Here is a 57,671-nt window from a genome sequence, read left to right as displayed (position 1 = left end):
GGTTTATTGAGCGGTTAAAAATAAACAGGAAGCTGGCGGTAATAATCGTTTTTCTGCTGTTTATCCTACTGTTTACCGTAATTGGTACATACGCTATCACAAAAACAGTGACACAGGTTGTTAATCTTGCCGAAAATGTTCCTGACTATATTGTTCAATTAACTGACCAGATAGAAGTTTGGGAAAAAGAATTATCTCATTTGACAAAAGATTTACCACAAAAATACGTGAATAATGCAGTAAACAACTTTGAATCCATGATGATGTCTTTCAGTACCACTATCCAAAATGGGCTCACGAGCTTAGCAAAAGTAGTAGGGTCCATCCCTGAATTGCTTGTTAGTTTACTTGTTTATTTCATCGCATTATTTTTATTTATGCTTGAAATTCCGAAACTAAAAGCAGGAGCATATAGCCATTTAACAGAAGAAACATCGGAAAAAGTTAAATTTATGAACGCAAGATTATCTTACGTCATATTAGGTTTTTTTAAAGCACAATTTCTCGTCAGTATAATTATTTTCATTGTCTCGTTAATAGGTCTGTTAATTATAGTGCCTGAATATGCGCTGCTAATGTCATTCATAATTTGGATAATTGATTTTATACCAATCATCGGATCCATTGTTATATTAGGTCCATGGGCATTATATATGTTTATTGCCGGAGATCCTTCCATGGGGATACAGTTATCAATACTTGCTGTTATACTGCTTGCCATCAGACGTACAGTAGAGCCGAAAGTTATGGGACAGCATATTGGATTATCACCACTTGCTACACTGATTGCGATGTATATAGGTCTTCAGTTATTGGGAATTCTAGGTTTTATTGTAGGACCAATATTAGTTATCGCTTTTAACTCAGCAAAAGAAGCAGGTATTATTAAGTGGAATTTCAAAATTTAATACTATCCCCAAATGAAAAAACTACCGTGTACCGGTAGTTTTTTTATGTTCCTAATATTGCTTTCAAAAGACTGGTTGTTTCCCCGCCTTCAAATAACACATAAAGCAAGATATAAACAGCCACTCCTGTAACTGCAGTTCCGAACCATATTACACTTGTTACAGGGCCAATCTTTCGATGCTTTTTAATATTTCGTTTAAAAGCTAGTATTAGTGTTACTACACCAAAAATTGCTCCAGTTGTTGCAAGAATTATATGGAATATTAAGAAGATGGTATAGTACAATTTTAAGTCATCAGGCCCACCGAAACTCGTATTCCCGATAAAAATAGTCCTGGACATATATATGATAAAGAAGATTAACGCACTGTATGCTGCTGCAAGCATAGCTTTTCGATGTGCTTTGAAATTATTTTTAAAAACTTGCCGCCAGCCTACAGCAATAAAGATGGCACTTAGTACAATAAAGAATGTACTTATTGTTGGTAAGATATGCATCGTAATTCCCTTTCCTAAACAAGATTTAAGATTCTATTTTGATAATGTTCTAATGATATTATTCATGAGCCGGTAATGGATCAATTTTATTCTCTCCACTTCTGAACCATGGGAAGAAAATTCTTGCAAGCAAAATACCATATACAATTTCTTGTGTTATTTTCATTAGGATTCCGCCTAATTGCTGATCTTCCACAAGTCCTAATGGGGAGAACATTTCTGGTCCGCTTAAGGAAAGACCCTCTAATACATCAGCAGGTACACACAATGCCAATGCTTGGATCCAGCCTCCACTAGCTCCATATGTGCTATAAAGACTTGCTGAAGAGAAAATAATTAATGCACATGCCGGTGTAATTAAAACCCCATTCGCAACAATATAACCAATTTTCAATAATGGAGAAAGAGTGTCCATTTCTTTTATTGGCGTAAAAATTGGCCACCACATAATAAAAGCTGAAATTAAAATAGTTACAGAGATCACAGAATGGGCAATATCATGACTTTTGGCAAAATCAAATATAACCGGGATATGATAAAATGAAAACAAGCCGTTAAATAGTAATAATGCAATTAAAGGTTTGGTAAGTAATTTCAATATACTGCCTAATAACGGCAGACTAAATATTTTTCTCCATAGCCATACCGGCAGACCTTTTATAATGAAAATTGGAAATACTAGAAAATATAATGCCATCTGGACCATATGGGATGTGAACATTATATGCGAAAGTAAATCTATTGGCGATCCTTTGATAATATACAGCAGCAATAATCCAGTATAGAAGTAGACTGCCTGATTTAAGGATACTCTTCTCCCCTTTTCCTTTGTGATAAAAAGAAAGAAGTAAGCTATTGCCAAAATTGTAATAAATATAGCAAAGTATGGACTCCATAATGCTCTAAATCCAAAAATTTGTAAATCCTGCCACATGATAATCACTCCATTAACGATTCAATACATTCATTCCTATTATACCGGAACAACCCTTAATAAAAAAGGAATTATCCCATCTAAATTCAACAATTTAATGAACATAGAAATAAAACAGGGGCCACAAAGTGACTTACAGAAAAAGAAAGACCTGTGAAATAAGTACTCCCATTTCACAGGTCTTTTCTATTACCACCAAACCAATGCAATTAATGCAAGGATTGTTAAAAATGCTGCAAAGACTCCTCCGTAGAACATAAAAGCAGGTAATTCGTGCCCTTTATGACTCATATGCATAAAGTAATATAATTGGAAACCTACCTGCACTGCAGCTAACACAATAATAACTGGAATGACAAATAATTTATCAATTTCAGCAATTACCATGGAAAAAGAGATAATTGTAAAGATAATCATCAAGGCAAATGTGACCACTTGCTGTTTCATCTCATCTTTACGTTTTTGCCTTTCATAATCTAACTGTGCTGGATGAAGAGAGCTTTTCTCTGCCATTTCCTACAACACCCCCATTAGATATACTACTGTGAAGATAAACACCCATACAACGTCTATAAAGTGCCAATATAGACTTGCAATATAAAACTTTGGTGCGTTATATAAGTTTAAACCACGTTTAGCATTTCTAATCATTAAAGCAATTATCCATGACAAACCAAAAACAACGTGTCCACCGTGGAAACCAACCAATGTATAAAATGCTGAACCGAATGCTGATGATCGCAATGTAAATTCATAATGGTGAATATAGTGGTAGAATTCGTAAATCTCAAATCCCAAGAATCCCAATCCTAGAGCCACAGTAATTCCTAACCAAATCTGCATTTTTTTAAAATCGTTATTTTTCATATGATACATTGCATATACACTTGTTAACGAACTTGTTAAAAGTAACATTGTCATAATGAAAACTAATTCAAGACCAAATAACTCTTGAGAAGAGCTGCCACCGTTTGTAGAACCATTTAATGCTAAATATGTTCCAAATAAACTGGCAAATAGAACCGTTTCTCCCCCAAGGAAAAACCAGAATCCAATAAATTTGTTTTTACCTTCCAAGGTGGCTTTTTCAGGATTAAGAGGCATTTCTTTCGGGTTTAATACATCATGTTCACTCATTATTCCTTAGCCTCCTTCACTAAATCTTCTTTATGGATATGGTATCCTAAATCATCTTTAACAGATCTCATAAGCATTGAACCAAGAGCGATACCCATACCAATAAACACTAAACTTAACCAGGCCAAATCGTACTTTTGATAAATAAAACCAAAACCTGCAATAAAGAAACCTAATGACATAATAAATGGTAAGAAAGAGTTATTCGGCATGTGGATGTCGCCAATTGGCTCAGCTGGTGTCATTCCGTCTCTGCCTTCCGTCTTTTCAATCCATAATGGATCCAAACCACGAACTAAAGGTAATTGTTTAAAGTTATAGAATGGCGGCGGTGAAGGAATAGCCCATTCTAGTGTACGCGCACCCCATGGATCTCCCCCAACTTTCTCACCTTTAACCGATGTAATAATAACATTATAAAGTAATACGATTGTACCTATTGCCATTAAGAAGGCACCTGCCGTACTTATGGCATTACCTAAATCAAGTCCCTGGCCCTCTTTATATACCCAATATCTTCTTGGCATACCCATCAAACCAAGGAAGTGTTGGATAAAGAAAGTCATATGGAAGCCGATAAAGAAAAACCAGAATGTAATTTTTCCTAATGTTTCATTAAGGATTTTACCAAACATTTTTGGCCACCAGTAGTGCGTCGCTGCAAATAATGCGAAAACAACACCACCAACAATTACATAATGGAAGTGGGCAACAACAAAGTAGCTGTCATGGAATTGATAATCCGCTGATGCTGCAGCAACCATTACACCTGTCATCCCACCCAATGTAAATGTCGGAATAAAGCCTAATGACCAAAGCATTGCGGTATTGATCTGAATATTGCCGCCCCATAATGTAAATAACCAGTTGAAAATCTTGATCCCTGTAGGAATGGCAATTGCCATTGTTGCAACAGCAAAAATGGAGTTTGCTGCAGGTCCCATACCTACTGTAAACATGTGGTGGGCCCATACCATGAAACCAAGAAAACCAATTAAAACAGTCGCAAAAACCATTGCAGAGTAACCGAATAATCTTTTTCTCGAAAATGTTGCAATAATTTCACTGAAAATACCAAAAGCCGGTAATGCTAGAATATAAACTTCCGGGTGTCCAAAAATCCAAAATAAGTGCTGCCAGATAACTGAATTACCGCCCATATTAGGATCAAAAAATCCTGAACCAAATAAACGGTCAAACATCATTAAGAACAAACCTACTGTTAGAGCAGGGAATGCAAATAAAATAAGAGCACTAGCAACAAAAGCGGTCCATGTGAAAAGCGGCATACGCATGTAGGTCATACCTGGTGCACGCATATTTACAATTGTTACAAGGAAATTAATCCCCCCAATTAACGTACCTGCACCGGAAATCTGTAATCCCAGAACATAATAGTCTACCCCTTCACCTGGTGACGTAGTTGATAAAGGCGCATAAGCTGTCCACCCTGCATCCGCTGCACCTCCAGTAATCCATCCAACATTAAGCATTATTCCTCCAAAAAGGAACAGCCAGAATCCCAGGGAATTTAAGAATGGAAATGCAACATCTCGTGCACCAATTTGCAAAGGTACAACTGCATTCATAAATGCAAATATTAAAGGCATTGCTGCCAGGAAAATCATTTTCGTCCCGTGCATTGTTATAAGCTCATTATATAAGCCTGCACTCACGAAATCATTCATAGGTGTAACTAATTGCCATCTGATTGCCATTGCTTCTAATCCACCAACGATGAAAAAGAAACCACCTGCAACCAAATACAATATGGCAATCTTTTTGTGGTCGACTGTTGTTAAATAGTCCCACAAAACTGAGCCGAAGCTTCTTTTATTAGTAGCTACCATTGTACTCACGTTGAGTTAACCTCCCTCTTTTTCTCTTGTAACCAATCAACAAATATTATTTAGCACTGTCTGGTGTAATCTCAGATGCTTTTAATTGCAGTAAGTAATCAGCAATCTTTTCAGCATCTTCCTGACTTACACTCTTATCTTGCAAGTATGGTGCATCCAGCATACCATTACCAGGTTTTTTAGAAGCTGGATTTAAGATCCATTCCACTAATTCTTCCTCAGAATGCTCTAACACACCTGCGATCATGGTACGATCACCGAAATTAGATAAGTTCGGCCCAACAGATGGTGTATTTCCAACTGCGTGACAGCTTATACAACTTTGCTCAAATAGAGCTTTTCCTTCTTGAGCTGTAGTTGATTCAGGCACTGCATCAGGATCCACATTTTGCATATCAGTAACCCATTGGTCATACTCTTCCTGACTTACTACAACAATCCTAAAGTCCATTAATGAGTGGGAATCCCCGCAAAATTCTGCACATTGCCCCCAATATACGCCTTCTTCATAAGCTTCAATATACATCGTATTCTCATTATCCGGGTTAACATCCATTTTACCTGAAATTGAAGGGACCCAGAATGAGTGAATAACATCAGTCGACATCATGTTTAGATAGACTTTTTGTCCAACTGGAATATACAAGTCTTGGCTTGTTTGAATCTCTTCTCCAGGATATTCAAAATGCCACCAGAACTGCTCTCCCGTAACATTAATGTTAAGGCTGTCTTCTTTTGCTGATTCATCTGCCAGATCATATGTAGTTGCAACAGTTGGTATAGCAATAACAATCAGTAACAAGATCGGGATTACTGTCCAAACAATTTCCAGGGTTTTATTCCCTTCTGTTTGCTTTGGAACCATATTTTCCTGACCTTTCTTTTGGCGGTACTTCAATAAAACAAACACAAAGATCGCCATAACCACAATAAATACAACAATCATCACTGTGATAGTAATAATAATGATTCTTAATGATTCCTCTGCCCCATAACCTTTTGGAACTAATGCTGTTAAATTATCTCTCCCACATGCAGAAAGAAGTAACACCATTAGAGAAAATAGGGAAAGAGTTCGGATTTTTCCCATCCAATCTTTCATCTTTATACCTCTCTTTCTATAAAATAACTTTTTATAATATTTAGAAAAACTTGAATAAATCAAGTTCTACTTACCGTGTTATTAAAACAATGTGGTAGGAAGGCTTATTATTATCATAGCAAAAAAGATAACGGTTAAATAGACTAAAGAATAAATAAACATCTGATTAGCCCATTTCAACTCATTTGTCTTGCCAGATAGACCTTTACATGCCAGTATCAGCCAGCCTATATTTAAAATAGAGGATAATATAACAAAACTATACCCCAAACCATACAAGAAAAACGGTACAGGTAACAAACAAGCTACGTAAATAACCATCTGCCTCTTTGTAATGGCAAATCCATGAATAACCGGCAGCATCGGGATATCCGCATTGCGGTAATCATCCACCTTTTTCATTGCTATAGCCAGAAAGTGAGGTGTTTGCCAAATGAAAATAAGTAAGAACAGAATCCATGCAACTGGATGCAGTGCAGGATCAACACTTGACCAGCCGATCAATGGCGGGATAGCACCTGAAAGGCTTCCAATTGCTGTATTTATTGTATATCTTCTTTTTGACCATATGGTATAAAGGACGACATAGCTAAACCAGCCAGCAAAACCAATAATCGCTGTTTGATAAGAAGCCAGTGCCAAAATAGAAAGACCAGCTATCGTAAAAGCAATCCCTATTATCAATACATGCTGCAAGTCAATTGCTCCAGTAACAGTGGGTCTTGACTTTGTCCGCTGCATTCGCTGATCAATGTCACGATCATAGAAGTTATTGATTACACATCCACCCGCTATTACAAATGCGGTTCCAATTACACATACCAGAAGAATATGCCAATTTAAATAGAAGGAGGCACCAGTGTAATAAAGAGCTAACCAAAATCCAGCAAACGCCGTCATTGTATTTGAATTTATAATACCAATTTTCATGATTTCTTTTAGATCCGACCATTTAAACAGATATCCGCCCGAACTAGTGTCGAAAATGGAATCGTTTGTTGGAAGCCCCATTTTATCCATATTTTCGCTCCCTCCTTTCCATTATTTACAGACAATTATGTATTGTTTCTATTTGCAATGTTATTGTAACATGTATTGATGTGGTAAGCTATTTAACTTTCGCAATGTTTTAAAAATGTGACAATTTTGTGAATAATTCAATTATCTTGTTTAGTATACCCTTTTTCAAGTCTTTTTTTGTTATAATGGGTTGGATTTTGTAAAGATTATGTTACTAAAACGCATACTATTTATTTCTAGCATACCTTATTTATATTTGGCAAGCGTTTTATTAAATTATACATACTATTTGATAAAGATATAGGATATTGAGGTGTAATGATGATAAAAGGTCTTAAGTTTCTAGCTGTTATTTCAACATTATTAATGGTTTTTGTATTAGTTGGGGGTGCACTAGTTACAAAAACAGAATCAGGAATGGGATGTGGAGCAAATTGGCCATTCTGTTATGGTGAATGGTCAATGGAAATGTTTATCGAATTAAGCCATCGTATGGTTTCTGGAATTGCAGGTATAGCTGTTTTATTACTATCTGTCTTATCATGGATAAAGATTGGTCATATAAGAGAAGTGAAATTTTTAGCTTTTATATCGTTCTTCTTTTTAGTTTTACAAGGATTAATTGGTGCAGCAGCAGTGCTGTGGTCACAATCTGATTTTGTATTGGCATTGCACTTTGGAATCTCATTAATTTCATTTGCTGCAGTCCTCCTTCTAACGATTCTGATCTTTGAGATTGATCAGAAATTTGACGCAGAATCATTAGTTATTACACCTTTCATCCGAAAGCAGTTCATTTTTTTGACGATTTATATCATGTTTGTAGTGTATTCCGGAGCACTCGTTCGCCATATTGATTCCAGCCTGGCTTGTCCTAGCTGGCCATTTTGTGAGAGCGGCACAGTTTTATCCTTTGATTATCACCTTGGTCAATGGGTGCAAATGGGACATCGCTTACTTGCTGGAATTGCGTTTATATGGACATGGATCTTGTTATTTATAATTAATAAAAAATATCCAAATGTAAAAGTTATGACGAAAGGATGGTTGATCCAGACAGCTCTAGTTACTCTGCAAGTAATTCTGGGAGCGCTCATCATCTTTACTAGGTTAAATCTATTTATTGCTCTGCTTCATGCCTTGATCATTACTTTATATTTCGGACTTTTATGTTACTATTTGTTACTGTCTTATCGAAGTATTAAAAAATAAGTCGGTCAAAACTTTCCCGAGAAAATTTATTAGTCTCCAAACGCAAAAAAACAAGGCAACGTTTATTGCCTTGTTTTTCTCATGTTTGTAAACTGATTCATTAACTTTCTATCTTGAATATTTGTTACAGGCTTGTCCTCTGCATCTGATTCAATTACCCTCTCCTGATAGCGATTATAATTCACATGTCTGGCAATATTGTTTAAAACACCTACCGAAAACAGGGAAACCAGAAGTGATGTCCCCCCATAACTGACAAACGGAAGCGGTACACCTGTAATTGGCAATAAGCCGCTGATGGCACCTAAGTTAATAACTGTCTGAATTCCAAACATAGCCGATATTCCTATCGCTAGTAAACTGCCAAATTTATTCTCACATTTCATTGCAATGAAAAATCCTCTTAACACGATAATTGCAATACATACGATAACAAACAAGACTCCGAATATACCAAGCTCTTCGGAAATTACTGCCATAATAAAATCACTTTCAGCCTGCGTTAAGTACCCCAGTTTTTGTATACCCTGCCCTATCCCCGTACCTGACAAACCGCCTGTCGCAATGGCGATATAAGATTGAATCAGCTGATATCCGGAATGTTCCGGATCAGCAAATGGCTGATAGGCACCTGTAAAACGAGAAATTTTCTCATCAGTTATCATATGAAACCCTAATCCTACTAATACGACAGCACCAACACCGATTAACAGCGCCAAGTGCCGGAATTTAATACCTGAACTGAAAATTACGATACATGCAATCGAAAAGATAATTCCCGCTGTACCGATATCCGGTTGCTGAATAATTAACCCCAATAGTAGCGAAGTAATAACCAGTGGTGGTAAAACAGCTTTAAAAAAGTCATCTATGTATTCTTGTTTATTTGTATAAACAGAGGCTAAATACATTACTAAACCTATTTTCACAAATTCTGATGGCTGTAATGAGAATGGCCCTATATATATCCAGGATTTCGAGTAATTTATTTCCGTACCAAAGAGCATAACGGCAACTAGTAAAAGCACTAATACGATGATAATAAACTTTGTCAACTTGCGGTAAATTTTATAATTAAAGAAGCATGCAAACAAAAAAGCAAATAAAGCAATGCTAAACCAACTCGACTGTTTTAACATCATTGTGTAAGCTGGTTTGTCAGCCATATAAGTAGTCACCATACTGGCACTATAGATCATAACAATTCCAAATCCTGATAAGATCAATGGCGGAAACATCAACAGGAAATCAAATGTCTTACGATTTAGTTTCATAACAATACCTCTTTATATCTTCATAATCACATATTATTCTATCATATTTAGTTAATTTTAATATATAGATAATTCTATTCATTTCAACCAATTCTAGTAAGATGAACAGTTTACCTTAGAAAAACTCGCCTTTGCTTGTCTTTTTGCGAATGTGTTAGATTTACTTACCTGCACTTCAAAATTCAAAATTACTACTATGTCGTCCAATACTTCCTTGCAGTAATTTTATCTTTTCCTAACATGCAAAATAAAAACCTTGCCTCTGTGGAGGCAAAGTTTTCTGGAAATCAATTACAATTTCTGTGATGCTTCATGTAATACGTTTAGCTGACGTTCCAAATCTTCCAGCAGCTTTTTCCCATCTCTTTCATCTACTAGATTCAGACGAACAGCAAAGTCAATTTCTCTTGATAATCCGTACATTTGTGTATCCAATACTTCTTCATATAAAGGACATTGCGGCATCGTTAAATTATCTATTTGAACTTTAATCAATTGCAATATTTTATCTGCATCTGCTTTTAGAAGGGCATAAGCCTGCTCCTCTTTACTTACAGCCACATCAGGTATCAAAGAAATCCCCTCCGATAATAAAAAAACTTCTATTGTTAATTTTATCGTGAAAATAGTAAAATTGCAAGATAATCCAAGCAAACGACTTAATTAATTCTATTACAGTGATTGTCTGATAATGCATTTTTGTTTTTAGTCTGCTATTCTTATAGTTGAGGTGATATTATGATTATTCAAATAAAAGGAAATGTGAAATATCCAATTACACTAGATCCAAGTGTATGGATCTTTGATGATCGAAAGATACTACTGGAGGAAGCGTTTAATGGAAAAAAAGGAGAGGAGAAACCAGAAGAATTTTCAGGTCAGGACAGCAACCGAGTAAAACCGCAAGTACATAACAGCATAAAAAAATTTAATAAAAATGAGTTGCTGAATAATTCCTATGTTATTCCCCTTTATGATTTTATTTCAAATGCAGAAGTAAATGAAAGTGCTTCAAAAGTTAGTTTGAAATCAGAAAATGAGACATTTGACATTTCATTGGAACAGCTGCAACAGGGCTTGCTGCAGTTTGCTAAGGAAGGAAAACAAATTACTGCAGATGGACCTGCCTATTTTTACTTTCATGATGGTTCTAATAAAGACAATCCAATTAAAAATTTAAAAGAGATATATATCCATTAATATATTTTCCCATTCTTTTACGTTTATGTATATTTTCCGATTGCTAACGGAAAATAAGCATAAACAATGAAGGGAGCAACATATGTTGAAATATATATTATTAATAGTAATGTCTGCGATTGTTGTGATCTGCGGCTGTCAACAAACCAATCAAAATAATCAAGCATCTCCTGACAATAACATTGTGAATGTGGAAAATTCAAACGCTGAGCCAATCAAACCGTTGAACAATCAGGAAAAAGCAAAACACCTTGCTAATCTTGCCAGCAAAGTACCAAACGTAAATAATGCAACTGCTCTGATTACAAACAGGGGCGCCATTGTCAGTATTGATGTCAATGATGAATTAGATCGATCACATGTTGGTTCTGTTAAATATTCTGTTCTTGAGGCGTTACAACACGACCCAAATGGTGAAAATGCTATTATCGTAGCTGATCCAGATATTTATGAACGAATGAAAGGGATGAGTACAAAGATACAGGAAGGCCATCCTATTGAGGCAATAACAGAGGAACTAGCTAACATTACAGGCAGACTTATGCCAGAACTTCCAATCAATGAAAAACAATCCAAAAACATTGATCAAAACAAGCAAATGCTGGATGAACAAAATAAACAGGAATTAGAAAAAATAACAGATGAACAATCAAACCAACAAAAGGATCGTTAGTCACGATCCTTTTGTTATTGCTTTGTTTTATTATAGTAATTAACACCAAACTGAGAACCTTCGGCAACCATGTTTGAATTCTGAATTCCTTGTCTTCCAGGATCTCCTGATTCTTCGATAGGTAAATTGCTGTTATTCTTACTGTTACTATTGCTGAATTTATTTGATACTTTTTCAGACATTTTCTTCATTTTGCTCATCATACTATCTCGCTTTGTCTTATCCATTAATACTAGAGATAAACCTACAACAGCTGCTCCACCAGCTATATTCGCGATTTTTCCTTTTCTCATTTATAATCCATCCTTTCTGTTTCAATCTACAATAACTATACCCTGATAAATTAAGCCAAAACACTTATTTTATGATACAATGAATGTATACAAAGACTTTTATTTATTTTTGAGGTGACTTATGCGTGTAAAATGTGTTATTTGTGATGGGATTAATCGCATTTATAATGACAGTCCAGAAGCAAAAAAGTTAAGAAACCGGTTGATACACACTTATATGTGTCCTGATTGTAGTGAAAGAATTACAAAAAAAACAATAGACAGACATAAAACAGGCAAATTTAAATTATACAAAAAAGATATGGTTGAAGATGAATTTCTCTCATAATAAAAGAAACGGCGGACATCAAAATCCGCCGTTTCTTTTCAGCTGTTTTTCCGTTCCTGGTGCAGTCTTAATCGATAGACCCCCATCACAATTGCAATTATAAATAAACTTTCTGCAAGTGGAAGATTCAAGCCGAAAATTAGAGTAAGGAAAAACATACCAATAAACAATAAAATATATATAACGGCTGATTTCATCAAGCTTAATTTTTTGGCAAAGCCAAATTTATAAGCAAGAATAGCTAAGACTACAATTGTTATATACAAGAAAAAAAAGCCTCTGATCAGTAATCCCAATTCATCTTCATTTGCCAGATTAACTTCACTTCCTAATCCTTGCATGAAAAAATCGGCAACAGGCCACAAATTATCTGGAACTTCAATGACTGTATTTTGCATGACAGACCCCCATTAATTATATCCACAAAATCTATCATACTAAATTAGGATATGTTATGCTAGTAAAAGATAGAAAGATATGAGGTGAATTAATGAAGAATATCCAGTGGTTCAAACTCTTTTTAGCTATTCTAGTCATCCTCTCTTTTTCTGCAGCTGGTGTAGGGATAGCCTTGAAAAGTATCTGGGTTATCGTCCTTTCCCTTCTTTTAGGCTTTATTATTATGGGATATGGAATCTCTCTTAAAAGAAAAGATGCTAGTTAAGAAAGGCTCCCAAAGGAAGAGCCTTTCTTATTTCAATTCAACATATTTTGTCATTAAATCCTTATATATCAACTTATTGCAAGTAATAATCGTATTATCTGTTAATATATTGACAGGTTCCCCAGTTGCCTGAACAGTCATCCCGCCAACTTCTTCAATTAAAATAGAGCCTGCAGCAAAATCCCATGGTGCCAACTTCATTGTAATATAGCAATCAAGTACACCTTCCGCAACAAAAGCAAATTCCAATGCCGCGGATCCATATGATCTTGTCCCACGACTATCTTTAATCAATTGTTGAATTTTCTTCTCATTTATACGTCTGTTTTCACAAGCTAATATGCTATTCATTCCAATTATGCTTGTTTCTATTTGTATTTTTTCTCTTAGCATCGGAAGTTTAACCTGATTACGAAAGGCACCTTCCCCTTTTAAACCTGTATACAAAACATCTTCCATAACATTATAAATCAATCCGATTTCACCAACACCTTCATGATAAATCCCTATCGATATAGCAAAATTCCTTTTTTGATGAACAAAATTCATTGTTCCATCGATTGGATCAATAATCCAGATAGTTCCGTCTAATTTATCTACTGTATCTCCATAGCCTTCTTCCCCTATTAATTTATGATCAGGATAAGTAGTTTTAATTTTTTCTACAAAAAATTGTTCTGTTGCTTTATCTACTTCTGTCACCAAATCGTTAGGATTAGATTTCGTATCAATTTGAAACTGTTTTTTCATATGAGATCGTATTCTTTCTCCAGCCTCATATACCCATTTTTTTGCATTTTCAAATATTTGCTGTCGGATGGCTGTTTGCATCACCGTTCCTCCATTCCTGTTTTAGAATACTTACTATTTTAGCAAAGATTCAAAATTTTGAAAAATAATCACTTCTATTGCAAACAATTTATAATTAATATAATATTGTAATTATACTAAAATAAAAGGATGAGTAAGATGACATTCAACGGGTTTAATAAAGAAGACTTTGAGACATTTTATATTGAAGGTTTAGATGAGAGAATGAATGCTATTAAGGAGAGAATTCAACCAAAGTTCCAGACTATTCATGATTTAGTCATTGAAGACCTGCAAATAATCGCGGGGCATGAAATGCATCTTCATATCGCAAAACATGCGAGAAGGACAGTAAATCCGCCAAAAGATACATGGTCAGCTTATTGTCATAATAAACGAGGGTACAAGAAACATCCCCACTTTCAAATAGGTTTATGGCATGATCAATTATTTATTTGGCTGGCATATATATATGAGCTGCCACACAAAGCTGAAATAGCAGATAAATTCATTAATGAGTTAGATGAGATCAAAGTAACTATCCCACAGGATTATTATGTATCTCTTGATCATATGAAAAATGAAGCACATCCAGTTTCAGATATTGATATAGCGAAATCCTTAGAAAGATTTAAAAAAGTAAAAAAGGCTGAATTTCTTATCGGTAAACGGTTTGATGCAAATAATCCGATTGTACATGATGGCGATGCACTAATTAAAGAAATAAAAGATACTTTCCAAACAGTCTCTCCACTTTATATATCATCAATGAAAGTATAAAGCATACTAAAACATAATTATTTTATTGCAATAAAACCCGAACTAATGAAGTTCGGGTTTTTGTTCATATCCTGATTATGGTAGCGTTCGTAATTTGGGTTAACATTATTAGTTATGTCCCGGCTTCATTTCATCTTTACTAAATCGGTTGCGTTTTGATCTTTCGCATACTTTATCACACGATAAGGCACGTAACCAGATTGTTTCTCAAATTCCCGATCCAGCTGCTTTTCTTCACTTTTAGATGGTACAATTTGTTTAAAACGGTTATATGCAAGGATCAAATCTTGCTGCTTAATCCCTTTTTCATACGCCTTCTCTATAAAGGAATAATAATTCACAACATCGACGATTTCCTTTGTAGTCCAGCTTTCATTTAACGGATAACTATAATTCAACAGCGACACCCCATTTATTTGATTACGATAACTATTTTATCATGGAAATTATGAAATATGTATGATTATGAATCAAAAGTTAGTACAAAATAAGGCGTAATTATAGCTAGCTATTCTTACCTGGATTTGCTATAATACGTCTTGTTTTATATTTTTCAAAAAGAAGGAGTACTATCACGTAGATGTATACGCAAAATGATACACCGCTGTTTAGCGGATTAAAGAAACATATAGATTCAAAGTCTACTATATTCCATATACCCGGGCATAAACAAGGGAAGGGTATGGACCCTGAATTCCGCGATTTTATTGGAGAAAATACGTTAGCAATTGATTTAATTAATATTGAACCTTTGGATGATCTGCACCATCCTAAAAAAATGATTAAACATGCTCAAGACTTGGCAGCAACAGCGTTTGGCGCTGATCATACTTTTTTCTCTGTTCAGGGGACAAGTGGGGCAATAATGACAATGATTATGAGTGTCTGCCAGCCTGGCGATAAAATTATTGTACCACGTAATATCCATAAATCCGTATCTTCCGCAATTATTTTCTCTGGGGCCATTCCAATATTTATACACCCGGAGATTGATCATAATTTAGGAATATCTCATGGCATCACACCAAATGCTGTGGAAAAAGCATTAGCAGCAAATCCTGACGCTAAGGCAGTGCTTGTTATCAATCCTACTTATTTTGGAATATCGGCAGATTTAAAAAAAATAGTGTCTATTTCTCACTCGTACCAAGTTCCAGTTCTAGTTGACGAAGCTCATGGTGTCCATATCCATTTCCATGATGATTTGCCTTTATCTGCAATGCAAGCAGGTGCAGATATGGCTGCCACGAGTGTTCATAAACTTGGTGGATCATTAACCCAAAGTTCTATATTAAATGTACGCGGCGGGCTTGTTAATCACGAACGTGTACAAGCAATGATGTCAATGTTAACAACAACATCCACTTCTTACATTTTACTCGCTTCACTGGACATGGCCAGAAAATATTTAGCTTTGAATGGTGATGAGTTACTATCAGAAACAATAAATCTTGCTAACCATTTAAGAAGTGAAATTAATACAATTCCGCACTTGTATTGCCCTGGAGAAGAAATTTTAGGTACAGAGGCTACGTATGATTATGATCCTACTAAAGTTATTATATCTGTGAAAAACTTGGGGTTAACTGGCCATGATGTGGAAGTATGGTTAAGAGAGAATTACCAAATCGAAGTGGAGCTGTCTGATATGTATAATATATTATGTATTATTACACCTGCAGATAGTGAGCAAGAGATCAACTATCTAATCCAGGCATTGAAACACTTAGCTGATAACCATCTGCTGACAAATGTAAAAAATCAAGTAAATGTTCATGTGCCGGAAATACCTCTGTTAGCAGTTAGTCCAAGAGATGCTTTTTATGCAGAATATGAGATAATTCCAATAGAACAGTCGGCTGGAAGAATAAGTGCAGAATCGATTATGGTATATCCACCTGGCATTCCTATTTTTATTCCTGGTGAAATCATCTCTGAAGATAATTTACAATATATAAAAAACAACTTAGACTCCAGCCTGCCTGTCCAAGGGTTACATGATACAACATTAAAAACGATTCGTGTTCTAAAAGAGCATAAAGCTTTTGAATAGCAGGAAGTGTCAAGAAATAATCACTCTGTAATAAAATCCGAATGATTCTGTATCATTCGGATTTTTCTGGGTTCAGTGATTTTCACTCTGCTCTTATTTAATAGTTTTTATTTGAAAACTGTTTTTGACTTTTCCTCTTATGGTAATTTTATCGCTGAAGGATCTGCAAATTCATATCCTTTTTCTCGTAATCCCTTGACAATATCAGCAAGGGCTGCTGATGTCCATTCTCTGTCATGCATCAGAAGAATAGCACCTGGTTTTAATAAGGAATACGGAACATCAACTTCAGGCCCTTCCCCTGTTATCATCGCTGTTTTTAACTTATCTGCGTCCATATATGGTTCAAAATAATCATAACCATATGTCCAATTCATCAGCAGCATACCTTCTTGTTCGACGAGAGAAGTAGCAAAATCAGTATTCGCACCGTTAGGCGCCCGGAAAAATTCAGGCTTCTCCCCAATGATTTCCTCAATTAAAACGGACAATGATCGAATTTCTTCCTCCTGTGTTGCTTCATCTGCCTCTGTCAATCGCTGATGATTGTATGTATGGTTACCAATTGCAAATCCCATTTCATGAATTTGTCTTAAAATATCTTTTTGTTCTTCTGTTTCCAGAAAATGACCATTAACAAAAAATATTGCCGGAGCTTCTAATTCCTTTAATGTCTTTGCCATTTCTAATGTATACTGTTCAGGTGCGTCATCAATAGTTAAAAGGACGACGTTTTCATTTGTACCTTCTTCCAATGGTACTAAACTCCAATTTTCACTAACCTTATACAGAGGTTCAGAAACAGGCTGGGTGACTTCCACATCATCTGTTTGATCTTGATTTTCAGCAGGTTCTTCTGTTTCTGAAGTTTCTTCGACCGCTTCTTCATTTGTTTCTGTTGCTTCTGTTGAATTACTAGTATCAGCTGCTTCCTCAACAGGTTCCTCTTGTTCATTTGATTCTTGATTCTCTGCCTGACAAGCAATTAAGAATACCAAAAATAAAACGATACTAACACGCATGACATTTTTCATTACTACTGCCTCCAATTGAAAAGATCATTTAATTTTATGAAAAAGAGCCTGCAATTGCAGACTCTTTTTCATGTTATTTTACAATATGGATTGGAGAACCCATCGCAACTTCTGCTGCTTCCATTGTAATTTCTCCCAGTGTAGGGTGTGCGTGAATTGTTAGAGCTAAATCTTCAGCAGTCATTCCTGCTTCAATTGCTAAACCAATTTCAGATACCATGTCACTAGCATTTGGACCAGCAATTTGCCCGCCAATAATTAAACCATCTTCTTTACGAGTGATTAGCTTCATAAAACCATCACTTGCGTTAAGTGATAAAGCACGGCCGTTTGCAGCAAACGGGAATTTAGAAGCTAGAACATCATAACCTGCATCTTTTGCTTCTTGTTCTGTATAACCAACTGAAGCCAATTCAGGATCAGAGAATACAACAGCAGGGATCGCATTATAGTCGATTTCTGCATTTTCTCCAGCGATTGCTTCAGCAGCAATTTTACCTTCATATGAAGCTTTATGTGCAAGTGGCGGTCCAGCAACAATATCTCCAATTGCATAAATGTTGTCAACACTTGTGCGACACTGTTTATCAATTTGGATAAGTCCGCGATCGCTCATTTCAATACCAACTTGTTCTAAGCCGATATCAGAAGTATTCGGTCTGCGTCCCACAGTTACAAGCACATAATCAGCTTCAACAGTTTCTTCTTTCCCGTTTGCTTCATATGTTACTTTCACACCATCTTCTGACTCTTCGACACCTTTAGCCATTGCTTCTGTAACAATTGTTGCACCTTTTTTCTTTAAGTTTTTCTTCACAAGTGCACTCATTTGTTTTTCGAAACCGCCTAGGATATCTTTCATTCCTTCAAGGATAGTAACTTCTGTACCGAAGTTGGCATATGCTGTACCTAATTCAGTACCAACATAACCTCCACCGATTACTACCAGCTTTTTAGGAACTTCTTGTAAATTAAGTGCACCAGTTGAATCAAGTACACGTTTAGAGTATTTGAATGATGGTAATTCGATAGGTGAAGAACCTGTTGCAATAATACAATTTTTGAAAGTATATGTTTGTGAATTTTTATCATCCATAACTTTCACCGTATTTTTATCAACAAAATACACTTCACCACTCACGATATCTACTTTGTTTCCTTTAAGCAGACCTTCTACACCGCCAGTTAATTTCTTAACAACAGATGCTTTCCATTCTTGTACTTTAGAAAAGTCTACAGAAACATTTTCAGCTTTAATGCCCATAGAATCTTCGCCATGTGCATATTCTACGCGGTGTCCTGCCTGGATTAATGCTTTTGAAGGAATACATCCTACGTTTAAACATACTCCACCAACAGTACCTTTTTCTACAACTGTTACTTTTTGGCCAGTCTGTGCTGCGCGAATTGCTGCAACATATCCCCCAGGACCTGCACCAACTACTAGAGTATCTAATTCAATTGGAAAATCTCCTACTACCATTCTTTACCCCTCCATCATAATTAATTGTGGGTCAGCTAAACATCTTTTAATTTGATTTAAAGCCATTTGTGCTGTTGCACCATCAATGATTCTGTGATCGAAACTTAGAGATAATGCCAGAACAGGTGCAATAACAATTTCACCGTCTTTTACAACAGGCTTTTCAGCAATACGTCCTATACCTAAAATTGCTGCTTCCGGTTGATTAATTAAAGGCGTGAACCATTGTCCGCCAGCTGATCCAATGTTTGAAATAGTACAAGAAGCACCTTTCATTTCATTTGGAGCAAGCTTGCCGTCACGAGCTTTTCCTGCTAATTCATTAATTTCCTGAGAAATACCGAAAACTGATTTGCGATCAGCATTTTTAACAACAGGTACTAAAAGACCTTTTTCTGTATCTGCAGCGATTCCGATATTGTAATAATGTTTTTGAATAATCTCATCTGTCTCATTATCAAGTGATGTATTTAAAGCCGGATATTTACTTAATGCAGAAACAAGTGCTTTTACTACATAAGGTAAATATGTTAACTTGATTTCCTGCTCTGCAGCAATAGGTTTAAATTTCTTACGGTGTGCTACCAACTCTGTAACATCCACTTCATCATGCAGTGTTACGTGAGGTGCAGTTTGTTTCGTATTTACCATTGCTTTCGCGATCGCTCTTCTGATTCCACTCATTTTTTCTCGAGTTTCAGGGAATTCACCTTCAGGAGCTGATGTTTTTGCAGCAGCTGGCTGTTGTGATGAAGTATCTTCTTTCTTTTCGCTAGCAGCTGGTGCTGATTGTCCGCCATTTAAGAATGCGTCGATATCTTCTTTAAGTACACGGTTATTCTTTCCAGATCCTTGTACTTCTCCAATATTGACATTATTATCGCGAGCATATTTACGAACAGATGGCATTGCAATAACGCGACTGCCTGAATCATTAGCTGATGTATCAGCAGTTTCTTTCGCACCTTTGGATTCTTCTTGTTTCGTATCTTCTTTAGGTGCTGCTTTCTCGTCTGCTTCCGGTTGTTCTGTTGATCCGGCATCTTCATAACCTTCCGCATCAATTGTAATTATTGTTTCACCAACTGTTGCAACAGAACCTTCTTCGAAATGAACTTCTTTTACTGTTCCATCTACTGGAGAAGGAATTTCTACAACCGCTTTGTCATTTTGCACTTCACAAAGCACATCGTCTTCTTTAATTTCTTCACCAGCTTTTACAAACCATTTTACAATTTCACCTTCATGTATACCTTCACCGATATCCGGTAATTTAAATTCAAAAGCCATTTTGGTGACCTCCCGTCTCTGATTATTTTAGTAATTAATGACTTGATTTACTTTTTCAATAATGTCCTGGTAATTTGGTAACCAAACTTCTTCTGCTTGCGTAAATGCGTAAACTGTATCTGGAGCAGCAACTGTTAAAATTGGTGCTTCTAGATGCAGTATTGCTCGTTCCTGTACATTTGAAATGATATAAGAAGCCATACCCGCTTGGCGCTGTGCTTCTTGAACCATAACCATATGATTTGTTTTCTCCACAGATTTTACGATTGTATCGAAATCTACAGGCATAACAGTACGGAGGTCAATAACTTCTGCATCAATACCGTCTTTTTCAAGTTCTTCTGCAGCTTTTAATGCTGAGTGAACCATTGCACCATAGGCAACTAATGTTACATCATTTCCTTCACGTACGACATTTGCTTTTCCTAACTCAATTGCATAATCTTCTTCTGGAACTTCTTCACGGAAAGAACGGTACAATTTCATGTGTTCTAAGTAAACAACTGGATCATTATCACGGATAGATTGAATTAACAATCCTTTCGCATCATATGGACCAGAAGGGATAACTACTTTTAAACCAGGTTGTTGTGCAACAAGGCCTTCTAAAGAGTCAGCATGTAATTCTGGTGTGTGTACACCTCCACCAAATGGTGAACGAATCGTAATCGGTGCATTCATTGTGTTTCCTGAACGATAGCGTAAACGTGCCATTTGCCCGCTGATAGCATCCATTGCTTCATACACGAAACCGAAGAATTGGATTTCAGGAACCGGACGGAAACCTTGTGTAGCAAGACCAATGGAAATACCTGCAATACCAGATTCAGCTAATGGTGTATCAAACACACGATCTTCGCCGAATTCTTTTTGCAGTCCTTCTGTTGCACGGAAAACCCCGCCGTTTTGGCCAACATCTTCCCCGAATACTAATACATTTTCATCATTTTTAAGTTCAACGCGTAAAGCATCAGTGATTGCTTGAATCATTGTCATTTGAGCCATGATTTACTTCGACTCCTTTGCTTGATATTCTTCCAATTGTTCCTCCAAGTGAGCTGGAAGTGTTTCATACATGTTATTAATAAGTTCTGTTACTTTTTGTTTTGGCTGTTCGTCTGTTTTCTTGATTGCCGCTTTAATTTCTTCTTTTGCTTTTTCAATTACTTCATTTTCTTCTTCTTCAGACCATAGTCCTTTTTCTTCTAAGAACTTACGGAAACGAACGATTGGATCTTTTTTCTCCCATTCGCTGTCCATATCTTCTGTACGATAACGAGTTGGATCATCACCAGCCATTGTGTGTGGTCCATAACGGTATGTTAATGTTTCAATTAATGTAGGGCCTTCACCGTTAACTGCACGCTCTCTAGCTTGTTTAGTTGCAGCATATACAGCTAAAATATCCATACCATCAACTTGAATTCCATCAATTCCAGCAGCCACTGCTTTTTGTGCCAAAGTTTTAGCAGCAGTTTGCTTTTCTACAGGTACAGAGATTGCGAATCTGTTATTTTGCACAACAAAAATTGCTGGCGCGCCATAAGCACCTGCAAAGTTAATTCCTTCATAGAAGTCACCTTGAGATGTACCACCATCACCAGTGTAAGTAATAGCAACAGCTTTCTTTCCGCGTTTTTTCATACCGATTGCTACACCAGCAGCTTGTGTGTACTGTGCACCAATAATAATCTGCGGGCTTAGTGCATTCACACCTTCAGGGAACTGGTTTCCATGATAATGACCGCGAGAGAAAAGAAATGCCTGGTATAGCGGAAGTCCATGCCAAATTAATTGTGGAACATCACGATAACCCGGTAAAATAAAATCCTCTTTTTCAAGAGCAAACTGTGTTCCTAATTGAGATGCTTCCTGTCCTGCTGTAGGAGCATAGAAACCTAAACGCCCCTGACGATTTAATGCGATAGAGCGTTGATCAAGAATACGTGTATAAACCATGCGATACATTAATTCTTTTAATTCTTCATCTGAAAGTTCAGGCATTGCTTCTTCATTCACAACTTTTCCTTCTTCATTCAGAATTTGAAACGTTTCGAACTGTTCTTCAATATTTTCAATTGTACGTTTCAAAAAATTCACCTCTTCCTTTCTTATGCCAAAATTAATTTATCAAAATTAGCTTTCCCAAAAGATTAAAAATTCTGTACCAAAGTCATTATTATTGCTATACCCAATTTAATTAAATATTAATCAAATCTCCATCCATATAATCTGTTACATATGTTTCGGTAAATAATATTGGTACAATTTTAATACATGTATAGTGTAGCTTATTGATCGGCTTTGGTCAAACACTTTGCAACAATTAGTATATATTTTTTTAAGATGTATAACACGGTGTACTACAAAGGTAAGGTTTGTTGTATCTATCATCTGTTTCATTAACTTTTTTATTCTGTACTAATTTAAAACAAAACAATATCTGCAAGAAAAAAATGCAGATACTCATTAATTTTTCTTCATTACTATTAATTAACTTTTTTTACAATTCACTCCTTTCCCCGAAAGAGCTATCAACTGAATTTTTTTATGTAAATTATGTTAAGTCTTTGTAAATGAGATAATAATTCAGCACAAATATGATATTTTAGGTAATGTCAATTAGGCTTAAAGTAACAGAAACAGATTTATTCGGGGGGTTAATGTATGAAAAGATGGACTATTTACCTGTTAATGTTATGCGTTGTTGCAATTACAGGGTGTTCACATCACCAGGCAGCAGCAGAATCTAAAATAAAAATTGGCATTATGTTATCAGAATCGGGACTTGGGGATCAATCATTTAATGACTCCGCCTTTTATGGATTGGAAAAAGCCCGGGATGAGCTGGGAATCTTATTTGATTATAAAGAATTAGCTGATACTGGAGATTACAAGACAGGTTTTGAAGAGTTGATTGCCCAAGGCTATGATCTGATTATTGGACATGGACCTCTGGCAGAAGAGGATTTAAGAATAGTCGCCGAGGAATATCCGGAGCAGCAGTTTGCCATAGTTGACAGTAACATTGATTTGCCTAATGTACTTAATATTAATTTTAAAGAACAGGAGGCGAGCTTCTTAGCCGGTGCTCTTGCAGGTATGAAAACTAATACAGATATTGTCGGGTTTATCGGCGGGGAAACCAGTCCGGTAACTCAACAGCTTTTTAGTGGGTTCAGACAAGGTGTTGCGGCAACAAATCCGGAAGCTGAAGTGTTAGAACGATCTGCTGGAACTTCCAGCGATGAGGATCTCGGCGCAAAATTGGCATTTGAGTTAGTTGTTGAGGGGGCTGATTATATCTTTCCTCCAGCCGGAACTACAGGTAAAGGTGTAATTCAGAGGGCACAGGAATCAGGCGGATACACATTTGGGCTGAACTCTGATCAATTCTATTTAGGGGAAGAAACAGTTGTTTCGTCAGCGATGAAAAAAATAGATGTAGCTCTATTTAGTATCGCAAAAGATCTTGTGGATAATGGTGAACTAACGATAGATGAATTAGAACTTGGACTGAAAGAGAATGGTGTCGGTCTTGCACCAATTCGGGTAATAGCAATGACAAAAACAGAAGAGGAACGTTTAAATGAATTGAAAAATAACATTATTAACGAATCCATATTAGTAAATGAGTAATGGAAAGTAGGTCATGAAATGAATATTAAACAAAAGCTGAGAATCATTACTTTATTACCACTGCTAATCGCATGCATTATTATGGCTATTATCGTTGTGCAAATGACTCGCATTCACTCTTCCAACAGTGAGCATGTTGGGAATCTGCTTGATGTGGAAAAATTAAATAGTGCGATCGTTTCCATCGAACAAGGACTTGGAAGCTATTCTCTAAATCGTACAGAGGCAGATGCAGATACTGTAAGAGACAACCTTGATACCAGCTTTCACATTTTAGCGAATTTAGATGACACCACAAATGCCAGCGAGCATGTTGGTATAGTTGACAACAAACTTCACTCTCTAAATGAACAGGTTTTAGAGGCTTTAGATAGTAAAGATGTTTCCGAAGCAAAGCGGCAATCCATTCGGACAAGAGGAATTCAAAATGACATACATAACTTACGATTGATAGTTGACCAAAGTTACCAACAATCTTTAACCAAACAGACAGATGTCATTAATTATATTATCGTCTTTACCATTGTCTCTGGCTTGATTCTATTGCTGGGCACCGGAAGTTTTTCCTATATGATGACAAACCGGATCATTATTCCTATTAAGAATCTGGTGAATCATGCGAATGAAATTGCAAATGGAAATTTGAACCAGACAATTGATCCAACATCGAATAAAGATGAAATCGGCCAGCTTCAGAACAGTTTTGTGAAAATGAAACAAGATTTAAAAGATCTGATAGCAAATTTATTAGAAACTTCGCAAAATATTGCGGCATCAAGTGATCAACTTAGTATTAACGCTGATCAGACTACAACTGCTATTGAGAAAATATCACGAAATATCGTGGAAATGTCAGATGGCTCAGAAAAACAACTTTATTTGGTGCAGGATTCTAATCAAAACGTTCATCAGATAGCGCAGGACATTGAACTTATTTCAAGCCAGATCGGTCTTGTTACAAATTCATCCAACGAAGCTTCTGCAAGGTCTCTTGAAGGGATGGAAACAATCACAAGCATCAGTGAGCAAATGACTATTATTAACCAGCATACTGAAGAGACAAACAAAGTTATGAAAAAATTAGATAATCATTCAAAGGAAATCAATAAGATTGTTGACTTAATAACAGATATTGCAGAACAAACGAATTTACTAGCATTAAATGCTGCGATAGAAGCAGCACGTGCAGGTGAACAAGGAAAAGGGTTTGCAGTTGTAGCCAATGAGGTAAGGAAATTGGCAGAAAAATCTGGACAATCCGCTCGACAAATCAGTGAATTAATTACAAAGATGCAGAATACAACGACGAATATTATCCAGTCAATGGCGAATGGAAATAAAGCCGTCAAGCAAGGCAGTGAACTTGTAACCGAAGTGAATGAAGCTTTCGATAATATTACCGGAGGAGTTAATGCAATTAAACATCATATGAAAGAAGCTTCTTCTTCCATAAGCATGATTAATACAAACAAGGATACCTTAATTAAATCAATGGCAAATGTTTCTGACATAACTGAAACCTCTACAAGCTATTCACAGGAGGTAGCAAATGCGACTGAGGAACAAAATGCGTCCATTCAGGAAATAGCTGCAGCTGCTAAGATATTAGCGGAGATGGCACAAGATCTGCAAAAAAATGTCCGCAGATTTAATATTTCTTAGCAAACGTAAAAATAGCCTTCGCTCAGCGAAGGCTATTCTTCAAATTCTACATTTAATCCTGATTTTTCATAGAACTGCTCTTTCAAATAATTGTACGAATCCGTATACTGGTTAAACGAATCATTTAATTCAATTACATTGTCATATGTTGTGTTTACTAAATTGATTTGCTCCAGCAATTCGTCTTCTGTTAAATCTTCTTTGGTAAACAGCTCATATAATTTTTGATCTTCATCTAAAGATTTCAAGTATGCTTCATTGTATCATTTCATTGGCAATAGGTCTTACCTCTTCATTTAAATTCTCAACTGAATCATTCACCTTGTTAAATTCCTCTTCTGCACTTGTAATGCTTTCTTTTTCTTTATTCAGTAATGACCTGCGTTCCTCAATATTAGCTAACGCTTTGTCTTTCAATTCTATTATTTTATCCATATCATCTGCAGATAACTCAATCAACTGATTATAAATTGTCTGCTCTTCTTCTTCTAATTTCATAAACGGGTCTTGTTGCTCAGCAAAAGGCTGTTCCAGTTCCACCGCTTTCTCTAAATGTTCATACATTTGATTGGCAGCCGATTCACCACTGCATCCTGCCAATGCAATAATAAAAAATATACCAAATAATAATTTCTTCATAATAAATTGACTCCTTTTTGTTTATTTCATCCAATAGCCTCTAGTATAACATATTTAAGAGATAAATCTTTATTTGCTTTATATTCTTTTATGCTATTATTGTATGTACATAAAAAGTATATTTCTCTATATCATTAATATAACTTTTTATATGAAATAATAAAGTATTTTGTTTATAAAGAGGTGTTTTAAATGTTAACAATGAAAGATATTGTCAGAGAAGGGGATCCAGTGCTCCGCAATATGGCAGAAGAAGTGGAACTGCCTCCAACTGAAGAGGAAATAGCAACACTCCATGAGATGCTCACATTTCTGAAAAACAGTCAAGACGAAGAAATAGCCGAAAAATATGAACTTCGGGCAGGGGTTGGATTAGCAGCACCACAGATTGGTTTACCCAAACGGATGATAGCTGTCCATTTTCAGGACTTTGATGAAAAAGAATACAGCTATGGATTATTTAATCCTAAAATTATCAGTCATTCTGTTGCGAAAACTTATTTGACTGGCGGAGAAGGCTGTTTATCAGTAGATAGAGAAGTTCCAGGATATGTACCCAGATATAATAAAATAACTGTAAAGGCAACAGACCTGAATAAAAATGAGGTTAAATTAAAGCTAAAAGGGTATGCAGCAATTGTTTTTCAGCATGAAATTGATCATTTAAACGGCGTTATGTTTTATGACCATATAAGTCAGGAAGATCCATTTCTTATTCCTGATAATACGGTTGCCTGTGACGAATAAAAAAACCAAACGCAAAGCAAGCCGGACAACTGCTTTGCGTTTGGTAAATATAATTTTCAGTCAATCAGTTTTAACCTTTTTAATCCTTTACTTAACCCATCATCATCTACATGATCTGTAACGAGGTAAGCTTTTTTCTTCAATTCCTCAACAGAATTCCCCATTGCAATACCATAACGCACTGTTTCAATCATTTCTAAGTCGTTTAATCCGTCTCCAAATGCATAAGTATCTTTCCAATCAATGTTTAATTCATTAATAAACTGTTCAATTCCGTGAGCTTTTGAACCAATTCTAGGAAGGACATCACATGAATATTCATGCCATCTTACAAATCTAAACTGTTCAAGATTTTTTTCATAGTAAGTTTGCTCATGCGCTTCATTAAACAATAGTGCCTGAAAAATCGGTACTTTTTTATAATATTCAGCATCTTCATCTGGGTATGCTTTCTTCAGACTATTCATTCCTGATTCAATTTGCGGATGATCAGATACAGTGGCTCTCATTTCATCTACCGATTGAAAAATAATCGGATGACTGGATTTTGAGCTGAATTCCATTAATTGTTCCATTTGTTCAGCACTGTAAAAATTCTCATGTACAACTTTCCCTTGATGAACTGCATATTGTCCGTTAAAACTTATATATGAATCAATATCTAATTCTGCCAGGATATCTTGAAACATAAAAGGTGCTCGTCCCGTTGCTATTGCAACAATGACACCTCGCTCTTTCAATTTGTTAACAGCATCTTTTGTTGATTCAGGAATTTTTTTCTCATGATCCAGAATAGTGCCGTCAATATCAAGAAAAACAACTTTTTTACTCACTAACCTTCTCCCTCTCTTTTTATCAATTCATTATTTTTGTCCCCGGATAACATTATATCATCTCAATCAAGCGAATAAGTATCTTTATATGGAGAAAAATAAACACTAGATACAATTAATGAAAGTGTAAATCCCATATTTTTCACTGTTTTTAAAAATTCTTTTGAAAGATTACAGCTTTTTTGTTTCAAAAAATGTTAAATCATACTATACTATAAAGTAATAGGGATTGGATCGGTTCATTGAGTACCTACTTTTCTTTTCTAAATTATTAGGAAGGAGTTGGAAGTAGTTATGTTAAAGCGTTTGAAGGAAAAGCTTAAAAAACGATGGAGAGATGTAATTAGGAGACGTGTACCAACTACAATGCAGCATTCTAAATTTAATAGCAAGTTATCCAAACAAACCATAGGATCAAAGAAAAAATAAATTCAGTAATGGAACTAGAAGGAGAGATAAAATGGTATATAAAGTCTTATATCAAGAAGATGCACTTGAAATACCTGTACGTGAACACACAAAAAGTCTATACGTTCGTGCGCAGACAGAAAGAGAAGTTCGACAATTTTTAAAAGAAAGAAATGTAAATATAGAGTTTATCCAATTATTAAATGACCAGCACTTAGCATATGAACAGCAATCTGAGTTTTTCCGAGTGGAGAATGACTAAATATGAAATTTGTTAAAAATGATCAAACAGCAGTATTTGCATTAGGTGGATTGGGTGAAATTGGAAAAAACACATATGCTGTTCAATTCCAAGATGAAATCATTCTAATTGATGCAGGTATTAAATTTCCTGAAGATGAACTACTGGGAATTGATTATGTTATACCTGATTACACCTATTTAGTTCAAAACCAGGATAAAATTAAAGGATTATTTATCACTCATGGACATGAGGACCACATTGGTGGAATTCCTTATCTACTAAGGGAGATTAATGTTCCAATATATGCTGGAAAATTAGCGATTGGTTTAATTAAAAATAAATTGGATGAACACGGCTTACTTCGCAAAGCAAAGCTGCACACGTATCAAGAAGATGACATATTTAAATTTAGAAAGACTGCTGTATCTTTCTTTAGAACAACCCACAGCATCCCTGATTCCTATGGTATTGTAGTGAAAACACCTCCTGGTAATATTGTTCATACAGGAGACTTTAAATTTGATTTCACACCAGTTGGTGAACCAGCCAACTTAACTAAAATGGCAGAGATAGGTAAAGAAGGCGTGTTATGTCTTCTTTCTGATAGTACGAACAGTGAAGTACCAGGATTTACTCTGTCTGAACGCGTAGTTGGCGATAGTATAAATGACATTTTCTCAAGAGTTGACGGAAGACTGATCTTTGCAACTTTTGCATCTAATATCCATCGTTTACAACAAGTAGTAGAAGCTGCTGTCAAACATAATCGTAAAGTTGTTGTTTTTGGCAGAAGTATGGAAAGTGCAATAAAAATTGGCCAGGATTTAGGATATATTCGTGCACCAAAAAATACCTTTATTGAACCTAGCCAAATAAATCAATTACCAGCAAATGAAGTGACAATACTTTGTACTGGCTCTCAAGGTGAACCGATGGCAGCCCTATCGCGCATTGCTAATGGGACACACCGCCAGATTCAGATTATTCCTGGTGACACTGTTGTGTTTTCCTCTTCCCCAATCCCTGGAAACACACTCAGTGTAAGTAAAATTATCAACCAGCTTTATCGTGCTGGAGCAGATGTAATTCATGGTCCGCTAAATGATATTCATACTTCGGGTCATGGTGGACAACAAGAGCAAAAATTAATGTTACGGTTGATTCAGCCTAAATACTTCTTACCAATCCATGGAGAATACAGAATGCTGAAAGAACATACTAAATTAGCTGAAAGTTGTGGAATACCTCCTAAAAATAATTTTATTATGGATAACGGAGAAGTACTTGCATTAGGCAAAGACCAGGCAGGTATTGCTGGTAAAATCCCTTCCGGATCTGTTTATGTTGATGGCAGCGGTATTGGAGATATTGGTAATATTGTATTAAGAGATCGCCGGATTTTGTCTGAGGAAGGTCTGGTAATTGTTGTTGTAAGCATCAATATGAAGGAATTCAAGATTGCTTCAGGGCCAGATATTATTTCAAGAGGTTTTGTTTATATGCGTGAGTCAGAAGATCTAATTAATGACGCTCAGAAAATAGTGGCAAAACATTTAGATAAAGTAATGGAACGACGAACTACTCAATGGTCAGAAATTAAAAACGAAATTACAGATACAATTGCACCATACCTTTATGAAAAAACGAAACGCCGCCCAATGATTTTACCTATCATTATGGAAGTTTAAAATCAAATTGGGACAAGCGCTGAGGAATTGTTTGAAGCTGACAATTCCAATGGATACTACCCTATTAATGAAAAAACCCTGACAATACTGTCAGGGTTTTTTCTAATCTTCTACAACTAAATTCTTTTCGAAGCGGGAGATATCTTTATCTGCCCCTATTACTATTAATACATCATCTCTCACTAATTTCTGATCTGCCATTGGGGACACATTTATTGATTTCTCATTTGCTTCCTTAATAGCAACAACGTTACAGCCGTATTGTGCACGGATATCCAATTCAAGCAGGGTTTTTCCGTCCATTTTCTTTCCAGCTTTCACTTCAACAATACTATGGTCATCAGATAGTTCCAGATGATCCAGTATGTTAGTTGAAATAATGCTGTGAGCAATCCTTCGCCCCATATCTCTTTCCGGATGGACTACATGATCTGCACCGATTTTATTCAGAACTTTTTCGTGATAATCATTTTGCGCCTTTACTGTTATTTTCTTTATGCCAAATTCTTTTAACATTAATGTCGTTAAAATACTCGCTTGAATGTTCTCCCCTATTGCCACAATAACATGATCAATATTTCTTATTCCCAATTCTTTAAGAACATTTTCATCTGTTGTATCTGCAATTACAGCATGTGCTGCAATATTTTTATATTCATTTACTTTGTCTTCATGGATATCTATAGCCAGAACATCCATCCCTTCAGCACTCAGCTCCCTGCAGATACTGCCTCCAAAGCGCCCTAAACCTATCACTGCAAATTCACGTTTCATTCTATTTCCTCCAAAATAATTCGTATAACTCCGCCATTATTTTATCACAGTTTAGAGTTGATTTGCAGTTAACATTCAATTTATTACAACTTATAATGCATCCAACATATCAAATTGGGATTTTACCAACTCGTAATATTCTCCTCTTTTACTCATTAATTCATCATGATTGCCTTGTTCGAGAATACGGCCGTGTTCCAGAACGATGATCTTATCAGCTTCACGGATTGTTGAAAGGCGGTGGGCAATCATAATTGCTGTTCTGCCTTCTAACAATCGTTTGAGTGCTTGTTGTATTTGGACCTCTGTTTCTGTATCAATACTTGCAGTTGCTTCATCCAGAATCAGAATTCTTGGATCTGCGAGTAATGCACGTGCAAAGGATAACAACTGTCTCTCCCCTGCAGATAAGATATTACCCCGTTCCTCTACTTCCGTCTCATATCCTTTGGAGAGACGCTTAATAAAGGCATCTGCACCTACTATTTTTGCAGCATCTCTTACTTCTTCATCAGTCGCTTCAGGGCGTCCAAACCGAATATTTTCCATGATGGTGCCTGAAAAAATAAACGTATCCTGAAGAACAACAGATATATTGTTCCGTAAACTGGAAAGCTTCATGTCTCGTAAATCATTTCCGTCAATCTTCACAGCACCTTGAGTAGGATCATAAAAGCGACTGATCAGGTTGGCGATGGTTGATTTACCTGATCCCGTATGGCCTACTAGTGCTACTGTCTGTCCTTGCTTCATCTCTAATGAGATTTCATGCAAAGCAATTCGATCTTCATCATATGAGAATTGGACTTTATCAAATTCGATATGTCCCTTCATGTTTTTAAAGTCTTTTGCGTTTGATTTTTCGTTCACATTAGGCTGCTCATCCAGGAATTCGAATATTCTTTCAGATGAAGCCATTGCTACTAACAATTGGTTATAGATCTGACCCAATCTGGAGATCGGCTCCCAGAACATTCCAAGGTAAAAGGCAAAGGATACGAAAGTTCCTACACCGATTTCACCTGCAATGATTAAATGCGCTCCATACGAAATTAATATAACGGTACCAATGGCATTGCTCATTTCTACAAATGGACCGAAATAAGCACTTTTCTTCATCGCAATACGTTCCATCTCGTAATTATCTGTGTTGACACCATTAAAAAATTCGGTGTTTTCTTTTTCTTGTGAGAAAGACTGAGTAATGCGAATCCCTTGCATACTTTCATTTAAATGTGAATTCAATCTTGATTTTTGAATTCGTACATTTTGCCATGACCTGCGAATATTGCGGCGAAGTTTTGTCGAGATAAAAAACATAATCGGTAAAATAACTAAAACAGCTAATGCTAATGGCGGGCTTAATGCGAATAAAATAACAATAATCCCAAATAGCATGACAACATCCATTAACAAATTTATAATCCCATTTGTAAATAATTCTTGTAACGAGTTAACATCATTTAAAATACGTACAAGGATCGAACCCGCAGATCTTTTATCAAAAAAGTTATGTGATAATCTTTGAACATGAGAAAACAATTTTGTTCTTAAATCATATATAACTCTTTGACCTAAAATATTCACCCATTTAATACGAAACCTGTTGGCAACATAACTCAATAAATAGAGAATTGATATACCGATAATCAGATATGTTAATAAGTTAACATTTTGATCAGTTATTGCCTGATCTATCGCTACATTACCTATCAGAATTGGTACAACAAGCCTGACTATCGTGGAAATTAGCATAGCAACAATAGCAGCAGGCAACAGTGTTTTCATATATGGTTTTAAAAATTCTAATAAGCGGAGCATCTGTTTCCAGTTAAATGGTTTCTCTACCGCCTGATCTAACGGATAGTAAAACCTTTTTAGGTGCGGACTGTCTTTTTTCATTTCTTTAGCAGTTAATGATTTAGCCATTTCGTATCCCTCCCCTGTCTATATTGACTGCATTACAGCATCTTTATCTTTATATTGGATATCATATATTCTTCTGTACGGCCCATTTTGACTAATCAATTGGTGGTGAGTCCCTCTTTCTACAATCGATCCTTCGTTTAATACTAAAATTTCATCAGCGTGTTTTAATGATGAGATACGGTGTGCAATAATAAAAGTTGTTCTGTCTTTCATTACTTCTTTTAATGCCTTCTGAATAAGAAACTCTGTTTCCATATCCACCGCAGAAGTAGCATCATCAAGTACCAAGATACGTGGATCAATTAATATCGCTCTTGCAATGGCAATTCTTTGCTTCTGACCGCCAGACAATCCCATTCCTCGCTCACCTAGCATAGTGTCATACCCTTTTGGCATTTGCATAATAAACTCATGAGCCTGGGCTCTTTTAGCCGCTGCAATAATATCATCCATTGAAGCATCTGGATTACCGTAGGCAATATTTGCTTTAATCGTTGTAGAGAAAAGAAATGATTCTTGTAATACAAAACCAATTTGCTTTCTCAATCCTTTTAAATCATAAGCACTAGTTGGTTTACCATCAACAAGCACTTTACCTTGATCCGGTTCATAGAATCTTGTTATAAGCTGGGTAATGCTGGTCTTCCCTGCACCTGTAGGTCCTATTAATCCAACTACTTTTCCTGGTGGTGCATCAAATGAAATATTCCTTAATGCGGCATCATCATCCTCAATATAGGTTAAAGACACATCCTGGAATGTAACATGGCCTTTAAAGCTGTCTGCAGCAACAGGCTGGTCTTCCTCTATAATATCTTCTTTTGCTTCGAGAATTTCTAATAGCCTTTCCCCTGAAGCCTTTGCCTGGGAAAACTGATTCACAATAAAACCCAAGTGCATAAGAGGTCCGAGTATATACGTAACTAAACTGAAAAATGCGACTAGCTCACCAAGTGACAACTGATTATTAATAACTAAATATCCCCCATAAACCAGCAATGCAACCATACTGACATTCCCAATAAACTCCATCAACGGGAAATATTTCGCCCAGATATTAGATGTTTTTATATTCACTTCGCGATAATTAACATTATTTACAGAAAAACGGTCAATTTCAAAATCTTCTTTTGATAATGATTTAACCGTGTTCATACCGCTGACATTTTCCTGAATTCTGGTATTAAGGCTGCCTAATGATTTTCTTATACTGCGGAATGCCGGGTGAACTTTACGGTCAAACTTATAAACGATAACAGCTAGAAATGGCATTACCGCCATTGTAACAATTGCCAACGGAACAGAGTAATAAAACATAACACTGAGACTTATCACCATTAACAAAGTAACACGTATTAATTCTTTGAATCCTGCTGCCAAAAAGAACCGAAAGCCTTCCACGTCCATCGTTAAACGTGACATCAGATCACCCGTCCGGGCATTATCATAATATGTAAATGATAAACGTTGCAATTTTTTGTACAATTCGTCACGTAAAACATAAACTGATTTAACACCAAACAAATCACCTAAATATTGTTGCAAAAAGTTAGCGACCCCTTTAATTACCATTAATCCAACAAAAGCAATAGCCAGATAAGGAATTAACTGGTACTCTCCAGGTGTAACAACATCATCAATTGTCCTCTGTAATATTATTGGATAGGCAACTGTGATTGCGGTTACAAATAAAACAGACAAAACGGATAACAAGAAATACTTTTTAAAAGGCCAATAAAATTGCTTTAGTTTTTTAAATGTTTCCATCCTTTGCACCCCCTAATTTTACGTAAATATAAATATAACGGTTTACGAAATAAAATGCCACCCTTTCGACTCAATTTCTAAAATTTTTATATAAATACTAACAAATAGATATGTGGACAAATGCAGTTCTAGGCTGCAGATTATAATAATTACACTTTCTTCCCTATTATATTGTAAATTACGATGATTTTTGTATGTAATATGTGAATTATTTGCTTGACGGCATACCTTTCCCTTATTATTAGGATGTCAACAACTTAAGAGGAGGAGAAATATGCTTAATTTTGATTTTGATTGGGATCTTATTTTACGGCAAACTATACAGGTTGGTGGCCAGCTTATCATCCTGTTAATTGCTTTCCTGATTATTTCACCAATCGCAAAAAGAGCCATATCAAGAATGATCAAAAAATCAACATCCCATAAAAATGTATCAGAGGCACGTGCATTAACATTGGAAAAATTGTTAGTTAACATTTTTTCTTACACATTAATTTTTGTATTTATCGTCATGTTTTTTGGAATTATAAATATAGAAATTGGACCACTGATCGCAAGTGCAGGTGTAGTTGGATTAGCCATTGCATTTGGTGCCCAGGGACTAGTCAGTGATATTGTTACTGGATTTTTTATATTATTGGAAAAGCAAATCGATGTTGGTGACTATGTAACTGTAGCAGGTTATGACGGGATCGTTGAGGAAATTGGCCTGCGAACAACACAAATCCGCGGCTTTGATGGCACATTGCATTTTGTCCCTAATCGTAATATATCCGGAGTAAGCAACCACTCTCGCGGGAACATGCGTGCACTTGTCGATATCGGGATTAGTTATGAAGATAATATTGATGAGGCAATTGGTGTATTAAAACAAATTTGTGATGAATTTGCAAATGATGAACGATTTGTAGAAGGGCCAGACGTTCTTGGTGTACAAGCATTCGGATCAAGTGATGTTGTATTGCGTATACTAGGTAAAACCGAAAACATGGCTCAATGGTCTGCAGAAAGAGACTTAAGAAAACGGATTAAAGAAGAATTTGATGCAAATAATATTGAAATTCCATATCCACACCAAGTGAATATAACAAAAAAAGGCTAAAAAAACCGGGGTTTCCCGGTTTTTTATTTAGTCTATTCTTCTGATCGTTTCCGTAACTGCTTTTACTCCAGCTATTATTGCTTCCTCATCAGGATTTAATTTACTGTGATGCAGGCCATATTCAGAGTCTACCCCTAACCAGAACATAAAACCAGGTATTTCCTTTAAGAAGTAACCAAAATCTTCTCCTGTCATCGCAGCATTTGCTTCAATGTAAGTAAGATCTGTTGAGTTTATAATTTCTTGAAATTGATTTACACAATTGCTCTCATTATATACTTGATAATACATAGCGCCATAATCAACAGCTATCTCGCAGTCATAGGATAGCTGGAATCCTTCGATAAACCTTTCAAGTTCACTTTTTATAACGGTCATCGTTTCCGGCTGAAGTGTACGAATCGTACCTTCTAATCTGGCTTTTTCAGCAATAATATTTTGAACAGTTCCTGCCGTCATTTTACCAATCGTGATCACACCACTGTCTAATGGATCGATTTTTCTGGAAATAATCTGCTGTAATTGTGTGACAAAAGTACTTGCCGTAACAATCATATCTTTTGTTAAATGGGGATAGGCAGCATGACCGCCTTTACCCTTGAAATCGATAAATAATTCGCTGGTATTCGCGAATAAGATCCCTGCTCTGCTTGAAACAGTTCCAACAGGCAACTCGGGGGCAATATGCAGTGCAAATATCTTATCAAGTTTCCACTGCTTAAAGGTCTCTGAATTCATAATTGGTTCCGCCCCGCCAGGACCTTCCTCTGCTGGTTGGAAAATAAATAAAATATTATCATCAACCGGATTTGATGCAACTTCATATAAAGCTCCTAATGCTATCGTCATATGGATATCATGGCCACATGCATGCATGTTCTCCTGATGTTGAGAGCTAAAAGGTAAACCTGTCTCCTCCACAATTGGCAATCCGTCAATATCTGTCCGGTACCCTATTGTTTGCTTTGGATTCAGTCCTTCTACGAAAGCAAACAAACCAGTTTTCCAGCGAGTTACTTGTATATTAGGAAGATTCATTTCTGCAATTGTTTTAAGTAAATATTCTTGTGTTTTATATTCCCTGAAGCCAAGTTCGGGAATCTGATGTAACTCTCTTCTTATTTCAATTAATTTTTCTTTATTCATGATTGAACTTCCTTTCAATATAACGGCCGCAGTACTTCTTTCTGTTAAAAAACAAGACAGGAAATCTTCATCCTGTCTTGCTCTTCCCTGCTAATATTAATCATCAAGCTTTCTTAGTGCTTCAATAATTTCTGTTTTTGATTTTGTCTGATCATCAATTTCTTTAATCACTTTTGCCGGCATTCCTGCAACAACGGTATTTGGCGGTACATCTTTCGTTACAATTGCTCCAGCTGCAACCACAGCACCTTCACCAACTCTTACACCTTCCAGCACTACAGCATTTGCGCCAATAACCACACCATCTTCGATCACTACCGGCTGTGCAGAAGGCGGCTCAATAACTCCTGCTAACACTGCTCCAGCTCCAACGTGGCAATTCTTACCAACTGTTGCTCTTCCGCCTAATGAGGCATTCATATCGATCATTGTACCTTCCCCGATAACAGATCCGATATTGATCATAGCACCAAACATAACAACCGCACCATCTCCGATTTCAACTTGATCGCGAATAATTGCACCAGGCTCGATACGTGCATTAATATTCTTCATATCAAGTAAAGGAATCGCAGAATTTCTGCGGTCATTTTCAATTACATAATCTTCAATTTGCTCTTTATATGTATTCAGAAGTTCATTTACTTCTTTCCATTCACCGAAAATAACTCCAGTTGTTTCATTTAAAAAAGTTTGAACAGAACTTGCTGCTTCTATTGCAGAAAGGTTATTACCCTTCACATACACTTTTACTGGTGTTGATTTCTTACTGTTTGAAATAAACGAAATAATTTCGTTTGCATCCATCATTTTCATTATCCATTTCCTCCAAATTATTTATATTTATTATAATGTACTAAAAAAAAACTGATAGTACAAGTATTTATGATTGCTCTATATAGACTGATTTATTTACTTCTTTTAAAATAGCTCTTCTCGTTAATATTCCAACAAAATGGTTTTCTTCATTTACAACACATGCAAAAGCATGATCAATGACTACTTTAATTGCTGTTAAGAAATCCGTATCTTGCTTGACTGTCGGCTGTTCTTTATGCATTACATCCTCTACTTTTATTTCTGACAGCCTTTCCATTTCAAACCGCTCCATTCCCATCACACTTTTTAATATAGGTGTTTTGGCAATTGTTCCTTTATATTTATAATCTGAATCCAGTACCGGAACAGATGAATAACCTGATTCTACTAAGACAAGCAATGCATGTTAAATTGGATTCCCTATTTGTACATGTGCTACTTTCTCTGCTGGTATCATTATTTCCTTTACATATAACCCTTCTAATCTCTGTTTTAATAAACTTGACATGTTGACACTCCTTTAAAAATTTGGTGAAGGAGTAAAGCTTTCACTCTACCTATTCTAACATAATTTTAAAAATTGTGTGTATTTCGATTGTTTGATAAGCTCATTTTTAAAACTCATGCTATAATAGAATTCAATATTTATTAGGAAAGGTATTAGATAATGAACCGTCGTACATTTTTAAAACGAATGATTGGAGGAATCATCTCAATATTCGGTATTGGTGGTGGAACTTATTATTATGCAAAAGAAATAGAACCAAAATTGCTCGATATCCATCATGTTCCTATTCAATCACCAAACATCCCTGCTGGTTTTGATTCGTATAAGATCTTACAATTTAGTGACACTCATCTTGGATTTCACTATTCGATAGAACAGCTAAAAGAACTAGTCAAGGAAATAAATGCAATGAACCCTGATGTAATTACCTTCACAGGCGATCTGGTGGATCATCCCCAGGAGTTTAGCTGGGATAATCAAATCGTCTCCACTTTATCAAGTATGAGTGCACCTGACGGCAAGTATTGGATATACGGCAATCATGATCATGGAGGTTACGGTACAGATATTGTAAAACAAGTATTCGATAATGCAGGTTTTCAATTGCTGAAAAATAGCCATAGTTTGTTAGAAAGAAACGGCGATAAGATCATGCTAGCAGGCCTGGACGATATTATGCTTGGCCAGCCCGATACAGAAGCAGCAATTCAATCAGAAGAAAAGATAGATTTTACTATATTATTAGTTCATGAGCCTGATTATGCTGACACTGTAAAAGATTATGATATTGATGTCCAAATCTCCGGACACAGTCATGGCGGACAAGTTCAAATGCCATTATTAGGATATATATATACACCTTATTTAGCAGAGAAATATGTGGAAGGGTATTATCAGGTTGGAACCAGGCCGCTTCAGCTGTATGTAAGCAGAGGAATAGGCACGACAAGGTTGCCATACCGCTTTCTATGTAAGCCGGAAGTTACATTATACGAATTAAAGAAAGGTTGATTAAGATGAAGATAAAATCAATATTATTACTGCTTATTACTGCTCTCGCCCTTACTGCTTGTGGCACAGCAAGTGACGGTAATAATGCATCAGGCAAAAGTGAGGAAACTAAAGGTACACAATATAAGGGCGATTTTGAAATTGAGGTGCAGGACTTTACATTTACCAACCAGGAAGGTGAAGAATTTTCCAAGAAGCAATTAGATGGAAAGTTTTGGGTTGCTAATATGGTATTTACTAATTGCACAACAGTTTGTCCTGCGATGACAGCAAATATGTCCCGATTACAGCAGCAATTAGCTGATGCAGGGGTAGAGGCTGAGCTTGTCTCCTTTTCTGTCGATCCTGCAAATGACACACCGGAATTATTAAAGCAATATGCAGAAGATAGAGGGGCTACTTTTGAAAACTGGAATTTACTCACAGGATATAATGATGAAGAAATTAAACAATTTGCCTCCAAATCATTTAAAGCTCTTGTAGAGAATCCAGAAAACAGTGATCAAGTAATTCATCAGACTACCTTCTACCTGGTCACACCTGATGGCTATGCGATAAAAGGATATAATGGGACGAAAGCAGATAATATGAAACAAATAGTTGAAGATATTAAAGCAATGAATTAAAGTAGGAGTAGAAGCTAAGTTAATCTTATGCTTCTACTGTTTTATTCACTTGAATTCGGAGGTGACAGAATGACAGACAAGACAAATCTAATCGGACAAGCATTGTTTATTGTAAATAGACATGCTAAGACTGCCCCAGATCCGTCTTATTTATATAAATTAAAAAAAGCAACAATGGTTCAATTGCTGCGTGATCAAAAAGCAAAGAAAATCGGGCTTCACTTTTCTAATAATCCGAAACAAAGCAGACAACATTCAGTTATGCTGGTGAAAGTTGGGGAATACTTCTTTCACATGCCACCTACAAAAGAAGATATGAAAGAATTAGAACATCTTGGTAACCTTGACAACAATTATCGCAATCCTAAGACAAATTTATCTCTTACAAAAGCAAAGAATATTCTGATTGAATACTTAAAATGGCCAAAGCGAACGTCTTCTGTGTCAAAAAATACAACTAAACCAGTTGCTCTAACTTCTTCCTATTTACGTTCCACTTCTCTCTCACCTTTTTACCATAAAAGAAAAAAATGAGGGCTAAATTCTATCAATATTTAGCCCTCATTTTCAAAATTGCCCATAATCTTTGAATAACTACACAAACGGAAAATGTGATAATAGTATAGATATAGTACTTTTTGTCTATAGAGGGGACTAGATGGTTCATTAACCAAAGTCCTGAAATACTTACAAAGATAAATGTCAAAAAGTTCTCCCACTCCAAAGCGATAAGAATCCTTATAAAAGGTTGTAATATATAGAATCCTGTTAATAATAACCCTACTGCGAAAATAATAACCATAACTTCTTTTTGCATTGTAATCATCAGAATATCCATTATTCTCAACATCTCATTCCAAACTTCTTCCCACAACTTTATTCCTTCTTTCTATACTGTTTATTTTTATGATAGAATATGTCAGTACACTAAAATTATCGCCATAAATCAACGTATTTATAATTGTTGGGAAGTATTTTGGAGGGAAATATTATGGAACATCTACTAAATGAGGAAGTAAAGGCAATTGAGATTTCAGGGATACGGAAATTCTTTAATTTAGTTCAAGGACAAGAAGATATCCTTTCTTTAACTATTGGACAACCTGATTTCCCAACCCCTGAACATGTAAAAGAAAGTGCAAAATTGGCAATCGATCAGAATTACACAACTTATACACATAATGCAGGCATCCTTCCGTTAAGAAAAGCCATATCGGAATTTGTCAAAGATAAATACAAACTCTCCTATCAGCCAGAGGATGAGATCATTGTAACAGTCGGTGCTTCTCAGGCTATAGACATTACATTGCGTACAATACTTAAGGAAGGAGATGAAGTGATTCTGCCAGGACCTGTATACCCGGGTTATGAGCCATTAATAAAATTGGCTGGAGCACAGCCGGTACACATTGACACAAGGCAAAATGCTTTTAAACTGACAGCAGATTTGATCGAAGACTATATTACACCAAAAACAAAAGCAATTCTTATCCCTTATCCATCTAATCCAACTGGAGTAACTTTAAGCGAACAAGAATTAGAAGAAATTTCAAGTTTAATTAAAGATAAAGAGATCTTTCTAGTCGCTGATGAAATTTACAGTGAATTAGTATATGACAAAGAACATTTTTCTATCGGCCGTTTTACCAGTATCCGTGATCAATTAATTATCATAAATGGAGTATCAAAGTCCCACTCAATGACCGGATTCCGAATCGGCTATATACTTGCACCATCCTGGTTAGCAAAACACATATTGAAAGTCCACCAATATAATGTATCCTGCGCCAGCTCCATTAGCCAATATGCAGCTTTAGAAGCAATTAAAAATGGAAAAAATGATCCTGAAGAAATGAAAGAGGCCTATAAGAAGCGAAGAGATTATATTATTGGGAGATGCCAAGCATTAGGTTTACAAACATACATCCCTGACGGGGGTTTTTATTTCTTCATTGATGTTTCAGAGTTGGGGCATTCTTCTTTTGATATTGCAATGGATATTGTTAAGAAAGCAAAAGTTGCATTAGTGCCAGGAAGTGCATTTTCTTCCTACGGCGAAGGATATTTACGTTTATCTTATGCTTATAATTTATCCACATTAGAAAAAGGGATGAATCGATTAGAAAATTATTTTAAGGAAACAGGTAAATAACTGTATGTATGCTTTTAAAACCATTTAAAATCAGAGCAAGATAAATTATAGTTATTTATCTTGCTCTTCATTTACTTTTTTCTATAGTACTCATAATCGTTTAATAATCGATCTAATTCCTGACTAATATTAAGTGATTCTTTGCTTGTAATCCCTTTCGTTAGAGCAACATCGGTCATTTCTTTACGCAGCTTTTCAATTTTACTCATCAGTTCCAATGGATATCTAGTCATTGCCCCATGTTACCCCTTTCAACTAATAATTGATATATATTTTCCCTTTATTCACTTTTATAAACACATTTTACATGAAATTACAATCTGCTGAATGCTTTTGATTATCCCAAAAAAAACAGGACTTGTAAATAGAAACAGAAAAGCAGACAAATAATCCTCAATTTCACATAAAGTTTGATCATTTTCGACAAAAAGTCTTACCATGGTAATGAAGTGACTTTCGGGGGATTTAACAATTAGGCAACAGGTTATACGAGGACATAATCGCACATCGAACCACCATAATAGGAAGAATAAGTTATTTAAAATAGATAATAATTATAATTATTGGGAAAATACAGATACACCATTCAACTGGTTTCCTGCTTATGTTGTAAGTTAAAATAACTTTTTCCTAGAGATGAAAAGCTATCTAATACCTACTACAGCCAGACTGTGACCTAGCAATAAAGAGCGATTCGCAGGCTAACTAATTTCTACCTGTATGGAGCTAACTTCATTCATAATTCCTTTCCGTTGCAAAAAGAAAATCCTCTTCTACAAAAAGAGGAATTTTCCCAATGCTTGCTTGTTCAATCTTATACACGGTCGAAAATACTAAACCCAATTAGTCCTAAAAGTAAGATCATTTCAATAACACCGAACATTTACACACACTCCTCTTTCAATACTGTATTTCTTTTATTATACTGGATATTTTTTTGAATACAACCTTGAAATATTCCATAACTTGAGATGGGGATTGATAAATTTAAGTAAAGATAAACAAATTAAGGTTGAAATCCTTTGGCTTTTGAGAAATAATAACTAAGTATAAAGTTCTAGCAACTTTTAATTTTTGACTAAAATGATTGGAGGGAAGAGATTGATTAAAAAAGGGTTAACTATCCTGCTTCTCATCTTTTTCGTCGGGTGTTCCAATAAGGATATCACAGCTAATATCACCGATGACACAGAGGAAGAAACGAACGATATTATAGCAACCACTACAGACAATACTCCAGTCAAGAAAGAACCATTGCCAGATGATAAAACTATTGATTTATCGGTTGATAACGAGATTATAGAAATTGATACAGAAGAAATACCCATTTTAAGCTACTTTCTTAGTACTTTTGAAAATAAACAAATTGGAATTAACACAATGACATTAGAAGAACTCGAAATAGAGAATTTATACTTATTATCTTTTAACTGTAATATAAATAATTGCTCCTATCTTCTTTTAGACCAGAATAACCCAAAGCGCAGTATGTTATTAAATGATTTTGTTCACCTGAAAAGTATTGTCCCATCTCCTTCAGAAGAAGATTTCCTCATTATATTTGAACATCGTCATTCTGATGAAATGGTTATTTTTAATCTGGATAAATGGAGGAAAAAAAATTTCGAACAAAACTTGAAAGAGTTTGGTGAAATACGATTATCAAATCCTGAATGGATTAATCAAAATGAATTTTCAGTTGATATTTTGCAATCCGAAGCCAATAATATGCAGAAAGTTACTTTTACAAAAGCAGAAGAAGAAATAATAGAAAAATAAAGGAGTGCTCTATTCGAAACGGAGCTCTCCTTTTGACTTAATATCAATTCGCTCATCATTAAGCAGAAATTGGGTATGAATATAGATTGTATGTGAACCTTTTGATAAATTTGAAAATTCCATCCGCTTTTGTGGGTGATAACTGTTACCCGGGTTTAAAAACATTGTTCTATGGCTTCCGGTAAAAACAGCATTTTCTTTATTGAGCGTCACTGCTGTTAGTGGTGTCCTGTGTTTTATTTCCACTATTTCATCACCAGTATATTCTAACGAACGAAGCACTTGAAATTTTTCTTTATCATTTAAAGCCTCGATACGTATATGTATAATATAATCTTCATATTGTTCACTAAAGTTCACAGTCTCTACTAAAGATGTCTTCATTGATTCGGCAACAAAAGCACCTATTATCAGGCCAAAACAAGTAATCAACAGCATGATTAAAATTAATTTTTTCCACATTTGACACTCCTCCTCGACCCCTCTTCTATATAGACGATTGAGAATAGCCAAAAGTTTCAAATTACCTCAATTTTTCTTTGTATTTGTCAAAAATTCACTAATTATATATTACCATATCTTCTAATTATATCCTAATATTTTCTCAGTATAGTTTTACTCACTTTTTAACAAAATAAGTGATGAACAGCACTCGTATGATGAAAGGAATATAGCAGATGAACTTAAAAATGTTTTGTTTCGCCATTCTTATCTTTTGCTTTCTATGTGCAGGTTGCAATGAAACTTCCAACGGATCGGATGGAGAAAGTATCCAGCAGCCATTGCCATTATCGACGCAAAACAGCATGTCTCCGTACAGTCTCCCCATTGCAGCACAAGAGGTAATGGATGACCAGAAAAACAAAATCGTCAAATATAAAGCACTACAGACAGAGAAAGATCTATTCATTGCCATTCAAGTAACAAGTTTAAATCAAATGAGTGAACAAGATATCGAGAAAAAAATCCAAAAAAAGTTAAAGAAAAAAATTCCGGAAAAGAAGGTTCATGTTACTTCTGATCAAAAATTTTTAATTGAAATAGGGAAATTACAATCAAAGAAAATAACAGACCAGAAAAAAATTGAAAAAAAGATAAAAGATATGAAAAAACTGCTAAAAGATTCAGCATGATGGAGATGAACACATGGCTAAACAACAAACAAATTATCAAAAATACGAATCAAAAATTGAACCAAAACGGCCTGTACTGAAAAATTGCTTAAAAGCATTTATCATTGGCGGGATTATCTGTGTAATTGGTCAGCTAATCTCAACATTTTATATGTATTTCTTTAATTTCACGGAACAAACTGTAGGGAATCCCACCACTGCTACGCTAATTTTTATTACTATGCTGCTTACCGGTTTTGGTGTCTATGATAAAATTGCGCAATTCGCCGGCGCAGGGACAGCTGTGCCTGTCACGGGTTTTGGCACTGCTGTTATTTCAGCAGCTATAGAGCATCGAACAGAAGGATTTGTTCAGGGTGTCGGGGGGAATATGTTTAAATTGGCCGGATCTGTCATATTATTTGGCGTATTTTCCTCTTTTCTGATAGCACTGATTAAAACGATTTTTTCATATTGGAGTTGATCATATGTTACAAGGAAAAGCAACTTGGGTTTTCAATAATCCACCGACCATTATATCTACAGGTACTGTCGGAGGGCCATTTGAAGAAAAGGGAAATATTGCAGATGATTTTGACTTATTTTTCTCTGACCAGTGGATGGAAGAAAAATCATTTGAACAAGCTCATCGTCATTTAATAGAAGAAGCAAGTACTATAGCACTGAAAAAAGGAAATGTAGACAGAGAAAATATTAACTTTTTTCTTCACGGTGATCTTATTAATCAAATTACACCTTCCAACTTTGCTGCCAGAGAACTGAAAATACCATACTTAGGACTTTTTAGTGCATGTGCCACTTCTATGGAAGGCTTAGCTCTATCTTCCCTGTTAGTTAGTGAAGGCAATGCAAACTATGTTCTAACAGGGACAGCAAGTCATACCAACGCTGCCGAAAGACAGTTCCGATATCCAAATGAATATGGCAGTCAAAAACCTGATACTTCCCAAAGGACAGTTACGGGTGCTGGTGTAGCTCTACTCGCAAAAAATGGCAATGGACCAAAAGTTACTTCAGCAACAATCGGGAAAGTTATGGATGAAGGAATGACAGATCCTTTTAACATGGGTGGCGCAATGGCTCCTGCTGCATTTGATACAATAAAACAACATTTTCTTGATCGAAATATAGATGAATCTTACTATGATTTGATTGTAACTGGTGACCTGGCGAAATACGGACGTATGATTTGTCTTGATCTATTTTCTAAAAATCAACAACCTATCACTGAAGATAAATTTCAGGATTGCGGTTTAATGATTTATAAAAAAGAACAATCAGTATTTGCAGGCGCAAGCGGACCAGCATGTTCTGCTGTGGTGACATATGGACACTTGCTGAAGAAATTAAAAAATAAAGAATATAAGAGAATATTAGTTGTCGCAACCGGTGCACTATTATCTCCATTAACCGTTCAACAGAAACAATCGATTCCATGCGTTGCTCATGCTGTATCGATCGAGAATATTAACTGAATGAGAGGTGAATAAAGATGGTATTTGTATGGGCGTTTCTCGTTGGTGGCTTAATATGCGTGATTGGTCAATTAATCCTGGATATTGCCAAATTGACTCCTGGTCATGCACTGAGCATCCTCGTAGTAATTGGTGCGATTTTAAATGGCTTCGGGTTATATGAACCGTTAATTGATTTCGCAGGAGCAGGAGCGACTGTTCCCATTACAAGTTTTGGTAACTCATTAACACAAGGTGCATTAGAAGAAGCAGAAAAACATGGACTTATTGGAGTAGTCACAGGAATGTTTGAAGTTACTAGTTCCGGGATTTCCTCCGCAATTATTTTTGGAATGATCGGTGCAATTTTTTTCAAACCAAAAGGATAACCGCCATCTTATTGTTAGATGACGGTTGTCTTTTAAAAATTAACGACAATCTTTCCTAATTGATTTTGGGATGCCAAATAATCAAATGCTTGATCTATCTCACTGAACGCAAATTGTCGGTCCATTATCGGTTTAACACGATGTTTTTCGGAAAACTGAAGCAGCTCATGCATCTCTTCCCTGCTCCCCATTGTTGATCCAATCATTTTGTATTGCCCGTAAAAGAACTTCCTTAAATCGAATGTCATTTCATCATTTGTTGAAGATCCATACGTGACTATTCTTCCCCCCTTTTTCAATACATCTAATGACTTGTTAAATGTCTTCCCGCCTATACTCTCTATTACTAAATCAATTGTTTCGTCAGACAATTGTTCTGTCCAGCTATCATCAGTCAATATGCCTTTATCATAACTTAATTTCTCTGCTGCTTTTAATTTATCCCTTTCCCGTGATGTCGTGATCACTCTCGCACCACATGCTTTAGCTAATAAAATGATAAATGAATTAACTCCCCCGCCAACTCCAGGTATAAATAATGTATCTGTTTCTTTCAATTGCCCTTGTGTAAATAAAGCCCTGTAGCCTGTTAATCCTGACAATGCAAATACTCCCGCCTCATCCCATGTAAGGTGCTCTGGTTTTCTTTCAGCAAAGTCTTCTGAAATAACCATTCTTTCTGCAAAAGTTCCAGAAAACGGTACCCCGACTATTTCAAAATCAGCTGGCGGAGCTTCACTTTTTTTATACCAATTGAGCCCAGGGTTTATGAATACTTCATCTCCTATTGCAAAACGAGTTACATTTTCCCCCGCTTCCACCACCACTCCAGCACCGTCTGAACCTAAAATATATGTATCATTATTTCCTGCTCGATGTTTGATCATAAGATCGCGGTGATTTAATCCTGCTGTTTTCAGCTGAACTTTTACTTCATTTACTCCTACTTCCGGTTCTTCCACTTCTGTCATCAGATAGTTGCCATTCTGTACAACATATGCCTTCATTTTTGCTCTCCACCCTTTTCAATATGTAATGGTATTCCTTTTTGAATACTTTCTTTCAGTCGGCTTTGCATCTCTCCTATTCCTTTTGTACCTAATAACGGAAATTCTATGATGTCAGCATCAACAAATACCGTTTCCATTATCTGACGGTATTTTTTCCCTGTTAAAACAACAATATGGCGGTAATGATCTAACTGTTTATCAATCAGCTGGCTTCTCAACTCACTTACTGAGATAACAGCTGGATTATTTCTTTGAAATGTCAGATCGTAATTTCCTCTCACGAGATCATCTGGTAAAAGAAAACCGTGTTTCGCTGATATGGTCACCCGATTGGGGACAAATTTTCTGGAATATTTAAGTGTTAGCTGGCGCAAGACACCAATATAAGCATCGTCTGCTCTTATTGCTCCTTTATCAGGATATTTATCCCATATTTTCTTTTTTCCACATGGTAAGACACATAATTTATCCAATTGTTCACCTCTAATAAAAAAATATACTATCTTAATTGTAGCTAAAATTACTACAGAATGAAAATGTTTGAATAGAATACCGGAAATTAATAAGATTTTTTCTTAAAGCAGAGAATCAATCATATTAATCATGTAACCGTTTACCGATAATTTATTTTTTTTGAAATGTCAGAAAATTTTTAAAAAACGGTTGACCAAATGTAAAAATGGTTGTATTATTGTCGTCAATCAGATAATTTCTTTTACACAATTTTTATTAAATATCCTGTGGACAGAATGTTATCTTTCGTATAGTATAAACTATAACAATAATTATATAGATCGAAAAACGTTGAAGGGAACAAAGGATTAAGAAATTGTATTCATAGAGAGCCGATGATGCTGGGAATTCGGTAATACACCTTAATCTGACTACTCATCCCTGAGTGTTATACTGAAAAGTCTTCCAAGTAAGTATAACCAGGTGTTAATCACCTGTTACCAAAAAGGAAACTATCTATTTTTCAGATCCAGATAGCTTCGCGAGGCAATATTTGTAAAAATATTGCGAATCAGGGTGGTACCGTGAAAAGAAAGGCCTTTTCTCCCTTGTTGATTAGCTCCTCCTATTTGTGAGCAATGAACAAGTTAGAAATGGCCTTTTTTATATGTATAAAGCTGCTTTTTATCTAAGATGGAATCACAATCAACGACTCCATTATTTAAATAAATTCGATTTATAGGAGGGATTAAAGTGGAAAGAACACAAAAGCAGGCAGAAGAATCATCATTGAAAAAAGAACCAAAAACAGGTGCTGACTTGCTAGTCGAATCGTTGATTAACGAGGGTGTAGAAACATTATTTGGTTACCCAGGTGGTGCAGCCCTGCCAATCTTCGACGCACTGTATAAAGCACAGGAATCATTCACACAAATTCTGGCTCGTCATGAACAAGGGTCGATTCATGCAGCTGAGGGTTATGCAAGAGTCTCTGGTAAGCCTGGTGTAGTTATTGCAACATCTGGACCTGGCGCGACAAACTTAGTTACAGGAATTGCTGATGCCATGATTGACTCCTTGCCATTAATCGTAATTACAGGGCAAGTTGCACAAGGTGTGATTGGAACTGATGCTTTCCAGGAAGTGGATGTAATGGGTGTAACAACTCCTATTACGAAACACAATTATCAAGTTAGAGATGTAAAAGAACTGCCAAGAATTGTAAAAGAAGCTTTCCATATTGCGACAACTGGCCGTCCGGGGCCTGTCCTAATTGACATGCCTAAAGATATTTCAGCTGAAGTAATTGAAGAAACCTTACAAGCAGAAGTTGAACTTGACTTACCAGGATATCAGCCAACAACAAAGCCGAATCCATTACAAATTAAGAAATTGGCAGAAAAAATCGGCAAAGCAAAAAAACCGGTTATTCTAGCAGGAGCTGGAATTTTGTTCGCGAAAGCTTCAGAAGAAATTAGAGAATTTGCAGAAAAGTACTCCCTCCCTGTTACATCAACACTTTTAGGATTGGGGGCATTCCCTGGTGAACATCCGCTCTTCCTTGGTATGGCAGGAATGCACGGTACTTATGCAGCAAATACTGCGCTGTATGAATGTGATTTACTGATTAATATTGGAGCAAGATTTGATGACAGGTTAACAGGAAATCTCTCGTCATTTGCACCAAATGCTACAGTAGCTCATGTTGATATTGACCCAGCTGAAATCGGCAAAAACGTTCCAACTGATATCCCTATTGTGGGTGATGCAAAAGAAGCGTTGAAAAAGTTACTATCAAGTGAAATCTCTCAACCTGAACACGATGAGTGGCTTGTAAGAATTCATGAAAATATGAAAGAATATCCTTTATGGTTTAATAAACCTGATACTGAAATGATCGGCCAATGGGTAATCCAGAAAATCCATGAAAAGACAGAAGGGAAAGCAATTGTGACAACAGATGTTGGTCAGCATCAAATGTGGTCAGCTCAATTTTATAAATTTAATACTCCTGACCGCTGGGTATCTTCTGGCGGACTAGGAACAATGGGATTTGGCTTCCCTGCTGCCATTGGAGCTCAGCTTGCTAAACCGGATGATACAGTTGTTTCCATCGTAGGTGATGGCGGATTTCAGATGACGTTGCAGGAATTATCTATCCTGCAGGAGCGTGGATTACCTGTCAAAGTTATTATTGTTAATAACCAGGCATTAGGAATGGTAAGACAATGGCAGGAAGCATTTTATTCGGAACGCTACTCACAATCGATTTTCAGTATCCAGCCTGATTTTGTAAAACTTGCAGAATCATATGGCATTAAAGGCATTAAGGTGGATACACAGGAAGACTTTATGAAAGCATTACCGGAAATCTTTGATTATGAGGGTCCTGTCGTAGTCGATGCCCGAGTTATCCAGCAAGAAAATGTATTCCCGATGATCGCTCCAGGCAAAGGATTAAATGAAATGATTGGGGTGAAACCATGAAACGAATTATAACAGCAACCGTAAGAAATCGAAGTGGAGTATTAAACCGTGTAACAAGTCTTCTGCAACGTCGTCAATTTAATATTGAAAGTATCTCTGTCGGCAGAACCGAAACAGAAGGTATGTCGAAAATGACGTTTGTAGTTGATGTGGAGGATTATCAGAAATTAGAACAAGTAACCAAGCAATTAAATAAGCAGATCGATGTTATTAAAGTTTCAGACATTTCAGAAAAAGCAATTGTTGCTCGTGAGCTGGCATTAATTAAGATTGTGAGCAACAGCCAATTGCGGACAGAAATTCAAGGAATTATTGACCCGTTCCGTGCATCGATTATTGATGTAAGCAAAGAGAGCTTATCGATTCAAGTTACTGGTAAGCCTGAAAAAATCGAAGCATTAATCGAACTGTTAAAACCATATGGCATCAAAGAATTAGCAAGAACTGGTGTTACTGCCCTAGTTCGCGGCCAACAGCCAGTAAGCAGTGACAGCAGCTCCATTTTAGGATAAACCAATTCATATATAATAGGAAAGTTTCTTGTAAGCTTTCCTACTACTATAAATATAAAATATTAATTATTGAGAGGATGTAATTTACATGACAAAAGTACTTTATAACAACAATATCAACGAAGAGGTATTACAATCTAAAAAAATCGCCATCATTGGATATGGATCACAAGGTCATGCTCATGCATTAAATTTAAAAGAAAGTGGTTTTAATGTAGTTGTAGGTCTTCGTAAAGGCCGTTCATGGGATAAAGCAGTAGAAGATGGTGTAGAAGTTAAGACAGTTGCCGAAGCATCGAAAGAAGCTGACGTAATTATGATCCTTCTTCCTGATGAGTACCAGCCAGCTATTTATAAAGAAGCAATTGAACCAAACTTAGAAGCTGGTAATGCATTAGTATTTGCACATGGTTTCAACATTCACTTTAACCAAATCGTACCACCATCAGATGTTGATGTATTCTTAGTTGCACCAAAAGGTCCTGGTCATCTTGTACGCAGAACTTATCAAGAAGGTGCTGGAGTTCCGGGTCTTTACGGTATTTTCCAAGATGCTACAGGTAATGCAAAAGATATCGCGTTAGCTTACGCTAAAGGAATTGGCGCAGGTCGTGCTGGTATTTTAGAAACTACATTCCAGGAAGAGACAGAAACAGATCTGTTCGGTGAGCAAGCAGTTCTTTGTGGTGGTGCTTCTGCATTAGTAAAAGCTGGTTTCGAAACATTAGTAGAAGCTGGTTATCAGCCAGAAGTTGCTTACTTTGAATGTCTGCATGAATTAAAATTAATCGTTGACTTAATGTATGAAGGTGGACTTGAAAACATGCGCCACTCTATTTCAGATACTGCTGAGTGGGGAGATTTCATGTCAGGACCACGCGTTGTTGATGAAAGCACAAAAGCTCGTATGAAAGATGTACTTACAGATATTCAAACAGGGAAATTCGCACAAGGCTGGATCCTTGAAAACCAGGCAAACCGTCCACGCTATACTGCAATCAAACGTGCAGAAAGTGAACACCAAATTGAAAAAGTAGGGAAAGAGCTTCGTGAGTTAATGCCATTTGTTAAGCAAAAGGCTATTAATAAGAAGGAAGTGGTCTCTAATGACTCAAATTAAGATTTTTGATACCACACTTAGAGATGGTGAACAATCACCTGGTGTGAATCTGAATCAATTAGAAAAATTAGAACTAGCAAAACAATTAGAACGCTTTGGGGTGGATATTATGGAAGCAGGATTTCCTGCTTCCTCCCAGGGTGATTTTGATGCAGTTAAAAAAATCGCAGACACAGTCAAGAACGTACAAGTTGCCGGTCTGGCACGCGCGGTTAAATCAGACATTGATGCATGTCGTGATGCGCTGAAAAATGCAGCACATCCAAGACTCCATGTTTTTATTGCCACCTCCCCTATTCATATGGAATACAAGTTAAAGAAAACCCCTGATGAAGTAATTGAAACAGCAGTGGAGATGGTTAAGTACGGAAAACAGTATTTTGATAATATTGAATGGTCTGCAGAAGACGCTTCCCGTTCAGACCTTGATTTTTTAGTTAAAATTATTGAAAAAGTTATTGATGCTGGTGCAACTGTAATCAACTTACCTGATACAGTTGGATACACAATGCCTCGTGAATATGGTGCGATGTTCCGCTACATTAAAGAAAATGTTCCAAATATCGACAAAGTAGATCTATCATGTCACTGTCATGATGATTTAGGAATGGCTTTAGCCAACTCATTTGCAGCAGTAGAAAACGGTGCTACACAGGTTGAGGGAACAATTAATGGCATCGGAGAACGTGCTGGTAATGCTTCATTGGAAGAATTCAGTGTTGCGTTAAACATTCGCCAGGATTACTATCCCTATCATACAAATGTTGTTCTAAAAGAAATTAAGCGCACAAGTGACATGGTTAGTAAATTTACCGGTATGACAGTGCCTGGCAATAAAGCTGTTGTAGGACGTAATGCTTTTGCCCATGAGTCTGGTATTCACCAGGATGGTGTGTTGAAGAATGCACAAACTTATGAAATTATTACACCGGAATTAGTTGGTGTTCAGTCAAACAATCTGGTACTTGGTAAACACTCAGGAAAACATGCTTTTACTGATAAGATTGAACAACTTGGGTTCTCACTTACGGAAGAGAAAATAAAAGAAGCGTTTAAAGCATTTAAATCTCTAACTGATCGTAAAAAAGAAGTGACGGATGATGACCTGTTTGCCATTCTAACAGATATTCAGACAGATACTTCAAATGTAAAACGTTATACACTGAAAGAATTCAAAGTTCAATATGGTTCTTCAGATAAGCCCAGTGCAACAGTTACATTAAACACACCAAATGATGAGCTGGTTGAAGATACAGGAACAGGCCAAGGCAGTGTAGAAGCTTTATACAATACACTTGATCAGATCATTCATGAAGAGACACACTTAACAGATTTCCAGCTGAACTCTATCGGCAAAGGAAGAGATGCTTTAGCAGAAGTACATGTCAGCTTAACAGTTGATCGTATTGCTGTCAGCGGACGTGGTTCGGCACAGGATGTTCTCGAAGCTGCCGTTCAGGCCTATTTAAACGGTGTAAATCGTGCCATTTATCGTCAGAAAACAGAATAAACGGTTTGAAAAGTGTAGGAGGTTTAAACAGTGAGCAATAAAATTGTCCTGCTTCCAGGCGACGGAATTGGTGCAGAAGTTATCTATTCAGCCAAAGATGTCTTAGAAGCAATCAGTCAAAAATTTAACAAACCTTTCGAATTTACTTCACATGATATTGGTGGGATAGCGATTGATAATCATGGTACTCCCCTTCCAGAAGAAACGGTGGATGCGTGTAAAAAAGCCGATGCTGTTTTACTGGGAGCGGTTGGTGGACCGAAATGGGATAACAACCCATCTGATTTACGACCAGAACGAGGGTTGCTTGGAATTCGTAAGGCTTTGGATCTTTATGCTAATTTGCGTCCTGTTAAAGGATTCAAAAAATTATTACACGCTTCCCCACTCAGGCAAGATATTATCCAAGGCAGTGATTTACTGATTGTTCGTGAACTTACAGGCGGACTTTACTTTGGAGAGCCAAGTGAACGACGTGATAATGGAAATGCAGTTGTAGATACACTTTCCTATACACGTAAAGAAATTGAACGCATTGTCGATAAAGCATACCAAAGTGCGCAATTGCGTGGAAAGCACCTCACTTCTGTAGATAAAGCAAATGTCTTAGAATCTAGTAAACTATGGCGAGAGATTGTTGAGGAAAAGAAAGCAGATTATCCTGATGTAACAGTTAATCACGTTTTAGTTGATGCAGCGGCAATGAAGCTGATTATGATGTCATTGTTACTGAGAACATGTTCGGTGATATTTTAAGTGATGAAGCTTCTGTCTTAACTGGATCACTTGGCATGTTACCTTCTGCCAGTTTAGCAGAGAATGGTGTTGGTCTATACGAACCAGCCCATGGTTCCGCACCAGATATTGCAGGAAAAGGAATTGCCAACCCAATCGCAATGATACTATCTGCTGCCATGATGCTCCGCTATTCGTTTGAAATGAATGAGGAAGCACAAGCAATTGAAGATGCTGTGGAAAGTGTATTGAACCAAGGATTCCATACAGCTGATCTAAAAAGTAATGATGGTAAATTAGTCAACACAAATGAAATGACAGAGCTTGTTGTAAAAGCAATTTTAAAATAATTTTTCTTGATCAGCTAATCTCGGCATTCGCCATGTACCATTGCGGGTGCCGTAGTTTTTTAAACATTTGCCAAAAATTAATGTAAGGAGTGAAACAGATGAGAAAGCCTAAAACAGTTATTGAAAAGATTTGGGAAAAACATATTGTTCATCATGAAGAAGGAAAACCAGATCTATTATATATTGATTTGCATTTAGTTCATGAGGTTACCTCCCCTCAGGCATTTGAAGGTTTGCGGATGAATAATCGTAAAGTGCGCCGTCCTGATCGTACTTTTGCTACAATGGATCACAATGTCCCGACTATTCACCGAAATGTTATTAAGGATGAAGTATCCAAAACACAAATGGAGACATTGAAGGTGAACTGTGAAGAATTTGGTGTACCACTAGCAGATATTCATCACCCTGATCAAGGCATTGTTCATGTTATTGGTCCTGAATTAGGTCTTACTCAACCTGGTAAAACAATTGTATGTGGTGACAGTCATACTTCGACACATGGAGCGTTTGGTGCTTTAGCTTTTGGTATTGGTACAAGTGAAGTAGAACATGTTTTAGCTACCCAGACAATTTGGCAAGCAAAACCTAAAACACTAAATGTAAAAGTGGATGGTAAATTAGGCAAAGGGGTCACAGCTAAAGATTTAATTTTGGCAATCATCGGTAAATTCGGTGTAAAATTCGGAACTGGTTATGTGATTGAATATACTGGGGAAGCTGTTCGCAGCCTTTCCATGGAAGGTCGTATGACAGTTTGTAATATGTCGATTGAAGCAGGTGCTCGTGCTGGGTTAATCAGCCCTGATGATACTACAGTCGAATTCCTTCGCGGCCGCCGTCACGTACCGGAAGGTGAAGCATTTGATCAGCTTGCCGAAGAATGGAAAGCTCTGGCTACTGACGAAGGCGCTGTATATGATGAAACAGTTGAAATCAATGCAGAGGAAATTGAGCCACAAGTAACTTGGGGAACAAACCCTGGTATGTGTATTCCGGTAAGCGAAACAGTACCAACAGTAGAAGACGGAACGAATGAAAATGAAAAAGAAGAAATTAAGCGCGCATTAGAATATATGGGACTTAAGGGCGGCGAACCAATCGATTCTGTTCCAATTGAGCATGTATTTATTGGTTCTTGTACTAATTCTCGTCTTGCCGACTTAAGAAAAGCGTCAGAAATTGTTAAAGGACACAAAGTAAATCCAAATGTCCGCGCAATTGTAGTACCTGGTTCGCATAGTGTTAAGGCTCAGGCTGAAGCGGAAGGTATTGATGTGATTTTCAAAGAAGCCGGTTTTGAATGGCGTGAAGCTGGATGCAGTATGTGCCTTGCAATGAATGATGATGTTGTACCTGAAGGAGAACGTTGTGCATCCACTTCTAACCGTAACTTTGAAGGTCGCCAAGGAACAGGCGCGCGAACACACTTAGTAAGTCCGGAAATGGCTGCTGCTGCTGCAATCAAAGGGCATTTCTACGATGTTCGCCACTTAGATGTTCATGCAACAATTTAAATAGAACGTGATAACAAGGGGGTAACGTAAATGGAACCAATAAGAAAACATGAAGGTCTTGTTTTTCCTTTAAACCGTGCAAATGTGGATACAGATCAGATTATTCCTAAACAGTTTTTAAAACGTATTTCTCGTCAAGGGTTCGGTCAATTTGTTTTTTACAATTGGCGCTTTGATTCAAAAGGTGAACTGCGGAATGATTTCTCGTTAAATCAGCCAAAATATGAAAATACTTCTATTTTAGTCGCTGGAGAAAATTTCGGCTGCGGGTCTTCGCGTGAGCATGCACCATGGGCATTACAGGATTACGGTTTCCGTGTAATCATTGCACCAAGTTATGCCGACATTTTTTATAATAACTGTACGAAAAATGGTATCTTACCTGTTATTTTGACAGAAGATGAAGTTCAAACATTAATTAATAACGCGGAAGCTGAGCAATATCACTTAACAGTAGACTTGGAAACCAAAAAAGTTTATGACAGCCAAGGATTTGAAGCAACTTTTGATCTGGATGATTATAAACGCGAAATGTTGTTAAATGGCTGGGACGATATTGCTGTGACTTTATCTCATGCTGATAAAATTGATCAATTTGAAGCAGCACGTGATTAAATAGCTCTTTGTTAAAGCTGATCTCCACAGGTCAGCTTTTTTTATTATCCTCCCCTTCCCTACCCCAATTATGACATCATTTCCATAAACATTTTTTAGTGAGAAGAACACATTCGGTTATACTAAGCAAAGCAGGAGGTGAAACTTATGCTGACAGAACAACAATTAAAGGAATGCAAGCATGAATTATTAGAACGCAAACAGGAAATTGCCGAGCATTTAGAAGACCATTTTGGTTTAAATCTCGAACTAATTAAAGAATCCATGTCTGAACTGTCCAATTACGATAATCATCCTGGGGACCATGGTACAGAATTATTTGAACGAGAAAAAGACATTGCACTCAATGAACACATCGAG

58 protein-coding genes and 4 pseudogenes (1 of these 62 running past the window's edge) are annotated in these 57,671 nt (G+C 36.3%); 31 read left to right on the top strand and 31 right to left on the bottom strand.

What is annotated here, in order from left to right; genetic code table 11:
- Positions 1-908 carry the 3' portion of a sporulation integral membrane protein YtvI gene (gene ytvI / locus F9U64_RS03125; protein ID WP_153401560.1) on the top strand. Its footprint begins 142 nt before the window's first position, so the window shows 908 of its 1,050 coding nt (coding positions 143-1,050); the start codon falls outside the window, past its left edge; the stop codon is at positions 906-908.
- 43 nt (positions 909-951) lie between these two features.
- Here ytvI and F9U64_RS03120 read toward each other — a convergent pair whose 3' ends face one another.
- From F9U64_RS03120 to cyoE, 7 genes are all read right to left on the bottom strand, one after another.
- The gene (locus F9U64_RS03120; protein WP_153401559.1) at positions 952-1,407 is read right to left on the bottom strand and encodes a DUF420 domain-containing protein; all 456 of its coding nucleotides are present in this window, start codon (positions 1,405-1,407) and stop codon (positions 952-954) included.
- A gap of 58 nt (positions 1,408-1,465) precedes the next feature.
- Positions 1,466-2,341: a cytochrome c oxidase assembly factor CtaG gene (ctaG, locus tag F9U64_RS03115; protein WP_153401558.1), complete on the bottom strand. Its 876-nt coding sequence runs from the start codon at positions 2,339-2,341 to the stop codon at positions 1,466-1,468.
- A 189-nt stretch (positions 2,342-2,530) separates the two neighbouring features.
- The gene (gene ctaF / locus F9U64_RS03110; protein WP_153401557.1) at positions 2,531-2,854 is read right to left on the bottom strand and encodes a cytochrome c oxidase subunit IVB; all 324 of its coding nucleotides are present in this window, start codon (positions 2,852-2,854) and stop codon (positions 2,531-2,533) included.
- Positions 2,855-2,857: 3 nt separating this feature from the next.
- Entirely contained in the window at positions 2,858-3,478 is a 621-nt protein-coding gene (locus F9U64_RS03105; protein WP_153401556.1) for a cytochrome (ubi)quinol oxidase subunit III, read from the bottom strand.
- Positions 3,478-5,328 carry a cytochrome c oxidase subunit I gene (gene ctaD, locus F9U64_RS03100; RefSeq protein ID WP_194287285.1) on the bottom strand — a complete coding sequence of 617 codons (1,851 nt, stop codon included), beginning with the start codon at positions 5,326-5,328 and terminating at the stop codon, positions 3,478-3,480. Before ctaD ends, F9U64_RS03105 begins: the two co-directional genes overlap by 1 nt.
- Positions 5,329-5,383: 55 nt before the next feature.
- Positions 5,384-6,439, bottom strand: coding sequence for a cytochrome c oxidase subunit II (gene coxB, locus F9U64_RS03095; protein ID WP_153401554.1), 1,056 nt, complete (start codon positions 6,437-6,439; stop codon positions 5,384-5,386).
- 81 nt (positions 6,440-6,520) lie between these two features.
- Positions 6,521-7,459 carry a heme o synthase gene (cyoE, locus tag F9U64_RS03090; protein WP_153401553.1) on the bottom strand — a complete coding sequence of 313 codons (939 nt, stop codon included), beginning with the start codon at positions 7,457-7,459 and terminating at the stop codon, positions 6,521-6,523.
- Positions 7,460-7,780: 321 nt separating this feature from the next.
- Between cyoE and F9U64_RS03085 the strand changes: the two genes are divergently transcribed.
- Positions 7,781-8,671 carry a COX15/CtaA family protein gene (locus F9U64_RS03085; protein ID WP_153401552.1) on the top strand — a complete coding sequence of 297 codons (891 nt, stop codon included), beginning with the start codon at positions 7,781-7,783 and terminating at the stop codon, positions 8,669-8,671.
- A 62-nt stretch (positions 8,672-8,733) separates the two neighbouring features.
- Here F9U64_RS03085 and F9U64_RS03080 read toward each other — a convergent pair whose 3' ends face one another.
- Together F9U64_RS03080 and F9U64_RS03075 are read right to left on the bottom strand one after the other, a co-directional pair.
- Positions 8,734-9,945, bottom strand: coding sequence for an FtsW/RodA/SpoVE family cell cycle protein (locus F9U64_RS03080; RefSeq protein WP_153401551.1), 1,212 nt, complete (start codon positions 9,943-9,945; stop codon positions 8,734-8,736).
- Between the two features lie 291 nt (positions 9,946-10,236).
- Positions 10,237-10,518 (bottom strand): Fpa/YlaN family protein, encoded by a 282-nt coding sequence (locus F9U64_RS03075; RefSeq protein WP_153401550.1) that lies wholly within the window; start codon positions 10,516-10,518, stop codon positions 10,237-10,239.
- Positions 10,519-10,683: 165 nt separating this feature from the next.
- Here F9U64_RS03075 and F9U64_RS03070 point away from each other — a divergent pair, with 165 nt between their 5' ends.
- Complete coding sequence (locus F9U64_RS03070) at positions 10,684-11,145, top strand: hypothetical protein (RefSeq protein ID WP_153401549.1); 462 nt, start codon at positions 10,684-10,686, stop codon at positions 11,143-11,145.
- Between the two features lie 82 nt (positions 11,146-11,227).
- Complete coding sequence (locus tag F9U64_RS03065; RefSeq protein ID WP_228275575.1) at positions 11,228-11,818, top strand: YhcN/YlaJ family sporulation lipoprotein; 591 nt, start codon at positions 11,228-11,230, stop codon at positions 11,816-11,818.
- Positions 11,819-11,832: 14 nt separating this feature from the next.
- On the opposite strand, the gene F9U64_RS03060 is transcribed toward F9U64_RS03065, so the two are convergent.
- Positions 11,833-12,111, bottom strand: a complete 279-nt coding sequence (locus tag F9U64_RS03060; protein ID WP_153401547.1) for a hypothetical protein — start codon at positions 12,109-12,111, stop codon at positions 11,833-11,835.
- 121 nt (positions 12,112-12,232) lie between these two features.
- Between F9U64_RS03060 and F9U64_RS03055 the strand changes: the two genes are divergently transcribed.
- Positions 12,233-12,439, top strand: a complete 207-nt coding sequence (locus F9U64_RS03055; RefSeq protein WP_153401546.1) for a YlaI family protein — start codon at positions 12,233-12,235, stop codon at positions 12,437-12,439.
- A 38-nt stretch (positions 12,440-12,477) separates the two neighbouring features.
- On the opposite strand, the gene F9U64_RS03050 is transcribed toward F9U64_RS03055, so the two are convergent.
- Positions 12,478-12,837, bottom strand: coding sequence for a YlaH-like family protein (locus tag F9U64_RS03050; protein WP_153401545.1), 360 nt, complete (start codon positions 12,835-12,837; stop codon positions 12,478-12,480).
- A 92-nt stretch (positions 12,838-12,929) separates the two neighbouring features.
- Between F9U64_RS03050 and F9U64_RS22590 the strand changes: the two genes are divergently transcribed.
- Positions 12,930-13,103, top strand: a complete 174-nt coding sequence (locus F9U64_RS22590; protein ID WP_194287267.1) for a DUF5325 family protein — start codon at positions 12,930-12,932, stop codon at positions 13,101-13,103.
- A gap of 27 nt (positions 13,104-13,130) precedes the next feature.
- Here the strand turns inward: F9U64_RS22590 and F9U64_RS03045 are convergent, their stop codons facing one another.
- Positions 13,131-13,934, bottom strand: a complete 804-nt coding sequence (locus tag F9U64_RS03045; RefSeq protein ID WP_153401544.1) for an inositol monophosphatase family protein — start codon at positions 13,932-13,934, stop codon at positions 13,131-13,133.
- 138 nt (positions 13,935-14,072) lie between these two features.
- Here F9U64_RS03045 and F9U64_RS03040 point away from each other — a divergent pair, with 138 nt between their 5' ends.
- Positions 14,073-14,693, top strand: a complete 621-nt coding sequence (locus tag F9U64_RS03040) for a DUF1054 domain-containing protein (RefSeq protein WP_153401543.1) — start codon at positions 14,073-14,075, stop codon at positions 14,691-14,693.
- A 125-nt stretch (positions 14,694-14,818) separates the two neighbouring features.
- Here the strand turns inward: F9U64_RS03040 and F9U64_RS03035 are convergent, their stop codons facing one another.
- On the bottom strand, positions 14,819-15,100 hold the full coding sequence (locus F9U64_RS03035) for a UPF0223 family protein (RefSeq protein WP_407647273.1): 282 nt from the start codon (positions 15,098-15,100) through the stop codon (positions 14,819-14,821).
- Positions 15,101-15,273: 173 nt separating this feature from the next.
- On the opposite strand from F9U64_RS03035, the gene F9U64_RS03030 reads away from it, so the two are divergent.
- Positions 15,274-16,746: an aminotransferase class I/II-fold pyridoxal phosphate-dependent enzyme gene (locus tag F9U64_RS03030; protein ID WP_153401541.1), complete on the top strand. Its 1,473-nt coding sequence runs from the start codon at positions 15,274-15,276 to the stop codon at positions 16,744-16,746.
- A 137-nt stretch (positions 16,747-16,883) separates the two neighbouring features.
- On the opposite strand, the gene F9U64_RS03025 is transcribed toward F9U64_RS03030, so the two are convergent.
- The 5 genes from F9U64_RS03025 to pdhA form a co-directional block, all read right to left on the bottom strand.
- Positions 16,884-17,780 (bottom strand): polysaccharide deacetylase family protein, encoded by an 897-nt coding sequence (locus F9U64_RS03025; protein WP_153401540.1) that lies wholly within the window; start codon positions 17,778-17,780, stop codon positions 16,884-16,886.
- Between the two features lie 73 nt (positions 17,781-17,853).
- Positions 17,854-19,263, bottom strand: coding sequence for a dihydrolipoyl dehydrogenase (gene lpdA / locus F9U64_RS03020; protein ID WP_153401539.1), 1,410 nt, complete (start codon positions 19,261-19,263; stop codon positions 17,854-17,856).
- 3 nt (positions 19,264-19,266) lie between these two features.
- A complete protein-coding gene (locus tag F9U64_RS03015) occupies positions 19,267-20,553 on the bottom strand; it encodes a dihydrolipoamide acetyltransferase family protein (RefSeq protein WP_153401538.1) in 1,287 nt (428 codons plus the stop codon).
- A 27-nt stretch (positions 20,554-20,580) separates the two neighbouring features.
- Complete coding sequence (locus tag F9U64_RS03010) at positions 20,581-21,558, bottom strand: alpha-ketoacid dehydrogenase subunit beta (protein ID WP_153401537.1); 978 nt, start codon at positions 21,556-21,558, stop codon at positions 20,581-20,583.
- Between the two features lie 3 nt (positions 21,559-21,561).
- Positions 21,562-22,644, bottom strand: a complete 1,083-nt coding sequence (gene pdhA, locus F9U64_RS03005; protein WP_153401536.1) for a pyruvate dehydrogenase (acetyl-transferring) E1 component subunit alpha — start codon at positions 22,642-22,644, stop codon at positions 21,562-21,564.
- 576 nt (positions 22,645-23,220) lie between these two features.
- On the opposite strand from pdhA, the gene F9U64_RS03000 reads away from it, so the two are divergent.
- Together F9U64_RS03000 and F9U64_RS02995 are read left to right on the top strand one after the other, a co-directional pair.
- A complete protein-coding gene (locus F9U64_RS03000; protein ID WP_153401535.1) occupies positions 23,221-24,192 on the top strand; it encodes a BMP family lipoprotein in 972 nt (323 codons plus the stop codon).
- Positions 24,193-24,210: 18 nt separating this feature from the next.
- Complete coding sequence (locus F9U64_RS02995) at positions 24,211-25,854, top strand: methyl-accepting chemotaxis protein (protein ID WP_153401534.1); 1,644 nt, start codon at positions 24,211-24,213, stop codon at positions 25,852-25,854.
- 32 nt (positions 25,855-25,886) lie between these two features.
- Here the strand turns inward: F9U64_RS02995 and F9U64_RS23460 are convergent.
- Positions 25,887-26,493 (bottom strand): annotated as a pseudogene (locus F9U64_RS23460) (YkyA family protein).
- Between the two features lie 192 nt (positions 26,494-26,685).
- On the opposite strand from F9U64_RS23460, the gene def reads away from it, so the two are divergent.
- Positions 26,686-27,240, top strand: a complete 555-nt coding sequence (def, locus tag F9U64_RS02985) for a peptide deformylase (RefSeq protein ID WP_153401533.1) — start codon at positions 26,686-26,688, stop codon at positions 27,238-27,240.
- 56 nt (positions 27,241-27,296) lie between these two features.
- On the opposite strand, the gene F9U64_RS02980 is transcribed toward def, so the two are convergent.
- Positions 27,297-28,073: a Cof-type HAD-IIB family hydrolase gene (locus F9U64_RS02980; RefSeq protein ID WP_153401532.1), complete on the bottom strand. Its 777-nt coding sequence runs from the start codon at positions 28,071-28,073 to the stop codon at positions 27,297-27,299.
- Positions 28,074-28,533: 460 nt separating this feature from the next.
- On the opposite strand from F9U64_RS02980, the gene F9U64_RS02975 reads away from it, so the two are divergent.
- Together F9U64_RS02975 and rnjA are read left to right on the top strand one after the other, a co-directional pair.
- A complete protein-coding gene (locus tag F9U64_RS02975) occupies positions 28,534-28,743 on the top strand; it encodes a DNA-dependent RNA polymerase subunit epsilon (RefSeq protein ID WP_153401531.1) in 210 nt (69 codons plus the stop codon).
- A 2-nt stretch (positions 28,744-28,745) separates the two neighbouring features.
- Positions 28,746-30,413 (top strand): ribonuclease J1, encoded by a 1,668-nt coding sequence (gene rnjA / locus F9U64_RS02970; protein WP_153401530.1) that lies wholly within the window; start codon positions 28,746-28,748, stop codon positions 30,411-30,413.
- Between the two features lie 102 nt (positions 30,414-30,515).
- Here the strand turns inward: rnjA and F9U64_RS02965 are convergent, their stop codons facing one another.
- From F9U64_RS02965 to F9U64_RS02955, 3 genes are all read right to left on the bottom strand, one after another.
- Entirely contained in the window at positions 30,516-31,187 is a 672-nt protein-coding gene (locus F9U64_RS02965; protein WP_153401529.1) for a potassium channel family protein, read from the bottom strand.
- Between the two features lie 90 nt (positions 31,188-31,277).
- Positions 31,278-33,116, bottom strand: a complete 1,839-nt coding sequence (locus F9U64_RS02960) for an ABC transporter ATP-binding protein (RefSeq protein ID WP_153401528.1) — start codon at positions 33,114-33,116, stop codon at positions 31,278-31,280.
- 18 nt (positions 33,117-33,134) lie between these two features.
- A complete protein-coding gene (locus F9U64_RS02955; protein WP_153401527.1) occupies positions 33,135-34,883 on the bottom strand; it encodes an ABC transporter ATP-binding protein in 1,749 nt (582 codons plus the stop codon).
- Positions 34,884-35,157: 274 nt separating this feature from the next.
- Here F9U64_RS02955 and F9U64_RS02950 point away from each other — a divergent pair, with 274 nt between their 5' ends.
- The gene (locus F9U64_RS02950; RefSeq protein ID WP_153401526.1) at positions 35,158-35,985 is read left to right on the top strand and encodes a mechanosensitive ion channel family protein; all 828 of its coding nucleotides are present in this window, start codon (positions 35,158-35,160) and stop codon (positions 35,983-35,985) included.
- Positions 35,986-36,012: 27 nt separating this feature from the next.
- Here F9U64_RS02950 and F9U64_RS02945 read toward each other — a convergent pair whose 3' ends face one another.
- The 3 genes and pseudogenes from F9U64_RS02945 to cbpB form a co-directional block, all read right to left on the bottom strand.
- Positions 36,013-37,131: an N-acetyldiaminopimelate deacetylase gene (locus F9U64_RS02945; RefSeq protein ID WP_153401524.1), complete on the bottom strand. Its 1,119-nt coding sequence runs from the start codon at positions 37,129-37,131 to the stop codon at positions 36,013-36,015.
- A gap of 96 nt (positions 37,132-37,227) precedes the next feature.
- A complete protein-coding gene (dapD, locus tag F9U64_RS02940; protein ID WP_153401522.1) occupies positions 37,228-37,947 on the bottom strand; it encodes a 2,3,4,5-tetrahydropyridine-2,6-dicarboxylate N-acetyltransferase in 720 nt (239 codons plus the stop codon).
- A 67-nt stretch (positions 37,948-38,014) separates the two neighbouring features.
- A pseudogene (gene cbpB / locus F9U64_RS02935) lies at positions 38,015-38,458 on the bottom strand (cyclic-di-AMP-binding protein CbpB).
- Positions 38,459-38,617: 159 nt separating this feature from the next.
- On the opposite strand from cbpB, the gene F9U64_RS02930 reads away from it, so the two are divergent.
- From F9U64_RS02930 to F9U64_RS02920, 3 genes are all read left to right on the top strand, one after another.
- Entirely contained in the window at positions 38,618-39,469 is an 852-nt protein-coding gene (locus tag F9U64_RS02930) for a metallophosphoesterase (protein WP_153401520.1), read from the top strand.
- A 5-nt stretch (positions 39,470-39,474) separates the two neighbouring features.
- The gene (locus F9U64_RS02925) at positions 39,475-40,095 is read left to right on the top strand and encodes an SCO family protein (protein WP_194287266.1); all 621 of its coding nucleotides are present in this window, start codon (positions 39,475-39,477) and stop codon (positions 40,093-40,095) included.
- Between the two features lie 69 nt (positions 40,096-40,164).
- Positions 40,165-40,629 (top strand): YkyB family protein, encoded by a 465-nt coding sequence (locus tag F9U64_RS02920; protein WP_153401518.1) that lies wholly within the window; start codon positions 40,165-40,167, stop codon positions 40,627-40,629.
- 13 nt (positions 40,630-40,642) lie between these two features.
- On the opposite strand, the gene F9U64_RS02915 is transcribed toward F9U64_RS02920, so the two are convergent.
- A complete protein-coding gene (locus tag F9U64_RS02915; protein ID WP_153401517.1) occupies positions 40,643-40,969 on the bottom strand; it encodes a hypothetical protein in 327 nt (108 codons plus the stop codon).
- Between the two features lie 117 nt (positions 40,970-41,086).
- Between F9U64_RS02915 and F9U64_RS02910 the strand changes: the two genes are divergently transcribed.
- Positions 41,087-42,247, top strand: coding sequence for an aminotransferase A (locus tag F9U64_RS02910; protein ID WP_153401515.1), 1,161 nt, complete (start codon positions 41,087-41,089; stop codon positions 42,245-42,247).
- Positions 42,248-42,318: 71 nt separating this feature from the next.
- On the opposite strand, the gene F9U64_RS02905 is transcribed toward F9U64_RS02910, so the two are convergent.
- Positions 42,319-42,480: an aspartyl-phosphate phosphatase Spo0E family protein gene (locus tag F9U64_RS02905; protein ID WP_153401513.1), complete on the bottom strand. Its 162-nt coding sequence runs from the start codon at positions 42,478-42,480 to the stop codon at positions 42,319-42,321.
- Between the two features lie 868 nt (positions 42,481-43,348).
- Here F9U64_RS02905 and F9U64_RS02900 point away from each other — a divergent pair.
- Positions 43,349-44,026, top strand: a complete 678-nt coding sequence (locus F9U64_RS02900; RefSeq protein ID WP_153401511.1) for a hypothetical protein — start codon at positions 43,349-43,351, stop codon at positions 44,024-44,026.
- Positions 44,027-44,035: 9 nt separating this feature from the next.
- Here the strand turns inward: F9U64_RS02900 and F9U64_RS02895 are convergent, their stop codons facing one another.
- Positions 44,036-44,488, bottom strand: a complete 453-nt coding sequence (locus F9U64_RS02895) for a hypothetical protein (protein ID WP_153401509.1) — start codon at positions 44,486-44,488, stop codon at positions 44,036-44,038.
- A gap of 215 nt (positions 44,489-44,703) precedes the next feature.
- Between F9U64_RS02895 and F9U64_RS02890 the strand changes: the two genes are divergently transcribed.
- The 4 genes from F9U64_RS02890 to spoVAE are packed head-to-tail and all read left to right on the top strand — an operon-like array spanning position 44,704 to position 47,002.
- Positions 44,704-45,159, top strand: a complete 456-nt coding sequence (locus F9U64_RS02890; RefSeq protein WP_153401507.1) for a YhcN/YlaJ family sporulation lipoprotein — start codon at positions 44,704-44,706, stop codon at positions 45,157-45,159.
- A gap of 13 nt (positions 45,160-45,172) precedes the next feature.
- Positions 45,173-45,622: a stage V sporulation protein AC gene (spoVAC, locus tag F9U64_RS02885; RefSeq protein WP_153401505.1), complete on the top strand. Its 450-nt coding sequence runs from the start codon at positions 45,173-45,175 to the stop codon at positions 45,620-45,622.
- Between the two features lie 4 nt (positions 45,623-45,626).
- Positions 45,627-46,634, top strand: a complete 1,008-nt coding sequence (spoVAD, locus tag F9U64_RS02880; protein WP_153401503.1) for a stage V sporulation protein AD — start codon at positions 45,627-45,629, stop codon at positions 46,632-46,634.
- A gap of 17 nt (positions 46,635-46,651) precedes the next feature.
- Positions 46,652-47,002 carry a stage V sporulation protein AE gene (gene spoVAE / locus F9U64_RS02875; RefSeq protein ID WP_153401501.1) on the top strand — a complete coding sequence of 117 codons (351 nt, stop codon included), beginning with the start codon at positions 46,652-46,654 and terminating at the stop codon, positions 47,000-47,002.
- 32 nt (positions 47,003-47,034) lie between these two features.
- On the opposite strand, the gene F9U64_RS02870 is transcribed toward spoVAE, so the two are convergent.
- Both F9U64_RS02870 and F9U64_RS02865 read right to left on the bottom strand, forming a co-directional pair.
- On the bottom strand, positions 47,035-48,009 hold the full coding sequence (locus F9U64_RS02870; RefSeq protein WP_153401499.1) for a zinc-binding dehydrogenase: 975 nt from the start codon (positions 48,007-48,009) through the stop codon (positions 47,035-47,037).
- A complete protein-coding gene (locus tag F9U64_RS02865) occupies positions 48,006-48,485 on the bottom strand; it encodes a DUF6884 domain-containing protein (protein ID WP_153401497.1) in 480 nt (159 codons plus the stop codon). Before F9U64_RS02865 ends, F9U64_RS02870 begins: the two co-directional genes overlap by 4 nt.
- A gap of 733 nt (positions 48,486-49,218) precedes the next feature.
- On the opposite strand from F9U64_RS02865, the gene ilvB reads away from it, so the two are divergent.
- From ilvB to F9U64_RS22805, 8 genes and pseudogenes are all read left to right on the top strand, one after another.
- Positions 49,219-50,952, top strand: a complete 1,734-nt coding sequence (gene ilvB, locus F9U64_RS02860) for a biosynthetic-type acetolactate synthase large subunit (protein WP_153401495.1) — start codon at positions 49,219-49,221, stop codon at positions 50,950-50,952.
- A complete protein-coding gene (ilvN, locus tag F9U64_RS02855; RefSeq protein ID WP_153401494.1) occupies positions 50,949-51,464 on the top strand; it encodes an acetolactate synthase small subunit in 516 nt (171 codons plus the stop codon). The genes ilvB and ilvN overlap by 4 nt, the downstream gene beginning before the upstream one ends.
- 88 nt (positions 51,465-51,552) lie before the next feature.
- Positions 51,553-52,584 (top strand): ketol-acid reductoisomerase, encoded by a 1,032-nt coding sequence (gene ilvC / locus F9U64_RS02850; protein ID WP_153401492.1) that lies wholly within the window; start codon positions 51,553-51,555, stop codon positions 52,582-52,584.
- Positions 52,571-54,094, top strand: a complete 1,524-nt coding sequence (locus F9U64_RS02845) for a 2-isopropylmalate synthase (RefSeq protein WP_153401490.1) — start codon at positions 52,571-52,573, stop codon at positions 54,092-54,094. The genes ilvC and F9U64_RS02845 overlap by 14 nt, the downstream gene beginning before the upstream one ends.
- 30 nt (positions 54,095-54,124) lie before the next feature.
- A pseudogene (gene leuB / locus F9U64_RS02840) lies at positions 54,125-55,179 on the top strand (3-isopropylmalate dehydrogenase).
- Positions 55,180-55,277: 98 nt separating this feature from the next.
- Entirely contained in the window at positions 55,278-56,696 is a 1,419-nt protein-coding gene (gene leuC / locus F9U64_RS02835) for a 3-isopropylmalate dehydratase large subunit (RefSeq protein ID WP_153401488.1), read from the top strand.
- Positions 56,697-56,726: 30 nt separating this feature from the next.
- On the top strand, positions 56,727-57,311 hold the full coding sequence (gene leuD / locus F9U64_RS02830) for a 3-isopropylmalate dehydratase small subunit (RefSeq protein ID WP_153401487.1): 585 nt from the start codon (positions 56,727-56,729) through the stop codon (positions 57,309-57,311).
- A 147-nt stretch (positions 57,312-57,458) separates the two neighbouring features.
- A pseudogene (locus tag F9U64_RS22805) lies at positions 57,459-57,671 on the top strand (yteA family sporulation protein); the annotation flags it as partial.

The sequence above is a fragment of the Gracilibacillus oryzae genome, assembly GCF_009498735.1.
Classification (GTDB): domain Bacteria; phylum Bacillota; class Bacilli; order Bacillales; family Amphibacillaceae; genus Gracilibacillus; species Gracilibacillus oryzae.
Note: the sequence above shows the minus strand (reverse complement) of the source record. Positions and strands in the feature narration are given on the sequence as shown.

Excerpts from the sequence above, each read along its gene's own strand:
- F9U64_RS03085 (WP_153401552.1), top strand. The coding sequence starts at position 7,781 with ATGATAAAAGGTCTTAAGTTTCTAGCTGTTATTTCAACATTATTAATG.
- ctaG (WP_153401558.1), bottom strand. The coding sequence starts at position 2,341 with ATGTGGCAGGATTTACAAATTTTTGGATTTAGAGCATTATGGAGTCCA.
- F9U64_RS02905 (WP_153401513.1), bottom strand. The coding sequence starts at position 42,480 with ATGACTAGATATCCATTGGAACTGATGAGTAAAATTGAAAAGCTGCGT.
- ilvN (WP_153401494.1), top strand. The coding sequence starts at position 50,949 with ATGAAACGAATTATAACAGCAACCGTAAGAAATCGAAGTGGAGTATTA.
- F9U64_RS03080 (WP_153401551.1), bottom strand. The coding sequence starts at position 9,945 with ATGAAACTAAATCGTAAGACATTTGATTTCCTGTTGATGTTTCCGCCA.
- F9U64_RS03060 (WP_153401547.1), bottom strand. The coding sequence starts at position 12,111 with ATGAGAAAAGGAAAAATCGCGAATATAGCTGGTGGAGCAGCTGTTGTA.
- F9U64_RS03055 (WP_153401546.1), top strand. The coding sequence starts at position 12,233 with ATGCGTGTAAAATGTGTTATTTGTGATGGGATTAATCGCATTTATAAT.
- F9U64_RS03105 (WP_153401556.1), bottom strand. The coding sequence starts at position 3,478 with ATGAGTGAACATGATGTATTAAACCCGAAAGAAATGCCTCTTAATCCT.
- dapD (WP_153401522.1), bottom strand. The coding sequence starts at position 37,947 with ATGAAAATGATGGATGCAAACGAAATTATTTCGTTTATTTCAAACAGT.
- F9U64_RS02950 (WP_153401526.1), top strand. The coding sequence starts at position 35,158 with ATGCTTAATTTTGATTTTGATTGGGATCTTATTTTACGGCAAACTATA.
- F9U64_RS02910 (WP_153401515.1), top strand. The coding sequence starts at position 41,087 with ATGGAACATCTACTAAATGAGGAAGTAAAGGCAATTGAGATTTCAGGG.
- F9U64_RS03030 (WP_153401541.1), top strand. The coding sequence starts at position 15,274 with ATGTATACGCAAAATGATACACCGCTGTTTAGCGGATTAAAGAAACAT.
- F9U64_RS02845 (WP_153401490.1), top strand. The coding sequence starts at position 52,571 with ATGACTCAAATTAAGATTTTTGATACCACACTTAGAGATGGTGAACAA.
- F9U64_RS02920 (WP_153401518.1), top strand. The coding sequence starts at position 40,165 with ATGACAGACAAGACAAATCTAATCGGACAAGCATTGTTTATTGTAAAT.
- ctaD (WP_194287285.1), bottom strand. The coding sequence starts at position 5,328 with ATGGTAGCTACTAATAAAAGAAGCTTCGGCTCAGTTTTGTGGGACTAT.
- F9U64_RS03120 (WP_153401559.1), bottom strand. The coding sequence starts at position 1,407 with ATGCATATCTTACCAACAATAAGTACATTCTTTATTGTACTAAGTGCC.
- lpdA (WP_153401539.1), bottom strand. The coding sequence starts at position 19,263 with ATGGTAGTAGGAGATTTTCCAATTGAATTAGATACTCTAGTAGTTGGT.
- coxB (WP_153401554.1), bottom strand. The coding sequence starts at position 6,439 with ATGAAAGATTGGATGGGAAAAATCCGAACTCTTTCCCTATTTTCTCTA.
- F9U64_RS02965 (WP_153401529.1), bottom strand. The coding sequence starts at position 31,187 with ATGAAACGTGAATTTGCAGTGATAGGTTTAGGGCGCTTTGGAGGCAGT.
- spoVAE (WP_153401501.1), top strand. The coding sequence starts at position 46,652 with ATGGTATTTGTATGGGCGTTTCTCGTTGGTGGCTTAATATGCGTGATT.
- cyoE (WP_153401553.1), bottom strand. The coding sequence starts at position 7,459 with ATGGATAAAATGGGGCTTCCAACAAACGATTCCATTTTCGACACTAGT.
- def (WP_153401533.1), top strand. The coding sequence starts at position 26,686 with ATGTTAACAATGAAAGATATTGTCAGAGAAGGGGATCCAGTGCTCCGC.
- F9U64_RS03045 (WP_153401544.1), bottom strand. The coding sequence starts at position 13,934 with ATGCAAACAGCCATCCGACAGCAAATATTTGAAAATGCAAAAAAATGG.
- F9U64_RS02925 (WP_194287266.1), top strand. The coding sequence starts at position 39,475 with ATGAAGATAAAATCAATATTATTACTGCTTATTACTGCTCTCGCCCTT.
- leuC (WP_153401488.1), top strand. The coding sequence starts at position 55,278 with ATGAGAAAGCCTAAAACAGTTATTGAAAAGATTTGGGAAAAACATATT.
- F9U64_RS03050 (WP_153401545.1), bottom strand. The coding sequence starts at position 12,837 with ATGCAAAATACAGTCATTGAAGTTCCAGATAATTTGTGGCCTGTTGCC.
- F9U64_RS02945 (WP_153401524.1), bottom strand. The coding sequence starts at position 37,131 with ATGAATAAAGAAAAATTAATTGAAATAAGAAGAGAGTTACATCAGATT.
- F9U64_RS03040 (WP_153401543.1), top strand. The coding sequence starts at position 14,073 with ATGACATTCAACGGGTTTAATAAAGAAGACTTTGAGACATTTTATATT.
- rnjA (WP_153401530.1), top strand. The coding sequence starts at position 28,746 with ATGAAATTTGTTAAAAATGATCAAACAGCAGTATTTGCATTAGGTGGA.
- spoVAC (WP_153401505.1), top strand. The coding sequence starts at position 45,173 with ATGGCTAAACAACAAACAAATTATCAAAAATACGAATCAAAAATTGAA.
- ilvC (WP_153401492.1), top strand. The coding sequence starts at position 51,553 with ATGACAAAAGTACTTTATAACAACAATATCAACGAAGAGGTATTACAA.
- F9U64_RS03000 (WP_153401535.1), top strand. The coding sequence starts at position 23,221 with ATGAAAAGATGGACTATTTACCTGTTAATGTTATGCGTTGTTGCAATT.
- F9U64_RS03010 (WP_153401537.1), bottom strand. The coding sequence starts at position 21,558 with ATGGCTCAAATGACAATGATTCAAGCAATCACTGATGCTTTACGCGTT.
- leuD (WP_153401487.1), top strand. The coding sequence starts at position 56,727 with ATGGAACCAATAAGAAAACATGAAGGTCTTGTTTTTCCTTTAAACCGT.
- F9U64_RS02870 (WP_153401499.1), bottom strand. The coding sequence starts at position 48,009 with ATGAAGGCATATGTTGTACAGAATGGCAACTATCTGATGACAGAAGTG.
- F9U64_RS02960 (WP_153401528.1), bottom strand. The coding sequence starts at position 33,116 with ATGGCTAAATCATTAACTGCTAAAGAAATGAAAAAAGACAGTCCGCAC.
- F9U64_RS03025 (WP_153401540.1), bottom strand. The coding sequence starts at position 17,780 with ATGAAAAATGTCATGCGTGTTAGTATCGTTTTATTTTTGGTATTCTTA.
- ctaF (WP_153401557.1), bottom strand. The coding sequence starts at position 2,854 with ATGGCAGAGAAAAGCTCTCTTCATCCAGCACAGTTAGATTATGAAAGG.
- F9U64_RS02995 (WP_153401534.1), top strand. The coding sequence starts at position 24,211 with ATGAATATTAAACAAAAGCTGAGAATCATTACTTTATTACCACTGCTA.
- F9U64_RS02955 (WP_153401527.1), bottom strand. The coding sequence starts at position 34,883 with ATGGAAACATTTAAAAAACTAAAGCAATTTTATTGGCCTTTTAAAAAG.
- spoVAD (WP_153401503.1), top strand. The coding sequence starts at position 45,627 with ATGTTACAAGGAAAAGCAACTTGGGTTTTCAATAATCCACCGACCATT.
- F9U64_RS03070 (WP_153401549.1), top strand. The coding sequence starts at position 10,684 with ATGATTATTCAAATAAAAGGAAATGTGAAATATCCAATTACACTAGAT.
- F9U64_RS02930 (WP_153401520.1), top strand. The coding sequence starts at position 38,618 with ATGAACCGTCGTACATTTTTAAAACGAATGATTGGAGGAATCATCTCA.
- F9U64_RS22590 (WP_194287267.1), top strand. The coding sequence starts at position 12,930 with ATGAAGAATATCCAGTGGTTCAAACTCTTTTTAGCTATTCTAGTCATC.
- F9U64_RS02895 (WP_153401509.1), bottom strand. The coding sequence starts at position 44,488 with ATGTGGAAAAAATTAATTTTAATCATGCTGTTGATTACTTGTTTTGGC.
- F9U64_RS03065 (WP_228275575.1), top strand. The coding sequence starts at position 11,228 with ATGTTGAAATATATATTATTAATAGTAATGTCTGCGATTGTTGTGATC.
- F9U64_RS03015 (WP_153401538.1), bottom strand. The coding sequence starts at position 20,553 with ATGGCTTTTGAATTTAAATTACCGGATATCGGTGAAGGTATACATGAA.
- F9U64_RS02975 (WP_153401531.1), top strand. The coding sequence starts at position 28,534 with ATGGTATATAAAGTCTTATATCAAGAAGATGCACTTGAAATACCTGTA.
- F9U64_RS02890 (WP_153401507.1), top strand. The coding sequence starts at position 44,704 with ATGAACTTAAAAATGTTTTGTTTCGCCATTCTTATCTTTTGCTTTCTA.